Here is a 57,671-nt window from a genome sequence, read left to right as displayed (position 1 = left end):
GTCGTGGGTGAATTACTCGGGGGGACGCTTAATATTTTGGCGGAAGGGTGTGCCCCGTCTGCAGGAGTAAAACGTGGCGCCGTCGTCGACATCGATAAGACGGTTCAAGCCATCAAACAAGCCGTCGAGCATGCCGAAGCGGCACTCGGCGATCAAATTCGGTCGGTATATGTTGCCATTGAAGGGGAACATATCCAAATCGCCCCATGTCACGGAATCGCGTCGGTCAAACGAGAAGACCAAGAAATCACGGATACAGACGTGATCGAAGTCATCAACTCGGCGCAAGTCATGCGTTTGCCGGACGAGATGAGTGTCATCGACGTCATACCATCATCGTTCACGGTCGATCAACAGACAGGTGTCGTCGATCCCCGCGGAATGCTCGGCTACCGTTTAGAGATGCATGGGAAGATGGTAACTGGTTCGAAGACGATTTTACATAGCATTCGTCGCTCCATCGAACGAGCGGGCCTGAAACTCGAAGGCTTCGTTCTCGGCAACTTAGCACTCGGTATGAGCGCGGCATCGGTCGATGAAATCGATCTTGGCATCGGATTGATCGATATCGGACATGAAAAGACGACAGTCTCTGTCTTTTATCGGGGCGATCTCGTCTACTCATATATCCTTCCGGTCGGAGGCGATCATATGACCCGTGACTTGGTTTACAAGCTAAACTGTAAATACCAAGACGCTAAAGTAGCGAAGGAAGAATACGGACTTGCCCTTGAAGAAATGGCAGACACATCCGAGGGCTTCTCGTTCACGAATATTAACGGCGAAGTCACGTTCGAACCGCAAACAGAAATTAGTTATGTTTTAGAGGCAAGAATAGAGGAAATGTTCACGCTTGTGTTGAATAGAGTGCAAAAGGTAGGCGTCCCGACGCTCAGTGGAGGATATCTTCTCTGCGGTGGGGCCGCTGCTTTACCTGGCATCCAAGAATTAGCGACTCGTGTCATGGGTCAAACGACGAGACTGTATCAGCCTTCGTCGATTGGCGTCAGACACCCGAAATACGCGACAGCCGTCGGCGTCCTCAAGTACGTGCTTATGAGCGATCATCACGTCTCGAAATCACGACTTGAAAAGCCGGAAGAACGCGTGACCGTCACGAAACCGGACGGCACGACGCCAAACGACCACTCAGTGGACGAAGAGCGGGACGATCGCGAAACGAAAAACGGATTCGGCCGCCTCATGGAAAAACTATTTGGCGTGTAAACTTGACGTTGTGTTAACAATTGGAAATTACGTAGGGGGATACCTGAAATGATGTACTTTGATGAGGCGATTGACGCCGTAGCAAAAATTAAAGTAATTGGAGTCGGTGGTGGCGGTTCAAACGCTGTCAACCGTATGATCGAGCACGGAGTGCAAGGTGTCGAGTTCATCGCCGTCAACACAGACGCGCAAGCACTCAACATGTCAAAAGCAGATGTGAAGCTTCAGCTTGGCGCGAAGTTGACGCGCGGCCTTGGTGCCGGCGCAAATCCTGATATCGGGAAAAAAGCGGCGGAAGAGAGCCGTGAACAATTGATTGAGGCGCTTGATGGCGCAGACATGGTCTTCGTCACAGCAGGTATGGGCGGAGGAACCGGGACAGGGGCCGCACCTGTCATCGCGGAGATCTCGAAAGAAATCGGAGCGCTCACAGTCGGTGTCGTCACGAAGCCGTTCATGTTCGAAGGTCGCAAACGTATGCAACATGCCCAGCACGGGATTCAAGCGTTCAAAGAAAAAGTGGACACGCTCATCGTTATTCCAAACGATAAGTTGCTTGAAATTGTCGAGCGCAATACGCCGATGATCGAGGCGTTCCGTGAAGCGGATAACGTGCTTCGTCAAGGTGTTCAAGGGATCACAGACTTGATCGCTATCCCTGGACTCATCAACCTCGACTTCGCCGACGTGAAGACAATCATGACGGAAAAAGGTTCGGCCCTCATGGGTGTCGGTGTCGCGACTGGCGAGAACCGTGCCGTCGAGGCAGCGAAGAAAGCCATCTCATCTCCACTTCTTGAGTCTTCAATCGAAGGCGCGAAAGGTGTCTTGATGAACATCACAGGCGGACTTAGCCTCAGCTTGTATGAAGTCACGGAAGCTGCTCAAATCGTACAAAGTGCCGCTGATGAAGAAGTGAACTTGATTTTCGGTTCGGTCATCAACGAAAACTTGAACGATGAGATTATCGTTACCGTGATTGCAACTGAATTCGCAGAAGAAGCGCAAGGGACAAACCCGTTCCTTCAGCAACCGAAGAAACAACCGGAAGCTGAAGTGAACCGTGAGGCTCAACCGAAAGCGCAAGAAGCTGCGCCACAAGATGAAGGGAACTTCCATAGACCGGTCTATGGCGGGGACGTCCCAGACGAGACGATCAACATCCCAGCGTTCGTAAGACAACGCCGTAACTAAACAACAGGGGGTGCCGGTTCTCGGCATCCCCTTTTTCTAAAAAAGGAGAATCATATGCGACTGTTACATACATGGGAGACCGAGACGGAGCGCTACCGCGCCTATGTGACGACCCGGACGGACGGACATAACGAAGGCAACGTCGGACTTCATGTCGGGGATGATGCGGAACAAGTCGTCGCCAATCGGAAATACTTCTTTGACACAGCAGGTCTCGACCTCGCTGATTCGGTATGGGCTGACCAAGTGCACGAGACAAACGTCGAAGTCGTCGGTGACACGGACCGCGGCAAGGGAGCGTACCGTTACGACGAGACGATCCCGGCAACGGACGGTCTCGTCACGACGGCCGACTCGTTACCGCTCGCCCTTGTGTTCGCGGATTGTGTCCCGTTGTTCTTTTGCGCCAAAGATCATGGCGTCATCGGCGTCGCACACGCGGGCTGGAAAGGAACGGTCGGAAACATCGTGTCCTCGATGACCGATGCGTTCGCGAGGCTCGGCGTACCAGAACAAGCTATTGACATGTTTGTCGGACCAGCCATCACGGCTGAACATTACGAGGTCGATCGTCGCGTCCTCGATGCGGTAGAAGCCGTCTCACCGGCAGCTTATGAAGCGTCAGTCTCAGACGAACGAGCGGACCATGCTTATCTTTCACTCCAACAAGTGAACGAGACGCTCGCCGCCGAAAGAAATATCGAGGTGACCCAATCGAACTTGTCGACCGTTGCCGATCGAAGCTTTTTCTCGTATCGGAATGGAGACGCCAAGCGTCGATTTGCGGCCGTCCTCGTCAAGGAGAAGAAATCGTGAGTATAGCTAAAAATGTATTCGAAGTTAGACAAACCATTGACCAACACCGGGGTGAACAGCCAGTGACACTCATCGCCGTTACTAAATCAGTCGGACCGGACGTGGCGAATGCCCTCTACGCGGAAGGTATCCGCGACTTCGGGGAGAATCGGCCGGAAGGGTTGCTTGAAAAAGTGAAGGAGCTGCCATCAGACGCCAAATTTCACTTCATCGGCAGTTTGCAGACGCGTAAAGTGAGACAAATCATCGATCATGTCGCGGCGATTCACTCGCTCGATCGGAGCTCGCTCGCCGAAGAAATCGACAAGCGGGCCGACCGAATCATCGATTGTTTCGTTCAAGTGAACGTGTCGGGAGAAGCATCAAAACATGGGCTCGAAAAAGAGGAAGTCGTCCCGTTCATCGAGAACTGTAAACAGTATCCTCACATTCGAATCATCGGACTGATGACGATGGCTCCGCTCACTGAAGACGAGGCCGTGATTCGGGAAACGTTCCGAAACTTGAGCCGATTGCGTGATGACGTCTCGCGTCTTGCCTATCCGCATGCCCCGTGCACGGAACTGTCGATGGGGATGTCGAACGACTACACGTTGGCGATTGAAGAAGGCGCATCGTTTGTTCGTATTGGAACCGTACTTGTGCAATAATATATTTTAAGGAGGAATCCGTTATGTCAATCAAAAACAAAATGAAAGACTTCTTTGGACTCGAGGAAGATCCGAATCAAACGTTCGAAGAGGAAGACTATTCCCTCACTGAGACGAAGACACAACCGATGACAGAGCAAATCGTTAAAACCGAGGACCGTCCGAGAACATCAAACAACATCGTCGCATTGAACACGAAGAAGAAAGAGCGTTCGAAAGTCGTTCTCGCCGAGCCGCGTGTATTCGCCGAGGCACAGGACATCAGCGACCAGTTGAAAGAAAATCGGGCTGTCATCGTCAACCTTCAACGGATGTCGAAAGAACAGTCTCGCCAAGTCGTCAACTTCTTGTCAGGTGTCGTCTACGCCTTAGAAGGGACGATGACGTCGATTGGACATAACACGATTCTATGTACTCCAAACAACATCGAGTTAACGGGATCAATCTCGAATTTGATTTCGGAGGACGAACTCAACAGTAAAGGGTGGTAACTGAATGGAAAATGCTATACCTGCCTTAGGCAATACGATTGTTACATTACTTGGATATTATAGCTGGGTCTTGATTGCCTATATCTTATTATCGTGGTTCCCGAATGCGCGCGAATCTAAATTTGGTCAAATTTTATCGTATTTGTGTGAGCCGTTTCTAAACCCGTTTCGTCGAATCATCCCACCTATCGGCGGGATGCTCGACATCTCCCCGATCGTCGCTTTATTTGTGCTACGGATGGCACAATTTGGAGTGCGAGCGATTTTCGGTATTTAAATGAGCGTCTTCGATCATTATCGTCCGAATGAGCGCCCGTTTATCGAGCAAGTGCTCGACTGGGTTCAACAAGTCGAGGACAACTATGTGTTTAAAGTGACGGACTTTTTAGATCCACGCGAGCAACAAATCGTCCGGCAACTCGTCGGGAAGCAACTCGCGATTTATGAGGACGGCGGGTTTGAAGGCGCTGAACGGCGTCGGCTCATCCTCGCCCCGGACTATTACGAGCTCGACCCGAACGATTTCGATATCGCGATTCGTCAAATCGACTATCCAACCAAATTTGTGGAATTGACGCATCGTCAAGTGACGGGTACGCTCCTGAACGCTGGTTTGAAGCGCCAAAAATTTGGAGACGTCGTCCTCGACGACGGCGTCGCCCAATTCGCGACGACGCGTGAGGCGGTCGGATTCATCGAGATGAACGTCGACCGGGTCGGCAAGGCTCGAATTCGCATCTCTGAGGTGCCGCCGGAATCGGTGCTCATCGTGCCCGAAGTCAAATGGAGCGACGAATTCGGCATCGTCTCATCGCTCCGATTTGACACGGTCGTCAGCGAAGTGCTCGGGTTATCTCGGCAAAAGGCGCAGGCGCTCGTCAAACATGGAGACTGCAAAGTGAATCATAAATCGATTGACGATGCGAGTTTCATTCTTGAACCAGACGATTTGGTATCGATCCGCGGGTATGGTCGCGTCAAATTGACGGCGATTCTTGGCTCGACGAAACGTGAGAAAATAAAAATCCAGTATGGCATCATACGTTGAACTTAGGAGGAAAGTCGAATGGCGTTGACACCGATTGATATTCATAATAAAGAGTTCTCGACTCGTTTTCGCGGGTACGATATCGATGAGGTCAATGAATTTCTAGATCAAATCATTAAAGAATTTGAACTATTGATTCGTGAGAATAGAAGGTACGAAGAACTCGTCAACGATATGCAAGCCCGTATCGACTACTTCTCCTCGATGGAAGACACGTTGAACAAATCGATTATCGTCGCCCAAGAGGCGGCCGAAGAAGTGAAGACGAACGCGGCGAAAGAAGCGAGTCTCATCTTAAAACAGGCCGAACGTGAAGCGCTCGCCCGTGAGGAAGAAGCGTCACGCAAAGAACAGATTGCCGAGCGCGAAGTCATTCAAATGCTCAAAAAAGTCGAGTTGTACCGGACCCGCTTCCGCGTCCTCGTCGATGCACAGATGGAGCTGTTGAACAGTACGGAATGGGACACGATTGTCGGGGAGCCGCCGGTCCAGACGGTTCTTGACGATAAGACTGAACTTGCGTATAATGACGACGAAGTCATACCAACCAAACATCACGGATAATACACAATACGTCGATTAGGACACGTCGATAAAGTCATACCTACGAAGCGACTTAGGGAAGGTGCAAGCCTAAGAGAAAGACTTTATCGGTATCCCCTATGAGTGTCGGGCTGAAGTTAGTAAGCGCGACCGCTTGACCTCGTTATCGGTTACCAAGAGCGGTCTCGGGGTTTTCCCTGAGATTAGTAGGGTGGTACCGCGAGTCGACAAACTCGTCCCTATTAGGGGCGGGTTTTTTTGTTGTCAAAAAAAGATGCAGGAGGAGTTTCAATGAACTACAAAGACACACTATTGATGCCTGAAACAGAATTTGCGATGCGCGGAAATCTGCCGAAACGCGAGCCAGCGATGCACGAGGCTTGGGAACAGATGGGCCTATATAACCGCGTCCAAGAAAAAAACGCCGGAAAGCCACAATATATTTTGCACGACGGACCTCCGTATGCGAACGGCGATATCCATATGGGCCATGCGCTCAACAAAGTCTTAAAAGACATCATCGTCCGTTTCAAATCGTTGAATGGCTATCAGTCACCGATGATCCCGGGTTGGGACACGCACGGTCTACCGATTGAAAACGCGCTTCAAAAAGCAGGCGTCAACCGCAAGGAGATGACCGTCGCTGAGTTCCGCGAGAAGTGTGCAGCGTACGCGATGGAACAAGTGAACTCGCAACGCGAACAGTTCAAACGCCTCGGGTTGCTCGCTGACTTTGACAACCCATACATCACATTATTGCCGGAATACGAAGCGGCTCAAATCCGTCTGTTCGGAACAATGGCCGAAAAAGGTTACATCTATAAAGGGAAGAAACCGGTCTATTGGTCACCGTCTTCTGAATCGGCCCTCGCTGAGGCAGAAATCGAATACTATGACAAGAAGTCACCAGCGATTTACGTGGCATTTCAAGTCGTCGACGGCAAGGATGTCTTAGCGACAACGGACCACTTCGTCATCTGGACGACGACACCGTGGACAATCCCAGCCAACCTTGGGATCGCGGTCAGCGACGAGTTGACGTACACGCGTATCGAGCACGATGGCAGAGGCTACATCGTCGCCGAAACGCTCGTGGAAGATGTGACGACGGCACTTGGCTGGACGGATTACACGGTGAGCGGTTCTTGGAACGGACGTGAGTTCGAGCACATGACGGCACAACACCCGCTCTACGACCGGACATCGCTCGTCATGATCGGCGATCATGTCACGGCTGATGCGACAGGTCTCGTCCATACGGCCCCTGGACACGGGGAAGATGATTACCGTGTCGGACAAGCTTATGGACTCGATGTCCTTTGCCCGGTCGACGACCGTGGTTATATGACGGAAGAGGCGCCAGGATTCGAAGGCTTGTTCTATGAAGATGCGAACAAACAAATCGGTATGAAACTCGAAGAAAACGGCTATCTCCTGAACTTGAAATTCATCAAACACTCGTACCCACACGACTGGCGTACGAAAAAACCGGTCATCTTCCGCGCCACGCCGCAATGGTTCGCGTCCATCAAAGATTTCCGTGACGATATGCTTCGTGAAATCAAAGAAGTGAATTGGGTACCGGAGTGGGGCATGACGCGCCTTTACAACATGGTCCGTGACCGTGGGGACTGGGTCATCAGCCGTCAACGGGCATGGGGCGTCCCAATCCCGATCTTCTATGCTGAAGACGGAACAGAAATCATCACGAACGAGACGATCGATCACATCGCGAACTTGTTCCATGAGCACGGCTCGAACGTCTGGTATGAGCGCGAAGCGAAAGACTTGTTGCCAGAAGGCTTCACACATCCGAACAGCCCGAACGGCGAGTTCCGGAAAGAGCTCGACATCATGGACGTCTGGTTCGACTCAGGTTCGTCTCATGCGGGTGTGCTCGAACAGCGCGATAACTTGCGCCGTCCGGCCGACTTGTACCTTGAAGGCTCGGACCAATACCGCGGCTGGTTCAACTCGTCACTCTCGACGGCAGTCGCGACGACAGGCAAAGCGCCGTATCGCAACGTGCTCAGCCACGGTTTCGTCCTCGACGGCGACGGACGCAAGATGTCGAAGTCGCTCGGCAACACGATCGCACCGAACGATCTCGTCAAACAGTACGGAGCGGAAATCGTCCGTCTTTGGGTCTCGTCGGTCGACTATCAGTCGGATGTCCGTGCATCGCACGACAACTTCAAACAAGTGTCGGAAGTGTACCGGAAGATTCGTAACACGTTACGCTTCTTGCTCGGTAACTTGAACGGGTTCGATCCATCGATGCGTGTCGCATTCGAAGACATGCCGGAAGCGGACCGCTTCATGGCGACAAAACTGAAACAGCTTCAGACGAAAGTCGTCAAAGCATACGACACGTTCGACTTCATGGCTGTCTATCACTTGAGCCATAACTTCTGTGTCAATGAGTTGTCTTCGTTCTATCTCGACTTTACGAAAGATATTCTTTATATCGAACGTGAAGACGATGCACGTCGTCGTGCTGTCCAAACGGTCATGTATGACACGGTCGTCACACTTACGAAATTGCTTGCACCGATTCTCCCGCACACGGCAGATGAAGTATGGCAAGAAGTGCCAGCGAAACAAGCGGATAGCGTCTTCTTGACGGACCTTGACGAAGTAGCGGCATTGTCGGAAGACGAGAAGGCGTTGCTTGCGAAATGGTCGAAGTTCCTCACGTTCCGGGACGATGTCTTGAAAGCGATTGAGATCGCCCGTGGCGAGAAGTTGATCGGGAAACCACTCGAAGCGAAATTGCTTGTCGCGCCTAAAGGTGAGACGAAACAGTTGCTCGAGACGATTGACAACGTACGCCAATTGCTACAAGTGTCACAACTTGATTACGTCGAGTCGGCTGATGTCGATTATGCGACAGCCGAAATCAGCGTCCTGAAGGCTGACGGTGCCGCTTGTGCCCGCTGCTGGACGTACTCGACCGAGCTTGGTCAAAACACTGAACATCCAGAGCTTTGCCCGCGTTGTACAGAAGTCATCGCATAAGCCGGACCGGAGTGGCGATCGTCCACTCCGGTTTCTTGTGACTTGAAAGGAGAATTTGATGAAACGTTACTACGGATTAGCACTTTTCCTCATTTTGCTCGACCAAGTGACCAAATGGATCGTCGTCCAGACGATGACAATCGGACAATCGATTGAACTGATCCCTGGTCTACTTTATTTGACGTCTTACCGCAATAAAGGCGCGGCTTGGGGCATGCTCGAAGGACAGATGGTGTTTTTCTTTATCGTCACCGCGGTCGTCGTCGTCGGTCTGATTTACTTCCTGCATAAAGAAGTGAACGGGTTCGATTTGCTCGGTTACAGTGTCGGGTTACTGCTCGCCGGTGCGATCGGGAACTTCATCGACCGTCTGTTTCGCGGCGAAGTCGTCGACTTTGTCGACACGTATCCGTTTGGCTATAACTTCCCCATCTTTAACGTCGCCGATATGGCACTCACGTTCGGGGTCATCTTCATGATTATCGGCGTCTTGTTCGAAGAAAAATTAAACAAAGAAAGGGGACAATCGTAATGGAAACTTACACATTTGTCGCCGAAGAAAAGGCACGTATCGACAAATGGATGAGCGAACAAAGTGACTGGTCACGTTCGCAAATCCAAGACTGGATCAAGGCTGGGGACCTCCTTGTCAACGGCCAGGTCGTCAAGCCGAACTATAAACTGCAAGAAGGCGACGAAATCGTCGTGACGGTCCCGGAGGCCGTCGAACTCGAAGTCTTACCTGAGAATATCCAGCTCGACGTCGTCTATGAGGACGAGGATGTCATCGTCGTCAACAAGGCACGTGGCATGGTCGTCCATCCGGCGGCCGGCCACACGTCAGGGACACTCGTCAACGCGCTCCTCTATCACTGTGATGACTTGTCAGGCATCAACGGCGTCAAGCGCCCAGGTATCGTCCACCGCATCGACAAAGACACGACCGGTCTCCTCATGGTCGCGAAAAACGATGTGGCGCACGAATCGCTCGCGAGCCAGTTGAAGGATCGTTTGATCAAGCGTGAATATATCGCTCTCGTCCATGGCGAAGTCGCCCATGAGCTCGGGACGATCGAGGCGCCGATCGGACGTGACACGAACGACCGTCAACGGATGACGGTGACGGACAAGAATGCGAAAGAAGCCATCACGCACTTCCGTCTGCTCGAGCGGTATAAAGACTTCACGCTCGTCGAGTGTAAACTCGAGACGGGACGGACGCACCAAATCCGCGTTCACATGCGTTATATCGGTCATCCGCTCGCCGGTGACCCGAAATACGGTCCACGCCGGACGATTCAATTGAACGGACAAGCGCTCCATGCGGCGACGCTCGGTTTCTATCACCCGCGCACGGACGAATGGCTCGAATTCGAGGCGCCGCTCCCGGCCGACTTCGAGGCAGAGCTTGCAAAATTGGACAAAATCGAGAAAACGCGTTGACTTTCAACCGATTCCGATTTATAGTCTAGGAAGCATAACACCTTTAAACCCAGTCCAGAGAGGCTGTGAAAGGATTGTGACCGCGGTCACGACACGTCGATTATTTGAGGCAGAGGTCTGCCCTCACATATGAAGACTTCCTTTTCCAGCCGGATGAGGAAGTCTTCTTTTTTTATACAATTTGAGAGAGGGGGGAACTGTTTGAAACGTTCTACCATATTGGATGAAGCGGCTATCCGCCGCGCTTTGACCCGAATCGCCCATGAGATTATCGAACGCAACAAAGGGACGGACAACGTCGTGCTCGTCGGGATAAAAACCCGTGGTGAGACGCTCGCCGACCGCCTCGCGCATCGGATCGAAGAAATCGAAGGCAAGCCGATCGCACTCGGTAACTTAGACATCACGCTCTATCGGGACGACTTATCCAAAAAATCACTCGACCCGGAAGTGAAAGCGACAGAATTACCGCACGACATTAACGGCAAGACGGTCGTCTTGATTGACGACGTCCTCTACACGGGCCGGACGGTGCGTGCCGCCATGGACGCACTCGTCGATCACGGTCGCCCGGATTATATCCAGCTCGCCGTCTTGATCGACCGGGGACACCGCGAACTACCGATTCGCCCCGACTTCGTCGGCAAGAACGTCCCGACATCGAAAACAGAACAAGTCGTCGTCCGACTCAGTGAAGTCGACACGACCGATGAAGTGTTCATCAAACAGCAATAAACCAAAACCTTTAAGGTGGTCCAGAGAGGCCAGGAAGGAGATTTACAAATGAAACCAATCCTCAACATCCACGAGCGTCCCGCTCACTTACCACAATGGCTGCTCTTCAGCCTGCAGCACGTCTTCGCCATGTTCGGAGCGACGATTTTAGTCCCGATTTTAACTGGACTGAACACGTCCGTCGCCCTCGTCGCTTCCGGTGTGGCCACGCTCTCATTCCTAGCGATTACCCGCTTCAAAGTTCCGACCTATCTCGGGTCAAGTTTCGCCTACATCGCCCCGATTATCGCGGTTAGCCAGCAATGGGGTGTCGAAGCCGCCTTGTTCGGTGGTATCATCGCCGGATCGGTCTACGGTGTCGTCTCACTCATCATCTATAAGACGGGCGTGAACTGGTTGCTGCGCCTCTTGCCGCCAGTCGTCGTCGGTCCGGTCATCATGGTCATCGGCTTATCGCTCGCGCCAGTCGCGATCGACATGTCGATGAATAAAGACGGTGCCTACAATGGAACGTTCATCACCGTCGCGCTGCTCACGCTCGGCATCACGATGTTCGCCATGACGACGCTCAAAGGAGTATGGGGCGCCGTACCGATCTTGTTCGGGATCATCGGTGGTTACCTCATCGCCGCCCTGTTCGGCATCATCGACTACTCGGCGCTCGGTCAAGCGAGCTTGTTCCAACTGCCTGACTTCACGATGGTGTTCGTCGACTATATGCCGATGTGGCAAGTCGGAGCACTCTTAGCCATCGTCCCGGTCGCGCTCGTCACGATGACGGAACATATCGGCGACCAGATGGTCACGTCAAAAATCATCGGACGCGAAACGATGAAAGATCCAGGTCTACATCGGACACTCCTCGGCGACGGTGTCGGGAAAGCGGTCGCCTCGGCGCTCGGTGGTCCACCATGTACGACTTACGGTGAGAACAACGGGGTCATGGCCATCACGAAAGTGTACAGTGTCTACGTCATCGCCGGAGCAGCGCTCATGGCCATCAGCTTTGGTTTCCTCGGTCACGTCGAAGCGTTCATCTCGACGATCCCGAACCCGGTCAAAGGCGGCATCTCAATCCTCTTGTTCGGAGTCATCGCTTCGAACGGTCTGCGGACGATGGTCGAAAGCAACGTCGATCTCGCTGAGAAACGCAATCTCATCATCGCCTCGGTCATCCTCGTCATCGGACTTGGTGGGGCAATGGTCCAACTCGGTAGCTTCCCGGTTCAAGGGATGGCACTCGCCACAGTCGTCGGGATTCTCTTGAACGCTTTCTTGCCAAAAGAAGAGGCGGTCGACGAAGCTGCTGCCGAAACAACTGAAGATACACGACAAGCAAGTAACTTTTAATTCGATCCCGTGAGGTCGGCAAAGTGAAGGCTCGTTTATTTGGGTGTAGTCTACCCAAATGAAGGCGTCCCTTCACGTAGGTGAAGAGACGCCTTTTCTCTTTGCCTTCAAACAAAAGGAGGAGACGAACATGAACATCATCAAACAACAACCGAAGCATTTTGTCAGTCTGGACACGCTCTCGCTCGACGAGATCATGGGATTGATCGAGGAGTCGCTACGCTACAAACAAGGGGACATGCCGCCCTTGTTTGACGGCAAGACGGTCGCGAACTTGTTCTTTGAAAACTCGACGCGAACGAAAAATTCGTTTCAAATGGCCGAACGGCACTTGAAAGTCCAGGAGATTCCGTTCGACGTGGCGACGTCATCGGTGACAAAAGGGGAGACGTTGTACGACACGTGCAAGACGCTCGAGGCAATCGGGGTCGATGCCCTGGTCATCCGTCATCCGGAGTCGGGTTATTACCATGAACTCGTTGAAAAGTTGAACATTCCGGTATTGAACGGCGGTGACGGCAGCGGGGAGCACCCATCGCAGTCACTTCTCGATCTCGTCACGATTTTTGAAGAGTTCAAGACGTTCGAAGGCCTGAACATTGCCATCTGCGGTGACCTTGTCCATAGCCGTGTCGCACGGTCGAACGCAAGTGTGTTGAGACGGCTCGGGGCGAACGTCGTCGGTTGCAGCCCGGCCTCATGGTGGGACGAGTCGATGGGGCTCGAGCATTGTGACCTCGATGATGTGTTAGCGGACTGTGACGTCGTCATGCTACTCCGTGTCCAACACGAGCGCCACATCATGGGTGACATCTTCTCGAAAGAAGAGTATCATGCGCGCTACGGATTGACACCGGAACGCGTCGAGCGGATGAAATCGTCCGCCATCATCATGCATCCGGCCCCGGTCAATCGGGACGTCGAGATTGCCGGCAGTTTGATTGAACATCCGAAGTCACGCATCTTTCCACAGATGACGAACGGCGTTTACGCCCGGATGGCCATTTTAAATCGAGCATTAGGGGGACAATTATGATACTTCAACACGCAACTTGGTATGACGGGAAAACGAAACGGACGACGCATCTATTGATCGAGGACGGCGAAATCCGATCGGTCGACTATGACGGCACGACCGAAGGACATGAAGTGATTGATGCGTCAGGGAAGCTCCTTATCCCTGGGCTCGTCGATGTCCACGTCCATTTGCGCGAACCGGGCGGGGAAAACAAAGAGACGATCAAGACGGGAACAGAGGCGGCAGCGGCCGGCGGGTTCACCACAATCTGTGCCATGCCAAATACACGTCCGGTACCGGACGACCGGGCGACGATGGACCAGCTCTTGGCTAAGATCGAGCAAGATGCCATCGTGCGCGTCCTGCCATATGCTGCCATCACGAAACGACAGCTCGGCACTGAACAAGTCGACATGGCCTCTCTTGCAGATTCGTTCGCATTCACCGATGACGGGGTCGGCGTCCAATCGGCGGCGATGATGCGTCAAGCGATGCGGGAAGCAAAACGTCTTGATAAGGCGATTGTGGCCCACTGTGAAGACAACACGCTCAAGGCCGGTTCGGTCCACGAAGGCCGGTTCAGTGAAGAACATGGCATCCAAGGCATCCCGAGTCTTGCGGAAAGTATCCATATTGCTCGCGACGTCTTGATCGCCGAAGAGACAGGTTGCCACTATCACGTCTGTCACGTCTCGTCACGGCAGTCGGTGCGCGTCATCCGAGACGCCAAACGGGCCGGGATTCGTGTGACGGCCGAAGTGACGCCGCATCACCTCGTCCTCTGTGAAGACGATATTCCAGGGCTTGACCCGAATTTCAAGATGAACCCACCGCTTCGGAGCGCGGACGACCGGGAGGCGCTCCTTGAAGGGTTGTTCGACGGGACGATCGATATGATTGCGACCGACCACGCCCCACACACGGCCGAAGAAAAGGCAGCCGGCATGGAACGGGCCCCGTTCGGCATCACCGGATTCGAGACGGCGTTCCCGCTTCTGTATACGACGTTTATTAAAACGGGGCAGATGGAAGAAGCGGCGCTCATCGACTGGATGACGAAACGTCCGAGCGACGTGTTCGGGTTGCCGTATGGCGTGATTGAAGTCGGACGAGCGGCGGACTTTGCCCTCATCGATACCGAGACGGAGCGAGTGGTTGACCCGACAACGTTCCGTTCAAAAGGAAAGAACACACCGTTCGCCGGGAAGAAATTGGTTGGTTGGCCGGTCATGACGATCGCGGCCGGAAAAATTGTATATAAGGGGAGATTCGATGAAACGAACATTATGGCTTGAGGATGGCACTTCATTTGTAGGAACAGCATTCGGCGCAGACGTCGAGACGATCGGGGAAGTCGTCTTTCAGACGGGGATGACCGGATATCAAGAAATGTTGTCGGACCCGTCATACTGCGACCAACTCATCGTGTTGACGAACCCGTTGATCGGGAACTATGGGGTCAACCGGGAGGATTTTGAGACGACCGTCCCGATGGCGAAAGGGCTCATCGTCAAAGAAGTGTGCGACGCACCGTCGAACTTCCGATCGACGGCGTCACTCGGCGATACGCTCGTCCGTTTCAATATCCCGGGTCTATCAGGTGTCGATACGCGGATGTTAACGCGTCATCTCCGCTCACGCGGCGTCATGCGCGGCGTCATGGTCGACGGTGAATCGACGTGGGCATCGGTCAGCGACCGATTCGATGCGTTATTTCCGACCGACCAAGTCGAGCGCGTCTCGACAAAACGGGCGTACGTCAGCACGGGCAGCGGACCACGGATCGCGCTCATCGACTTCGGGGCAAAGCTCGGGATCATGCGTGAACTCGTGAAGCGCGACTGTGAAGTCGTCGTCTTGCCGCACGACGTGACGGCGGACGAAGTGATGCGCTATGAACCGGACGGCGTCATGTTGTCGAACGGGCCAGGGGACCCGAAGGACGTTCCGACGGCGCTGCCACTCATCGAGCGCCTCATGCCGCAAGTGCCGATCTTCGGAATCTGTCTCGGCCATCAGTTGATTGCACTTTCGAGCGGGGCCAACACGTTCAAACTTCCGTTCGGCCATCGCGGCGCCAACCATCCGGTGCTCGAACTTGAGACCGGTGCGGTGACGATCACGTCTCAAAACCATGGCTACGCAGTCGACGAGGCGTCGCTTGCGACGACCGGACTCGTCGTCACGCATCGGGCCGTCAACGATGGCACGGTCGAAGGTGTGAAACATCTGCATCACCCGACATTCTCAGTCCAATACCATCCGGAAGCGGCACCAGGTCCATATGACGCCAACGACTTATTTGATCGCTTCATGCAGATCGTCCAAGAAAACAAACAGAAAGTAGGAATGTGACATGCCAAAACGACCAGATATTCAGAAAATCCTTGTAATCGGATCCGGCCCGATCGTCATTGGACAGGCGGCAGAATTTGACTATGCTGGTACCCAGGCGTGTCTTGCCTTAAAAGAAGAAGGATACGAGGTCATCCTCGTCAACTCGAACCCGGCCACGATCATGACCGACCCGACGACGGCGGACCGTGTCTACATCGAACCACTCGAACCAGAATTCGTCGAACGCATCATCCGCCAAGAGCGTCCGGACGCACTCCTCGCCACACTCGGCGGCCAGACGGGCCTCAACTTGGCGATGGAACTCGACCGTCGCGGCGTGCTTGAAGAGTGCGGCGTCGAATTGCTCGGAACGAAATTATCGGCCATCGAGCAGGCCGAAGACCGGGAACAGTTCCGCGACCTCATGTACAAACTCGGCCACGGTGTCCCGGAAAGTGAGATCGTGCAATCACTCGAGTCGGCTTGGGGGTTTGCCGAGCGGATCGGCTACCCGATCATCATCCGTCCGGCGTACACACTCGGAGGAACCGGTGGCGGGATCGCCCATGACCGGAATGAATTCGAACAGTTCGTCGAATCAGGGCTGAAAGCGAGTCCGGTGACACAAGTGTTGCTCGAGAAATCGATTGCCGGCATGAAAGAAGTCGAATATGAAGTAATGCGCGATTCGAGCGACCAAGCAATCATTGTCTGTGCGATGGAAAACTTTGATCCGGTCGGGGTCCATACGGGCGACTCGATCGTCTTCGCACCGACACAGACCCTGTCTGACCGCGACTACCAGATGCTTCGCAGCGTCTCACTCGACATCATCCGCGCCCTCGGCATCGAAGGCGGATGTAACATTCAGTTCGCGCTCGACCCGGACAGCTTCACGTATTACGTCATCGAGGTCAATCCGCGCGTCTCGCGCAGTTCGGCGCTCGCCTCGAAAGCGACGGGATACCCGATCGCCAAGCTGGCTGCAAAAGTGGCGGTCGGCTACAAGTTGTCAGAACTGAAGAACCCGGTGACGGAGACGAGTTACGCCTCGTTCGAACCGGCGCTCGACTATGTCGTCGCTAAAATCCCACGGTTCGCGTTCGATAAATTCGAGACGGCTGATCGTCGCCTCGGTACGCAGATGAAAGCGACCGGCGAAGTGATGGCGATCGGTCGTAACTTGGAAGAAGCACTTCTCAAGGCCGTCCGTTCGCTCGAACTTGGGACAGAAGACTTGGCCGTGCCACGGCTCGCGCAACTAAGCGCGGATGAGCTCGATCGTGAGTTGACGACACCGACGGATGAGCGGCTATGGATGCTTTATGAGGCGCTCCGCCGCGGCTACTCGACGGAACAGTTGCATGAACTGACAAAAATCGATCGTTTCTTCTTATCGAAGCTCGCTCGGATTTGGCAACAAGAAGAGACGCTTCAGCGTGAGTCGCTCTCGAAAGAACGCCTCATCGAGACAAAACGCCTCGGTTTCAGCGACAAGATGATCGCTCGAATCACGAATGAGACTGTGGAAACAGTGACGTCGCTTCGGAACGATTGGGGCATTCGTCCGGTGTATAAGATGGTCGATACGTGCGCCGCCGAGTTCGCCTCGGAAACACCATACTTTTACGGGACGTACGAAGTCGAGAACGAGGCCGTGAAGACGGACAAGCCGTCGATTCTCGTCCTCGGGTCGGGTCCGATTCGGATTGGGCAAGGCGTTGAGTTCGACTATGCGACCGTCCACTCGATTCAGACGATTCGTGACGCTGGCTATGAAGCGATCATCATCAATAATAACCCGGAGACGGTGTCGACCGACTTCTCCATCTCGGATCGGCTCTATTTCGAACCGCTCACGACCGAAGACGTGCTTGAGGTCATTCGTAACGAACAGCCGCTCGGCGTCATCGTCCAGTTCGGAGGCCAAACGGCCATCAACTTGGCAGCTTCACTCGAAGCGGAAGGCGTTCAAATTTTTGGAACATCGCTTGAGGACATCGACCGCGCCGAAGACCGGAAAGCGTTTGAAGCGACACTCTCGGCCGAACGGCTCGCCCAACCGCCAGGCAAAACGGCAGTCACGGTCGAAGAAGCCGTCGCGTGCGCCGACATGCTCGGCTATCCGGTGCTCGTCCGCCCTTCATACGTCCTCGGCGGCCGTGCGATGGAAATCGTCTATGAGCGCACGGAACTCGAGCGGTATATGCGCCACGCCGTCGTCGCCTCGAAAGACCGTCCTGTCCTCATCGACCGCTACTTGACGGGGATTGAGATTGAAGTCGACGCCATCTGTGACGGGACGGACGTCTATATCCCGGGTATCATGGAACATATCGAACGAGCCGGCGTCCACTCGGGTGACTCGATCGCCGTGTATCCGCCGCAACGGTTGAGTGAGGCATTGAAAGAAAAAGTCGTCGACTACACGATCAAACTCGCCAAGGCGTTCCGGATTAAAGGGTTGCTCAATATCCAGTTCGTGTATGCGGACGATTTATATGTCATCGAAGTGAACCCGCGGGCGAGCCGGACCGTCCCGTTCATCTCGAAAGTGACGGGCCTGCCGGTTGCGCGCATCGCCACGCAGACGATTCTCGGGACGAGCCTGAAACAACTCGGTCTCGGGACTGGCTTACATCCGGAGGCGGACGCCATCTCGGTCAAAGTGCCGGTGTTCAGTTTTGCGAAACTAAAAGAAGTCGACCCATCACTCGGACCGGAAATGAAATCGACCGGTGAAGTCATGGCGACAGACCGCACGCTTGAAAAGGCACTCTACAAAGGGCTCGTCGCTGCCGGTATGACGATCGCGTTGAAAGGGAACGTCCTGTTGACGGTCGCTGACCAAGACAAGGACGAGGCGCTTGACATCGCCCGCCGTTTCAATCGACTCGGATTCCGACTGATGGCCACATCGGGTACGGCGAGCGCTCTTTCAGCAGACGGGCTACCGGTCCATTCGGTCGGGAAGATCAACGAATCTGGTGAGACGATGCTGAGCGTCATCGAACGAGGAGAAGTCGACATCGTCTTGAACACGACGACGCGTGACGCCCTCGCGACGAAAGACGGGTTCATCATCCGTCGAGCCGCGGCCGAGCAGGGAGTACTTTGCCTGACGTCGCTCGACACGGTCAAGGCGCTGCTCCAAGTCATCGAGAGCCTGTCGTTCCAAACGACGAGTTTGCCGGCATTCACGACATTCGGGGTGACCGTATGAGACAACTTGCGACGATTCGCTCGAACCGATTGATCGCGACAGCGACGATGGAGATGAAAGTTGAGATTTCCCCACAAGAAGTCGCGCCAGGTACGTTCTTTCACGTGAAGACGTCAGAGCTGTTGCGACGTCCGCTCTCGGTCGCAAACGTCGAGGACAACGTCGTGACGTTCCTCTATAAAGTGATTGGGGCTGGCACGACAGACCTCGCCGCACGTCGGCCCGGCGACGTCTTGGACGTCCTCGGTCCGCTCGGCAACGGCTTCCCGCTCGAACAGACGGGCAAGCGGGTCGTCCTCGTCGGTGGGGGAATCGGGGTGCCGCCGCTCTATTACACGCGGCGCATGCTCGCCGCACGCGGAATCGAGACGGTGGCAATTCTCGGATTTGATACGAAAACGAGTATTTTTTATGAAGATGCGTTCCGCGAACTGGGGGAGACAATCATCACGACGGTCGACGGAACGTATGGGGAAATGGGGTTTGTGACCGGCCCGCTCGCGCAAGTCGATGCCGATGTGTTATTCAGCTGTGGACCAGAGCCGATGTTGAAAGCGGTCGCCGCGTCACATATCGAGGAGCGGTATATCTCGATTGAGAATCGGATGGGGTGTGGCATTGGAGCTTGTTTCGCGTGTGTGTGCCAAGCTCCCGGCGGTTATGTCAAAGTGTGCAGTGACGGACCGGTATTTCGTGCGGAAGAGGTGACGCTATGAGACTACACGTCGACTTACCTGGATTACAGTTAAAAAATCCGATTATGCCGGCGTCAGGTTGTTTCGGATTCGGTGAAGAGTTCGCCAAGCTTTACGATTTATCCGTCCTCGGAGGAATCATGATCAAGGCGGCGACGGGTGAGACGCGGTATGGGAACGGGACGCCCCGGGTCGCCGAGACGGCGCAAGGGATGCTGAATGCCATCGGCCTTCAAAACCCGGGCGTCGATGCGATCATTGAAGAGAAGCTTCCGTTTTTGTCAGAATTTGATACCGAGATTATCGCCAACGTGGCCGGCTCGACGCCAGAAGAGTACATTCACGTCGCCCGCCAGATGAGTGCCGACCCGACCGTTAAAGCGCTCGAACTGAACATCTCGTGTCCGAACGTGAAGTGCGGCGGAATGCAGTTCGGGACTGATCCTGAGATGGCGGCTGAATTGACTCGGCTTGTCAAAGCGGCTTCCTCAAAACCGGTGTATGTCAAACTGTCACCGAACGTCACGTCAATCACGACGATGGCGCGTGCGGTCGAAGCGGCCGGCGCTGATGGGATTACGATGATCAATACGCTCGTCGGGATGCGCATCGATGTCACGACCGGGCAACCGATTCTCGCCAATCGCATCGGGGGATTGTCTGGGCCAGCTGTTAAACCGGTGGCCATTCGCATGGTGTATGAAGTCGCTCAGGCTGTTAATATCCCGATTATCGGGATGGGCGGCGTGCGGACGGTCGACGATGTGTTAGAGTTTATTTACGCAGGTGCCTCAGCGGTCGCGGTCGGAACGGCCAACTTTGAAAATCCATACGTCTGCCAAGAAATCATCGAAGCGTTGCCGGGACGGCTTGACGAACTTGGCATCGATCATATTTTAGACATCAGGGGGAAAGCTTATGAACAGACTGTATCTCGCGCTTGATGTCGAAACAGGCGCCGACGCGTTCCGTTTGTTAAAACGAATTGAACAGAAGCCGGCAGTCAAAGTGGGGATGGAGCTGTTTTATCGCGAAGGGGGGCGCTTTGTCGAGCAACTCGTCGACAGTGGATATCCGGTCTTCTTAGACGTCAAAGTGCATGACATCCCAGAAACAGCACGGCGGACGCTCCGTCAAATCGGGCGTCTCGGCGTCGAGTTGACAAACGTTCATACACTTGGTGGTGAGACGATGATACGTTACGCGTTAGATGGTTTACGTGACGTGACTGACACGACGAAATTGATTGGGGTCACCCAGTTGACGTCGACCGATGAACGAATGCTTGCCGAAGAACTACACATCAATGGGGGACTGGAACAGGCCGTCCTCCGCCAGGCTGCCATGGCCGACCAAGCCGGACTCGACGGAGTCGTCGCGTCCGTGCATGAGGCCCGCGCGATTCACCAAGCGCTCGGATCGTCATTTTTGACCGTGACGCCGGGCATCCGCATGAATGAGACAGCGGACGATCAAGTTCGCGTCGCCACACCGAAAGCGGCGCGTGAGGCCGGTGTGTCGGCCATCGTCGTCGGCCGGCCCATCACACGGGCCGAAGATCCGAACGCCGCTTATGCACACTACTTACAGGAATGGAGTCGAACTTATGAGACAAATCGCTGAAGCATTATTACAAATTGAGGCCGTGACCCTTTCACCAGAAAAACCATACACATGGTCGAGCGGGATGAAGAGTCCGATTTATTGTGATAACCGTTTGACACTCAGCTATCCTGACGTCCGCAATCTCATCATCGATGCGCTCGTCGCTGTGATTCGTCCGCTCGACGTCGATGTCATCGCTGGAACGGCGACAGCGGGGATTCCTCATGCGACTCTTGTCGCCGATCGTCTTGGTTTACCGCTCGTCTACGTCCGTTCGAGTGCGAAAGGACACGGGAAAGGAAATCAAATCGAAGGTCGGTTCGAGCCAGGCGCTCGCGTCGTCGTGATTGAAGACTTGTTGTCGACCGGTTCATCGAGCATCGAGGCCGCCAAAGCGATTCAGGCAGCGGGCGGGGAAGTCGTGAAGATTCAAGCGATCTTTTCCTATAGTCTGAGCCGTCTTCACATCAATTTGTTGGACTCTGGCTTCACAGCGCATGCCCTGATCACACTTATGGATTTGCTCGACGTCGCCGTCAAGAAACGAATCATCAGTAAAGAAGAAGCTACTTCTTTATATGACTGGCGAAACGATCCGACAGGTTGGAGCGCTCGTGTCACATCGTAATCTACTTTTCTAAGAATCCACCTCCGGGCGGATTCTTTTTCAATTGGTAACATGGCATACTGAACGTGTTAGAATAGGGAAAGCAGTCAACAAAGGAGATATGTATGGCGTATTCTAGAATGAAGGGAAAATCCTTGAAAGTCCGCTTTCAAGCCATCCCGAAACATCGTAAAATCGCGTTCGGACTCGTCCTCACCGTCTTGCCCCTCATTTTTTTCTTGAATTTATTCATATTCAGCCACGTGTTGGCACTTGGGGACACGTACGAAGACCGATACCAAATGAAAAGGCTTCGACTTGAGACGGCGCATGGCAACGTCGAATTTGTTCGGAGCACAAATGAGAAGGTTCAGATTGACGTGTTGCAGACGAATTCGAAAGAGCGGCGCATCAAAGTCAAATCGGTCGGCGACACGATATCGGTTGTCGAACGATTCGGTCAACTGAGTCAATTCGGCAGTCGTGCGAGCGATGAGCCGTCCCGTTACAAAATTCGCGTCGCTTTGCCGAGCTCGATGACGTCGATTGATGTCGAGGCCGGGCAAGTGACGGGGCAAGGATTGATTGCTAAGACGATTGTCTTGGAAGCGAATTCAGTTAATGTAAAGAAACTTGAAAGTGATCGACTTCGTGTCGAGACGCGGAGCGACGCGACACTAGAGACCGTCCGTGTCGTCACGGGCGACATCCGTTCGTATCGTGATGCGACAATCCGTGACGTCGTGGTCAACCAAGCACTGACCGTCCAAACGGAGGCCGGATCACTCACGTACGAGCCACGCAACGCGACCGGACAAGTAAGCGTCAGCACATCCGGCACCGTGACGGCGTCGGAGCGGTTCAAGGAGATCGGGGATGGCGTGTATCATCTGTCGAACTCGAACCGGCCGAACATCGAACTCATTTCCGAGACAGGAAAGGTCGAGCTGAAATGATCAACAAACGTTACATCCCTAAAGTTGGGCTCCGGACTTTGAAGACGGGGATTGCCGTCGCCATTACGATTGCCTTGTCGTGGTACGTGTTCGGTATTTATTCGGGCATGGGGGCGATCGCGGCCGTCGTCGCGATGCAACCGACCGTGAAACGGTCATCAAACATCGTCTTCAGCCGAATCTTCGGGACGATTGTCGGACTCATGTGCGGTCTTTTGATCGTCTACGCGTTCGGGGTCAACCCAATTTCGATCGGGCTCGCCGTCATCGTCGCGCTCACACTCAACACGACGTTCGATAAGACGCACATGTCGACGTACGCGGCGTTCGCAATCGTACTCATGCTCGAGAATCCGACGACCGACTTCTTCCATTATGCGTGGACCCGTTCACTCTTGACGGCTGTCGGTGTCTTCGTCTCCCTCGGGGTGAACTATGCGTTCCTGCCGCCTCGTTATGAAGATCGGTTGCTCAGTGAGATTCGAAAAACATCGGCTTACATGTTCCATCATTGGCGTGAACTTGTCGGTTCCCCGTCCGAACTCCTTGAGACACGGGCCCGCATCCTCGGTCATCAGGAGCTGCACATGATGCTCCAGGAAGACATGAAAGTGACGAACGTGAAACTGAAGCATTTGACGATTAAGCAGTACCGTCTATTGATTCATCTTGAAGACAAGCTCGTCTTGTTGCTTGAGAGTCTTGCTGAACACCGCGAGGCACTATTATTGATGGGTGAGGAAGAACGCCGGGCGTTCGAATCCGAATTTTTATATCTCCTTGCGCATCATCACGACATCCTCTACACGTGTGACAAGCCGTATTCGCTGTTCACGTTGCCGCATGAGGATCTATCCGTTTCTGAAATCTTACACGGGCACTTGCTCGACTATCATGAACAGCTCGAAGCGTTCAAACATAATCCGAAATGAAGCAAGGCCCCGTTTTAGCGACGGGGCCTTTATTTGTTGTCAATGTAAGTGGACATGTCCTATTTACACATGCCTTTGGCGGCACCCTCCGTTCCTGGGGCGATGCGGATGCCTCCGCAGTGCGTGCCGCACTTTACGGGGTCACCCTTGCATCGCTATCCCCTAGGAGTTCTGGTGCCGGCTTTGGCATGTGTCTGCTCGCCTGTCGATCAGACGTGTGCCAATCCTTTCGTTCGTCCGCCGGCGCCCCGACTCCTGCAGGAAAGCAACCCAACGGAGACCCAGCAGCGACATTGAGTCGCGATGCGGCTCCGGGGTTGCCTGCGGAAAGCGTGGGCGCAGAGAGGACTAACAAGAAAAGACCACGTCATGTGACGTGGCCTGAACTCATTGCTGGAGTGATTTAACGAGTCGCTCATCCGGCGTGACGTACACCGTCTGCTGATCCGTATAGATGACGAATCCAGGTTTGGCGCCGCTCGGTTTTTTCACGTAGCGTGCTTTCGTGTAATCGACCGGCACACCGCTCGAGGCACGGGCCTTCGAGAAGTAAGCGGCGACGGTCGCCGCTTCGAGCATTGTCGTCTCGTCGGGCTCGCTCGAACGGATGATGACGTGGGATCCAGGAATGTCTTTCACGTGCAGCCAAATCTCATCACGACGGGCGAACTTGAACGTCAAATGATCGTTTTGCGTATTGTTTTTCCCGACGAAGAACTCTGTCCCCGTCGACGACATGTACGCTTCGAGCGAAATTTTCTTCGTTTGTTTCTTCTTTTGACTCCGTTGTTTCATGTAGCCGCCCTCGGCCAATTCTTCTCGAATCTCGACGATATCGGCCGGTGAGGCGACATCGAGCTGGGCGACGAGCGTCTCTAAATACTGAATCTCGGCGTCGTTCAATTCGATTTGTTTTTGTACTTCGATTTTGGCGACTTTCAACTTGTTGTATTTTTTATAGTACGCTTGCGCGTTCTCGTTCGGCGTCTTGAGCGGGTTGAGCGGAATGTCGATCATGCCGCCTTCTTCGTCGTAATAGTCGACGACGTGAGCGACGGTCATCCCTTTCTCAAGTTGGAACAAATACGTCGTCAACAGTTCTCCGTATTTTTGTAACTCGTCGGACCGTTCCGTCGCCAACAAATCGTCGAGCAGACGCTTCCGCTTCAACACGTTCTTCTCAAGCTCGGACTTCAGGAGACGCTCGACGTCATGCGCTTGTTGTTTGACGCGGTCGCGGTTCGCTTTCTCATAGAAGAAGCGGTCGAGCACGTCCTTACTCGTCTCGTAGCGTTCTTCGGCGGTAATCTCGCCTGACGTGAGGACGATCGGACTGAAGCGTTCTTTGCCGGAAGCGAGTTGTTGGAAGACGAACGGGCCTTCAAGGTCGGCCATCACACTGACGAACGCCTCTTCGATGCTCGCCCGGTTCGGGAGTTTGGCCCGATGAACGATCTCTTGCGCGATTTGCGGGCTGAGTCCGGCGAAACTGGCGACGAGTTGTTTATCAAGTTTTCCTGAGTTCCAATCGATTCGCTTCAAGCCGGCCTCACGTTCCGTCAACGGGTCGCACTTGTCTTGGGCCGGTGGCAGTAGGTACTCGCTACCTGGCATGATTGTCCGATACGTATTCTGTGACGGAGGCAGGTGCTTGATCGCATCTAAAATCTTGCCGTCTTCATTCGTCAAGACGATGTTCGAGTGCCGTCCCATCAGTTCGATGTATACTTTCTTGTTCTCTTCGTCGCCGAGTTCGTTTCGTGAGCGGATCGATAGGACGATGACGCGGTCACGTCCGACTTGTTCGATCGCCGTGATGAAGCCGCCTTCGATATGCTTGCGGAGCATCATACAAAACATCGGCGGTTCTTGCGGGTTCTTGGTCGGGTTATCCGTTAGTTGGAGCCGCGCGTACATCGCGTTCGCCGAAACGAGCAATTGGACGCTTTGGCGGTTCGAGCGGACTTGAATCATCAAGTCGAGGGAATACGGTTGGTGCACGCGGTTGATGCGCCCCCCGACGAGTGCTTGTAATTCTGTTACGACACGATATGTCATTAATCCATCATATGCCACTAGTCTCATCACCTTTGTTCTTTTTTCTGTCTCTACGTTATCAGATTCATGGAAAATATGGTACGATGAAGTAGAAAATCCGAACTTCTTCTTGCCGGAACAATTGATTGACTGCTATTATAATTAAATGTGATGTTAGAAGATGGAGGTCTTGCAGTGAATTTTAAAGAACGAGGATTATTAATCGTCTTGTCTGGTCCGAGCGGTGTCGGAAAAGGTACAGTGTGCCGGGTGCTCCGTGAGGAAGAAGACAACAACCTTCAATATTCGGTCTCGGCGACGACCCGGAAACCGCGTGAAGGAGAAGTGGAAGGCGTACATTACTTCTTTAAGACGAGAGAACAATTTGAAGACATGATCGAGCACGATCAACTGCTCGAACACGCTGAATTTGTCGGCAACTATTATGGGACACCGGTTGAATGGGTTCGTGAGACACTCGAGAGCGGAAGAGACGTCATCCTCGAGATTGAAGTCCAAGGCGCTTTCCAAGTGAAAGAGCGTTTCCCAGAAGCGGTCTTTTTATTCTTGGCTCCGCCAAGCTTGCAAGAACTACGCAACCGCTTAGTCGGTCGAGGCACGGAATCGGAAGATGTGATCAAGCAACGCTTGCTCGTCGCCCGGGAAGAAATTGAATTGATGGATGCATACGACTACGTCGTTACGAATGATGAAGTGGACAAAGCGATCGACCGTATCAAAGCGATCGTGACAGCCGAGCATTGTAAGCGTGAACGTGTCGCATCTCTCTATAAAAAAGCCATGATGGAGGTCATTTAATGTTATACCCTTCGATTGATGCCTTACAACGTATCATCCCGTCGAAATACACGATCGTGACGGTGGCCGCGAAGCGGGCCCGCCAAATTCAGGACGGAAAAGCAGCGAAAATCGCCGTGCCAAAATCGTATAAGCCGGTCGGTCAAGCGCTAGAAGAAATATTCTCGGGTGACACGACAATCATCGTGAACGAAAAGAACAACGGATGAATTGTGACCCAAGTCGGATGCGACTTGGGTCTCATTGTCTATAAAGGGGAGAAAAGGGAATGTTGAACGATCGGAATATCTTGCTTTGTGTGAGCGGCGGCATCGCGGCATATAAGGCGTGTGCCCTCACTTCGAAACTCGTGCAAGCCGGGGCGAACGTGCGCGTGGCGATGACCGCCTCAGCCGAGGAGTTCGTGGGAAAGGCAACGTTTCAGGCGCTCAGCCGCAATCCCGTATACACCGACGTGTTCGAAGAGCACGACCCGACCAAAATCGCCCATATCGACGTCGTCGACACGAGTGACTTGATTGTCGTCGCGCCTGCCACAGCGAACATGATCGCGAAACTTGCGGCCGGTATTGCTGACGATTTCATCACGACCTCGATTTTAGCGGCGAAATGTCCTGTCATCGTCTCACCGGCGATGAACGTCAATATGCTTGAACATCCCGCCACACGCCGCAACATCGAGACGCTCAAAACGTTCGGCTATCAAATCATCGAGCCGGGCGTCGGCAATCTCGCTTGCGGTTGGGTCGGTGGGGGACGTCTTCCAGAACCAGAAGACCTCGTCCGGATCATTGAGAGCCAGTTCGTCCCGAAACATCTGCTCGGGAAGCGGGTGTTGATCACGGCTGGTCCGACGGTCGAGCGAATCGACCCGGTCCGGTTCCTATCGAACGACTCATCGGGCAAGATGGGCGTCGCGCTCGCCGAGGCGGCCCGTGACATGGGGGCGTATGTCACGCTCGTTCATGGACCGCTTCAAGTGCCGGTACCGGACGGGGTGACCGCCATCGCTGTCGAATCGGGGACGGATATGCTCGAGACGGTGCTCGCGCGCTTCGATGACCAAGACCTCGTCATCAAATCGGCCGCCGTCGCTGACTATCGTCCGAAGACGGTCCATACCGAGAAACATAAAAAAGTACACGGTCCGTTGACGATCGAACTCGAAGAGACGACGGACATTTTAAAGACGCTCGGAGCGAAGAAGACGCACCAGATCCTCGTCGGCTTTGCGGCGGAGACGGAGAACCTCGAGCAACACGCCCGCGATAAAATCGCCCGCAAGCGTGTCGACTACCTCGTCGCGAACGATGTGTCACAACCAGACATCGGTTTCCGCTCCGACGACAATGAGGTCATGTTGTTCCGCGCGGATGGAGCCCATGTCCGCTTGCCGCGTCAAAGCAAACGCGAGCTCGCCGTTGAATTGCTCACCCACTTTAAGGAAGATTTACAATGATCGCCCACGTCCACGTCGATGCCCCGGTCATCACGATCGATCGTCCGTTCGATTATGAGGTCCCAACCCAGTTCGAGACGTTGATTGAACCGGGGATGCGCGTCTCGGTCCCGTTCGGTTCACGCCGTCTGCTCGGCATCGTGACCGGTGTCTCCGCAGGGACCCGGGAAGGATTAAAGCCGCTTGAAGCGTTACTGGACGAAGAGTCGTCACTGACGGATGAACTGCTCGACTTATCGACACACGTGAAAGAGACGACGCTCTGCTTCCGTTCGTCGGCTCTTCTCGCCATGCTCCCGGCGGCTTTGAAAGTGAGTTACGACAAAGAAATCAAAGGGGAGACGCTCCCGGATGGAGTCCGAGCCGGCACTCATCTCTCGGAATATCCGAAAGAGACACAGTCCATCATTTTGGCGCTCGCCAAAAAAGGGGACATCCTGCTTGCGCCGGTGTTAAAAGAAAAACGAACGGTCAAGACGGACCTCGTCATCGAGCTGATCGATGCGAGTCTCGTCCCGGCCCGAGCGAAGAAACAGCAAGAAGCGATTCAGTTGCTAAAGGACGTACCGCGCATGTATTGGTCAACGTTGCGTCAAGTCGGTCTATCGCGTGCCCAACTTCAAAAAATGGAGACGCTCGGTGCCATCAACGTGACCGAGGTCGAACTGAACCGTGACCCGTACGCCACGATTGAACAAGTCATCGAGACGGTTGAACTGAATGACAGCCAAGCGATGGCCGTCCATGCCATCCGTGACGCCGACGCAGGGGAGACATTGCTCCTGCATGGCGTCACCGGCAGTGGGAAGACCGAGGTCTATCTGGAAGCGATTGGTCAAGTCGTCGATGAAGGAAAACAGGCGATTTTGCTCGTGCCGGAGATCTCGCTCACACCGATGATGGTCAAACGGTTCAAACGTCGTTTCGGAGACCGTGTCGCCGTCCTTCATAGCGCCTTATCGCAAGGTGAGAAATATGATGAATGGCGGAAAATCAAGCGACGTCAAGTCGATGTCGTCGTCGGGGCACGTTCGGCCATCTTCGCCCCGCTCGAGAATATCGGCCTGCTCATCTTAGATGAAGAGCATGAGACGACGTATAAGCAAGAAGAGAACCCGCGCTACCATGCGCGGGACGTCGCGATTTGGCGGGCCCATTATCACGGGTGTCCGGTCGTGCTCGGGAGTGCGACGCCGTCACTCGAGTCGTACGCCCGTGCTCAAAAAGGTGTGTACCACTACTTGCAATTGAGTGAACGATACGGAGGCGAGATGCCGCCGGTTCATATTATCGATATGCGGCGTGAACTTGCCAAAGGGAACACGACGATGTTCTCGGAAGATTTATTTGTCGCCATCAACGACCGGATCGCCAAGAAAGAGCAATGTGTCATCTTGCTCAACCGTCGCGGGTTCACGACGTTCGTCATGTGCCGCGACTGTGGGGAAGGACTTACCTGTCCACACTGTGCCGTCAACTTAACGTACCATCAGCACGGTGATCGTCTCAAATGCCACTATTGTGGTTACGAGATCGGTATGCCGTCGAAGTGCCCGACCTGTGACAGTAAAAAAATCAAACAGTTCGGTACCGGTACACAAAAGATTGAGACCGAGTTGTTGAACCGCATCCCTGAGGCACGAATTATCCGGATGGACCAAGATACGACGTCTCGGAAAGGCTCGCACGAGCAACTGCTGAAACGTTTCGAGGACGGGGAGGCGGACATCTTGCTCGGTACGCAGATGATTGCCAAAGGACTTGACTTCCCGAACGTGACACTCGTCGGGGTGCTCGCGGCAGATGCGACACTCGGCATGCCTGATTTTCGGGCGACCGAGCGCACGTTCCAGCTCGTGACCCAAGTTGCCGGAAGAGCCGGTCGAGGAAGTTTACCGGGCGAGGCATACGTGCAGACGTATAACCCGGACCATTACGTCATCGAGACGGCGAGTGAGCACGACTATGAATCCTTTTTCGCGCGTGAGATGCAACTTCGTCAAGTCGGCAACCATCCGCCGTATTGGTACGTCACGCTCGTCACATTCGCAGCGGAGAGCCCGCTCGTCGCCCAAGCCGAGGCCGAGCTGTTCGCCTCCGATTTCGTCGAGGCGCACGTGGCCCAATCACGACTGAACGGGCCGATGCCGGCGCCGCTGTCAAAATTAAAGAATTTGTTCCGCTATCAGTTGTTCATCAAGACGAAACATCCTGAGGCGTTATATCCAGTCCTCGCCGCACTGCAACAAGCACGGGCGAAGGCGATCAGCAAAAAAGAATATCAATTGAGTATCGACGTAAATCCATACGTATTCATGTGAGGTGGAACCAGATGTATAAAGTAGTAGAGATCCCAAATGAGATTTTACGGGTCACGTGTGATCCGGTGACAAAGTTTGATAAAAAATTGCGCCAGACGGTCGACCGCATGTTCGACACGATGTATGAGTATGACGGTGTCGGCGTCGCCGCCCCGCAAGTCAACTTGAACCAACGACTCGCCGTCGTCCACACGGATGATGAGACCGGTCCACTCGTGTTGATCAACCCAGAGATTATCGAGACGTCGGGAACCGAGATCGGCCTTGAAGGCTGCTTGAGCATCCCGGGCGAGTTCGGGTTCGTCGAACGGCACGAGACGATCGTCGTCAAGACGCAAGACATGAAAGGCCGTTATCAAGAAGTGAAGGCGAGCGGTTTCTTCGCCCGGGCGATTCAACATGAAATCGACCATTTGGACGGGGTATTGTTCACGGACAAGCTTGCGGTACCGGAAAAGGGGACGGACCAACGCATCGTCTTCATGGGCACGCCAACGTTTGCCGTATCCGTACTTGAGCGCTTGCTCGAAGAAGGATACAATGTCGTAGGTGTCGTCTCGCAACCGGATAAGCCGGTCGGACGAAAACGCGAACTAAAACCGACGCCGGTGAAAGAATGTGCTTTGCGCCACAATATCCCGGTGTTGCAACCTGAAAAGGTACGGACCGATTATGCGGATATCTTGGCACTCGAGCCGGATTTGATCGTGACGGCAGCTTACGGGCAAATCGTCCCGACTGAACTACTCGAAGCACCGAAGCATGGGGCTATCAATGTACATGCCTCGCTCTTGCCGAAATATCGGGGGGGCGCCCCGATTCATCAAGCCATCCTTGATGGGGATAAAGAGACGGGTGTGACGATCATGTACATGGTCGATAAACTCGATGCCGGCGATATGATCGCCAACACGGTCGTCCCGATTGAAGAATTGGATACGGTCGGCACATTGTTCGACAAGCTCGCGGTCGCAGGGTCGGACTTGTTAATCAAGACGCTTCCCGCTTTCCTCGCCGGTTGGATTGAAGCTGTGCCGCAAGACGAGCGTGACGTCACGTTCGCACCGAACATCAGCCGGGAGCGGGAACAGATTGATTGGACCCGGTCCGGCGCAGACATTTATAATCAGATCAGAGGGATGAATCCGTTCCCGACGGCGTATACGACGATTGCCGGAGAACGGGTCAAACTGTTCTTTGGGTCAAAGACGACCGGGACGGGTGAACCAGGAACGATTGTACGACTTGAAGAAGATGGGTTTGTCGTCGCGACAGGCGACACGGTCGCTATTAAAGTGATCGATTTGCAACCATCTGGTAAAAAACGGATGGACGGGGCCACGTTTATGCGTGGGGCCGGCCAAAAGTTACAAGTCGGCGATCGACTAGGAGGATAATATGAACGTACGAGTAGCAGCGCTTGATACGCTAATCAAAATCGAACAAGGCGGCGCCTATTCGACGATTGCGGTCAACGATTTATTGAAACAGAAGAAATTGGCGACGAAAGATGTCGGTCTATACACGGAGCTCGTCTACGGGACGCTCGGTCGGAAACGGACGCTTGACTATATTTTAGAGAAGCGGGTCCAACACCCTAAAAAATTGGACAAATTCGTCTTGCCACTCTTACGGATGAGCGTCTATCAACTATTTTATCTCGACAAAATCCCGGATCGTGCCGTCTTGCATGAAGCAGTCGAGATCGCGAAAAAACGGGGCCACTCGGGAACCGGAAAATTCGTCAACGGCGTCTTGCGCAACGTCATCCGGGACGGTTTCCCAAATTTGAGTGCGTTGCCGGACGCTGAAAGGATTGCCATCGAACATAGTCATCCCGATTGGCTAGTTGCTGAATGGGTCGAGACGTATGGCGTCGAAGCGACCGAGGCGATGTGTAAACTGAACAATGAGCCGGCTCCGGTAACGGTGCGGGTCAATAGCCAACGTGTCACCGTTGACGAGATGATGGAACGGCTCGCCGAAGTCGATGTCGTTGCCAAACGGTCGGAACTATCAGCGGACGGTCTCGTCATCGAGTCCGGAAACGTCCACGCGACGGCGTTCATCGATATGGGCTTGTTGTCGATTCAGGACGAGAGCTCGATGATTGTCGCTGATGCGCTTCAAGCCGGGAAGACAGAACGCGTACTCGACGCGTGTGCTGCCCCTGGAGGAAAAGCGATGCATACGGCCGAACGAATGGACGGCGGAACGCTCGTCGCCCTCGACTTGCACCCGCATAAAGCGAAGTTGATTGAACGTCAAGCGAAGCGTCTGCATATCGATGGAGTGACCGCACTTGCCCTCGATGCCCGCCAGGCCGGGGACAAATTTGAACCGGAGAGCTTCGATCGGATCTTACTCGACGTCCCATGTTCGGGACTCGGTGTCATCCGTCGCAAGCCAGACATCAAATGGACAAAAGACAAATCTGCCCTTGCCGGACTGCCGAAAGTCCAACGTGAAATCATTGACGCTGTCTTGCCACTGCTTAAACGAGGTGGTACGCTAGTGTACTCGACATGTACCATCGATCCGACTGAGAATGAACAGCAGGCCGATTACATTTTGTCGAACGGATTGACGTGGGATGAGACACTCCAAGACCGTCTTCCCCAAGTATTGCGCCCGATGGTGTCATCGGACCGCGCTGAACTCAAATTACTCCCGACGTCGTTCGGAACGGACGGCTTCTATATCGCCGCATTTAAGAAAGAGGTATAAACATGAATCCAAAAGCAGTTGAAAAAAATCCATTGGTCGGTGCCAAGCCGTCCCTCTATTCCCTCACGTATTCTGAACTCGAACAGTGGCTCATCGAGGCAGGAGAAAAATCGTTCCGCGCGAAACAGTTATATGACTGGATGTACGTCAAGCGTGTGACATCGTTCGACGATATGACGAACGTCTCTAAACCGCTCCGCGAGAAATTAGACGCGTCATTCCAATTGACGACGTTAAAAGAACTCGTCCGTCAAGAGTCACAAGACGGCACGATCAAGTTCTTGTTCGAGCTCCAAGACGGATATTCCATCGAGACGGTTCTCATGCGCCATGAGTATGGCAACTCGGTCTGTGTCACGACTCAAGTCGGCTGCCGCATCGGTTGCACGTTCTGTGCCTCGACGCTCGGCGGTTTGAAACGTAACTTAGAAGCCGGCGAAATCACGGCGCAAGTGCTCGACGTGCAACGCGCGCTCGACGCGAGCGGCGAACGAGTCGACTCTGTCGTCGTCATGGGCATCGGCGAACCGTTCGACAACTATGACGAATTGATGCGTTTCTTGCGCACGGTCAACCACGACGATGGTTTGAACATCGGTTCACGCCATATCACCGTGTCGACGAGCGGGATCGTACCGAAAATCTACAAGTTCGCCGATGAAGGGATGCGCATCAACTTCGCCATCTCACTTCACGCACCGACGACAGAAATCCGGACGCGTCTCATGCCGATCAACCGTGCTTACAACTTGGACAAGTTGATGGAAGCCGTCAACTATTACACAGAGAAAAGTGGTCGCCGCATCACGTTCGAATACGGTTTGTTCGGTGGCGTCAACGATACAGAAGAACATGCCCATCAATTGGCTGACTTGTTAAAAGGCGTCAAATGCCACGTCAACTTGATTCCAGTCAACCACGTGCTCGAGCGCGACTACGTCCGCACGCCACGTAAACAAATTTTTGCCTTTGAAAAAGTGCTCAAAGATCGAAAAGTGAACGTGACGATTCGTCGCGAGCAAGGTTCGGATATCGATGCGGCTTGTGGGCAGCTTCGAGCGAAGGAGCGCGAACAAGAAACGAGGTAATCAGGAAGATGGAATTAGCATACCGAACCGACCGCGGGCAAGTGAGGGCGCAGAACGAGGACGCCGTCTTGATTTTAGGAGACGAGCGTGCCGGGATCGCTCTCGTGGCCGACGGTATGGGAGGACATGAAGCCGGAGAGGTTGCGAGTCAGCTTGTCATCGAGCAGTTTCGCCGTGCCTTTCCGACGCTTCCTGCCTCACCGATGGAGATGGAAAATTGGTTCCGCCACAATGTGGAACTGGCCAACGAGCAAGTGCTCGACTTCTCGAAACAAGCGAATCTGCTGATGATGGGGACGACGATCGCCGGTGTCTGTTGGCACGACGAGACGATCGTCATCGTCCACGTCGGGGATAGTCGTGTGTATGCCTTGCGTGAGGATAAGCTCCAACAATTGACGGAAGACCATTCTTACGTCAACGTGTTGAAGCAACTCGGAGAATTGACCGAGGAAGAGATGCGTGTCCACCCGAAACGTAACATCATCACCCGTGCGATCGGCTCGAAGGAACATGTCGAACCCGATCTGCAAGTGTTTGCCGAACCCGAGTTTGATACGATTTTAATCTGTACGGACGGCTTGACGACGCATTTGACCGATGACGAGATCAAACAAGTTTTGGAACGTCCCGTCTCGGCGGACGTCAAGGCGGATCAATTGATCGATCAAGCCAACCGTTTGGGCGGAAGTGACAACATCACTGTTGCCCTCGTCCAGTTCACAGATAGAAAGAGAGGATGAATCCGATGCGAAGTGGAGAACGAATCAACGATCGTTATCGGATCGAACAGCAAATCGGCAACGGCGGCATGGCAAATGTCTACCGGGCTCACGATGAGATTTTAAACCGAACCGTCGCCATCAAAGTGTTGCGATCTGAATTCTCGCATAATGAACAATTTATACGCCGGTTCGAACGAGAAGCCCATGCGGCGGCGAGTCTGAACCATCCGAATATCGTCGCCATTTACGACGTCGGAGACGAACGCGACATCTATTACATCGTCATGGAACATGTCGATGGGATGACGCTAAAACAACATTTACAAGAAGAGTACATATCTGTCGACGAGGCGCTCCGCATCATGGGACAGATTTGTGATGCGATCGATCACGCCCATGCGAATCGAATCATTCACCGGGACATCAAACCACAAAACATGATGATCGATCAAAGCGGCAACGTCAAAGTGACGGACTTTGGCATTGCGGTGGCCATGTCTAACGCTACGTTGACCCACACGATGTCGGTGCTCGGGTCGGTCCACTACTTTTCTCCAGAGCAAGCACGCGGAAAGTTCGCCGATGAGAAGTCAGATATTTATTCGCTCGGCGCCGTACTCTATGAACTCGTGACCGGTCGGGTACCGTTCATTGGCGAGACGCCGGTCGCTGTCGCGCTGCAACATCTGCAAGATGATCCGATTCGACCGATGGATTTGAACCCGAACATCCCGCAAGCGCTCGAGAACTGTATCATGCAGGCACTCGCGAAGTCACCGGGCGCACGTCACGCCTCGGTCGCCGCATTCAAGAAGGATTGTATGACAGCACTCGATCCGGAACGTGCGAACGAACCGAAGCGATCGAATGCGGAGCAAGATGCGTTTGATCAGACGCTCGTCATGGCGCCTGTCGTGCCGGATGAGCCGAACGCAAATGAGGCGCCGGAACAACCGGTCGCAACAAGTGAACCCGTGAAAGACAAACCGAAACGGAAAAAGAAGTGGTGGCTCTGGATCCTACTCGCTCTCCTGTTGATCGGTGGCGGAATCGGGGCGTATGTCATCGCCGATGAGATGTCCCGTGCCGTCGTCCCGGATGTCGTCGGAATGACGAGCGACGAGGCGACGACTGAGCTTGAGACGGCCGGTTTTGTCGTCGAGGCGACCGAACGGGCGAGTGATAACATTGCCGCCGGGGACGTCATCTCTCAGACTCCGCAAGCCGGTCGGAAGCCGAAACGCGGGACGACCGTGATGATTGTCGTCTCGGCCGGAAAAGAGACGGTCGAGATGCCAGACGTGGAAGGATTGTCCCAGTCGGCGGCCGAACGGACGCTCAAAGACCTAGATTTCACGGACATTGAGATTCAGTCGGAGGCGTCCGAGACGGTCGATAGTGGAGATGTCATCTCCCAATCGATCACCCCAGGCAATGAAGTCGTTCCGTCTGAAGAGACGGTGACGCTCGTCGTCTCGACAGGCAGCAATAAAGTCGAACTCGCCAACTTGGCGGGCTATACGTTCGAGGAAGCGACGACGTATGCTGAGCAAAATAGCTTGAAAATCGTCAAACGTGACGAGTATTCAACGAGCGTTCCTGCGAATCAAATCATCCGTCAACTCCCGACGGCCGGTACGGCAGTCGATCCGGGGACGGAACTGACCGTCATCGTGTCACAAGGGGTCGAACCGACCGACGTCTCGATCGAGCGGGAAGTCAACGTCGAAATCGAACCGCCGCCCGAAGGGGAAGAGGCTGAAGCGCTCGAAGTCGTCATTCGGACGGTCGATGCCCGTGGCGAAGTCGAAGTGTTGCGTGATAAGATAACAGAGACGACGACATACTCGTACACACTCGTCATCGCACCGGACGAAGTCGGAACCGCGACGATTGAAGTCGATGGGGAAGTCGTACGGACGGATACGGTGACGTACGCACAAGCAAAAGATGCACAGTGAAGAGGTGGCGCGCGCGTCGCCTCTTTTTCTAAGGAGGGAATGGAATGAAAGGTACGATCATTCGATTACAAGGCGGATTTTATGACGTCATGACAGAAGAAAAACAAGAGATTCGCTGTCGCGCCCGCGGCAATTTCCGCAACCGGAACATCTCGCCTGTCGTAGGTGATGATGTCGACATTCAAGACCAAGAGGACGGCACCGGTTATATACTGGCCGTCGATGAGCGGTCGAACCATCTCGTCCGCCCGCCAATCGCCAATATCGATCAAGCGTTTTTACTGTTTTCCGTGAAAGAGCCGGCGTTCTCATTCCATCTGCTTGACCGTTTCCTCGTCTTGATCGAGTCGAAGCAAGTCCATCCGATCATCGTCTTGACGAAGATGGACTTGTTGACGGAATCAGAACGGAAGCCGATTCACGAAGCAGCGACCTTATACCGCTCCATCGGCTATGAGGTCATCGAGACGTCGACCGAGGATGGGTCGGGGATTGAACAAATCCGTGGTTCGTTCAAAGACAAGACGAGCGTATTCGCTGGACAGACGGGCGTCGGGAAAAGTTCGCTCTTGAATGCGGTCGCGCCTGAGCTTGAACTTGCGACCGGGAAGATTTCGAAGTCGCTCGGCCGAGGGAAGCACACGACGCGTCACGTCACGCTCATCACACTCGCTGACGGACTCGTCGCTGACACGCCTGGTTTCTCGAGCCTCGAGTTCCCGGTCGAACTCGAAGTCGAGGAGATGCGGTGGTGTTTCCCTGAGTTTGTCGAGCGGCATGACGACTGCAAATTCCGCGGCTGTGCCCATTTGAACGAGCCGGGCTGTGCCGTCAAAGCGGCTGTCGAAGCCGGAGAAATCGCTTCCACCCGTTATGAGAATTATGTTACGTTTATGGCAGAGTTAAACGATAGACAACGGAGGTACTGACATGATTAAAATTGCACCATCGATTTTAGCGGCGGACTTCGCCAATCTAGAATCAGAAGTAAAGGCGGTCCAAGAGGCCGGAGCGGATTATATCCATTTTGATGTCATGGATGGACAGTTTGTCCCGAACATCTCCATCGGGCTACCGGTGCTCGCGAGTTTACGGGAAAAATCGGACATGGTACTTGATGTCCATCTGATGATCGATCAGCCGGAGCGGTTCGTCGAAGATTTCATCAAGGCCGGGGCGGATATCGTTACGGTTCACATCGAAGCGACGAATCACTTGCATCGCGTCTTGCAACAAATCAAAGCGGCTGGCGCCAAGTGTGGCGTCGTCTTGAATCCGCATACGCCGCTCTCGTCGATTGAACACGTGCTCGGTGACGTCGATATGGTGCTCCTTATGACGGTGAACCCTGGCTTTGGGGGCCAGAAGTTCATCGAATCGGTCGTCCCGAAAATTGCGGCGCTGAATGAGATGCGCCAAGCCCGTCGTCTCGACTTTGAAATTGAGATTGACGGCGGCGTGAACGCGGACACGGCAAAACTATGCATCGATGCCGGGGCTGACGTGCTCGTGGCCGGGTCGGCCATCTATAATGAGCCGAGTTACAAAGAAGCAATCGATAGCATTCGCAACGCATCTCGTGTATAATCGACCATAGAACAACAAATATTGTCGCAAGGGGTGTCACATTCTGTGGCTGAGAGGCATCACGCTAACCCTTTGAACCTGTTCCGTTCACACGGACGTAGGGATGTGGCGAAAATGCACGTTGCTACACGATAGCAGCATGGCGTTTACGTCATGCTGCTTTTTGTCGTTCACTCATATAAGGAGGGAATAAAATGAAACAACGTTTAAAATTACAGGCGCTCATCGAAATCTCGCTGTTCGCCGCACTCGGTTTGATTTTTGATTTACTCATCCCGTTCCGGATGCCACAGGGCGGATCAATCAGCTTGGCGATGTTGCCGATCTTTGTGATGGCGTACCGCCACGGCTTAAAAGGCGGACTTGCGACGGGGGCGCTCGTCGGGACGCTTCAATTGATGTTTGGGGCCTACATCTTCACACCTGTCCAATTCCTGCTCGATTATACGTTTGCTTACGGTGTCGTCGGTATGGCTGGACTATTCGCCGGACAAGTGAAACGAGCCGCCAAGGACGAGGCAAAAAAGACACTCATCATCTATTTGGTGCTCGGGGCGCTCCTCGGCTCACTGCTACGCTACGGTGCCCACGTCGTATCGGGGATTGTCTTCTTCGCTGAGTACGCGGAAGGACCGGTCGTGGCTTACTCATTCGCCTATAATATGACGTATATGCTCCCGTCATTCCTCGTGTCGGCCGTCGTTCTTGTCCTCTTGTTTGTCTCGGCACCACGTTTTGCGACACTCGCGACCCGGGACGTCCGCTAATGCGCGTCTTGATCGTAGCGGCGAGCCCGGAATCGATCCCGAGCCTCCCGATTGATGTCGATTATGTCATTGGCGTCGATGGGGGTTATGAGACGCTATTAGACCGTGGGCTGAATCCGGACCTCGTCGTCGGCGATTTTGATTCCTTCACGGGCGAAGTGCCGATCGACGCTGTCCGTTATCCGTCTGAAAAAGATGTGACCGACCTTGAAATCGCGCTTGAGGCGGCCCGGAGCCATGGGGCGACGGAGATGCTCGTCTACGGCGCTCTCGGTGGACGGCTCGATATGACGCTCAGCAACATCGGTTTGCTCGAGGCGTATCCCGAGATGCGTCTCATCTCAGCAGGGCAAATGGTGCGACTCGCGGGGACGGGGCGCTATGGACTCCCGCGCCAAGACGATCACTATTTGTCGCTCGTACCGTGGAAGCGGGCGAACGTCACCATCCGTGGCGTCAAATATCCGCTCGACCATCACGAGATCGTGAGCCATGAGGCGCTCACGATCTCGAACGAGTGGGCCGACGAATCAGCGGACTTGATTGTGCACGAAGGCATGGTGCTTGTGCTGTATGTCAAAAAATGAACACAAAAAAATCCCATCGGCGAATGCCGCTGGGATTTATTTCGTTCGTGTATAAAAATTATACGCGTTCAACGAGACCTGATTTAAGAGCGCGAGCTGAAACCCAAACTCGTTTAGGTTTACCGTCAACGAGAATACGAACTTTTTGTACGTTTACACCCCAAGTGCGTTTTGTCTTGTTGAGTGCGTGCGAACGGTTGTTACCTGATTTAGGTGATTTACCTGTTACGTAGCATTTACGTGCCATGCGTTTCCCCTCCTTTTTTATGTGGGTTCGTCCTAATAGACACTCGTTTATATTAGCACGGGTTTTTTCACGATGCAACTAGAAAATCATAGGATGACAAGAAAAAAACTTGACATTACTGGAAAGGATTTTAATAATGAATGAGGGTTACGGCTACAATTGACCGAGTTTATGGAGCAGGTTCTTTTAATAACTAGGTACTTATTGTAGAATGTAGTGAAGGAATCATTCCGAATAAAGGAGGCTACTCCATATGGCAATTGAAATGAAGACAACATATGGCAATATTGACATCACGAACGACGTGGTCGCAACACTCGCAGGCGGTGCGGCGATGGAATGTTTCGGCGTTGTGGGAATGGCGTCTCAAGCTCAATTGAAAGACGGGATTGCAGAACTATTGAAGCGTGAAAACTACGCCCGAGGCGTGGTCGTACGTCAAGATGGAGAAGACGTACATATCGACATGCACATCATTGTAAGCTACGGGACGAAAGTGTCGGAAGTCGCATACAACGTGCAAAGCCGTGTGAAATACACGCTCGGTGAAACTTTAGGATTAAACGTTTCGTCGGTAAACATATTCGTACAAGGCGTTCGTCTGACGAATGACTGACGAGAACGAAGGAGGATTTGGTGTGGGTTTAAAACGTTTAGATGGATTGGTGTTCGCGAACATGGTCGCGAACGGTGCAGCCAACTTGAGCCAGAATGCGGATTATGTAGATTCGCTTAACGTCTTCCCGGTGCCGGACGGCGATACGGGGACGAACATGAATTTGACGATGACATCGGGTGCGAAAGAAGTGGCCGCACTCAACTCGTCGAATATCGCTGATGTCTCATCGAAGTTTGCACGCGGTCTCTTAATGGGAGCACGTGGGAACTCGGGTGTTATTTTGAGCCAATTGTTCCGTGGCTTCGGTAAAGCGATCGAAGGAAAGACAGAAGTGTCAACAGTCGATTTCGCCGAGGCGTTGAAACGTGGCGTCGACACGGCATACAAGGCGGTTATGAAACCGGTTGAAGGAACGATTTTGACGGTTGCTCGTGAAGCGGCCGACGAAGCGCTCCGTGCTTCAGAGTCGACGAGCGACTTCAACGAGTTCATGGAACGCGTGATCGTGGAAGCAAAAGCTTCACTCGAGCGGACACCGGACTTATTGCCTGTCTTAAAAGAAGTCGGCGTCGTCGATTCGGGTGGTCAAGGACTGCTCGTCATTTATGAAGGGTTCCTCGCAAGCCTTGAAGGCAAAGAACTCGAGAAACCACATGCACCGGTCATGGATGCGCTCATCGAAGCCGAACATCATGCCCACGCCGCGCAAGGATTCATGTCGACCGAAGACATCGAGTTCGGTTATTGCACGGAAATCATGGTCCGTTTCCAAGACGTCAAGTTGAAGGATGCCCCGTTCAATGAGGATGCGTTCCGCAACGAACTGTCTGAACTTGGGGACTCACTCCTCGTCGTCGCAGACGAAGAGTTGCTCAAAGTCCACGTTCACGTCGAAACACCTGGTGACGTCATCACGAAAGGGCAGCGCTACGGCGAGCTCGTCGCTGTCAAAATCGAGAACATGCGTCAACAGCACTCGACGATCTTAGAAGAAGAGCACGGTGCCAACCAGCACGGCGTCCAAACGGCTACTTCGACGGCTCCGAAGGCAAAAGTGCCATATGCGATCGTCACAGTCGCGATGGGTGAAGGTGTCAGCGACTTGTTCCGTTCACTTGGGGCGGCTCACGTCATCGAAGGCGGTCAGACGATGAACCCGTCGACGGAAGACATCGTCAAGGCGATTGAAGCGGCCAACGCGGACCACGTCTTCATCTTCCCGAACAACTCGAACATCATCATGGCTGCCGAACAAGCGGCATCGGTCGCACCTTGCGGCGTCTCGGTCATTCCGACGAAGACGGTGCCACAAGGACTCGCGGCAGCAATCGCATTCAACCCGGAAGCGGATGTCGACACGAACGAAAGCGTCATGAAGACGGCGGCAAGTGCCGTCAAGTCTGGTCAAGTGACGTATGCGGTCCGTGATACGAGTATCGATGGTGTTGAAATTCGTAAAGATGACCATATGGCGATTGCTGAGAAGAAAATCGTTGCCTCATCAGGTTCGAGCCTCGAAGCGGCGAAGAGATTAGTCGACGCTCTTGTGGATGCCGACGACGAGATCATCACGATCTTGACGGGTGAAGGTTCGTCCGCAGAAGACGTCGAGGCACTCTCGGCTTACATTGAGTCGAAGAACGACGAAATTGAAATCGAAGTTCACGACGGGAAACAACCGCTCTACTCCTACATTTTTAGTGTGGAATAAGCTGTAACTCAGCCCTACCTTCTGTATAATGAAGGTAGGGTTTTTTTGAAAGGGGGAAATGCGATGAAATATCGCAGTGTGTTTGATATCATCGGACCGGTCATGGTCGGTCCATCGAGTTCGCATACGGCCGGAGCCGCGCGCATCGGCCTCATGGCTGGGAAGTTGTTCGGGCGAACGCCACGGCTCGCGCACGTCACGTTTTATGGGTCGTTCGCCGATACGTATCGGGGACACGGCACCGATGTCGCCATCGTCGGTGGCATCATGGGCTTCGATACGTTCGATTTGCGCATCCCGCAAGCGCTCGACATCGCGAAAGAGCGCGGCATCGAGGTCGTCTTTGAGACGAGTGACGCGTTGACCGATCATCCGAACACGGCCCGCGTCCGGCTAGAAGACGAGGACGGCACGTTTGAAATCGTCGGGATTTCAATCGGGGGTGGGACGATCGAAATCACCGAGTTGAACGGATTCCCACTCAAATTGTCTGGCGGCGGACCGGCACTTGTCGTCTTGCATCACGATCGCTTCGGGGCGATTGCGGCCGTGACAGGTATTTTGGCCAAATATGAGTTAAACATCGGCCATATGGAAGTGAGCCGTCATGAGAAAGGCAAACAGGCGCTCATGGCGATTGAGATTGATGACCATCTATCAAAAGACGTGTTAGCGGAAATTGAGCGGTTACCTCAAATCGAACGGGTAGCCATCTTTGGGGAATAAGGAGACACCAATATGTTTAAATCAGTAGAAGAATTAGTCAGAACGGCAACAGAGCGAGGTATCCCGATCTCAGAAGTGATGATCGAGCAAGAAGTGCACGTCAGACGCTCGACGCGTGAAGACGTCGTCGGCATGATGGAGCGCAATCTAGAAGTGATGGAAGAAGCGGTCGCACGGGCCCTCGAAGGCGTGACGTCCGTGACGGGTCTCACGGGGAACGACGCCGTGCTCATGACCGACTATATCCGTTCCGGCAAATCGCTCGCCGGGGATTTGATTTTAGATGCGGTCGCCAAAGCGATCGGGACGAATGAAGTCAATGCGGCGATGGGACGTATTTGTGCGACCCCGACGGCTGGAAGCGCAGGTGTCGTACCGGGTACGTTGTTTGCGGTCAAAGAACGTCTGGAGATGGACCGTGACGCGATGGTCCGCTATTTGTTCACGTCAGGTGCGTTCGGCTTCGTCGTCGCCAATAACGCATCCATCTCGGGAGCAGCCGGTGGTTGTCAGGCGGAAGTCGGGTCTGCGACCGGGATGGCCGCGGCGGCCATCGTCGAAGCGGCCGGTGGCACGCCGGAACAATCGGCGACAGCATTTGCGATCGCCTTGAAAAACATGCTCGGTCTCGTCTGTGACCCGGTGGCCGGCCTCGTCGAAGTACCGTGCGTCAAACGGAACGCCATGGGCGGGGCAAACGCGATCGTCGCGGCCGATATGGCCCTCGCCGGCATCACGTCGCGCATCCCTTGTGATGAGGTCATCTCGGCGATGCATGAGATTGGTCAAATGATGCCGACTGCTTTGAAAGAGACGGCTCGCGGTGGTCTCGCTAATACGCCGACGGCCCGACGTCTCGAACGAAACATCTTTGGAGAGAAAGAAAATGTCAAGAAGTGAGGCGTTGACGACGCTCAAAGGAGTCGGGCCAGAGATGGCTAAAAAATTAGAGGCGATGGGTCTCGAACGAATCGAGGACGTGCTGGAGCACGTCCCGTTTCGTTATGAAAATTATAATAGCGGCACCGTGACGACTGCCATCCACGGCGACCTCGTCAAATGGAGCGGGACCGTCCAGGCGGAACCGCTCGTTCGCTATTACAGCAAAGGCAAGAACCGGCTTCAATTCCGTCTGCTGCTCGAGGAGCGCTACGTCGTCCATGTGACGATGTTCAATCGGGCGTTCTATAAGGACAAGCTCACGCTCGGTGCGACCGTGACGGTCAAAGGGAAATGGGACATGAACCGGATGACAATCAGCGCGACCGACCTCGAGTTCGGTGAACTGTCGGACGGGTTGCAACCCATCTATTCACTTCGGTCCGGATTGACGCAAAAAAATTTCAGTCGGATCGTCAAGCTTGCGTTCGAACAGACGACCTCGTTCGAGGATCGCCTGCCCGAATCGATTCGGCAACGCTATCGCCTCTGGGACCGGGAGACGATGTTAACAGGGATGCATTTCCCTGATTCGGTCGAGACGTATAAGCAGGCACGCCGAAGCTATGTGTATGAAGAATGTCTGCTCTATCAATTGAAGCTCCAAGCGTTCCGCAAGATGGAACGATCGGGCAAAGGACGCGCCCTGATGCTCGATAAGCAACAGTTGAACGAGTTCGTCAAACAACTCGCGTTCCCGCTGACCGGGGCACAGACGCGTGTCATCCGAGAGATTGTTTTGGACCTTGAGAAACCGGAACGGATGAATCGGCTGTTACAAGGGGATGTCGGGAGCGGAAAGACAGTCGTTGCCGCGATCGCCTTGTATGCGACAGTGAGCGCAGGCTATCAAGGGGCACTCATGGTCCCGACCGAGATTTTGGCCGAACAACATCTCGCCTCGCTCCAAGCGCTGTTCGAACCGTATGGGATTCGGGTCGGGTTGTTGACGAGTTCGGTCAAGGGCAAGGCCCGCAATGAGTTGCTCCAGGCGATCAAAGTGGGGGATGTCGATATCATCGTCGGGACCCATGCCTTGATTCAAGGACCGGTCGAGTTCTCACGCCTTCATTTGGCCATCACCGACGAGCAACACCGCTTTGGGGTCGAACAACGCAAGATGCTCCGCGACAAGGCTGAACTTGCCGACGTGCTCTACATGACGGCGACGCCGATCCCGCGGACACTTGCCATCAGCGCTTTCGGCGAGATGGACGTGTCGACGATTGATGAGATGCCGGCCGGTCGAAAGCCGATCGAGACGTATTGGGCCAAGACCGACCAAATCGACCGGGTCCATGCGATGGTCGACCGTGAACTGACGCTTGGACGCCAAGCGTACGTGATCGCGCCGCTCATCGAGGAATCGGACACGCTCGAAGTCGAGAGTGCGACCGCGCTTTATGAAGTGTTACGGGAGCGCTTCCCGAACTATGCTGTCGGTCTCATGCACGGAAAACTGTCGAGCACCGAGAAAGATGACGTCATGAAGGCGTTTGCTAGCAACACGCTCCAAATCCTCGTCTCGACGACTGTCGTCGAGGTCGGCGTCAACGTCCCGAACGCGTCACTCATCATCATCCATGATGCGGAACGGTTCGGATTGGCGCAACTGCACCAGTTGCGGGGGCGTGTCGGTCGAGGCGCCGACCAATCTTATTGTATATTGGTAGGAGACCCGAAGTCAGATGTCGGGAAACTTCGCTTGAAGACGATGACGGAGACGAACGATGGCTTCGTGTTGGCCGAGAAAGATTTGGAGCTGCGCGGTGCCGGTGATTTCTTTGGGACGGCGCAGAGCGGTCTCCCGAGCTTCCGCGTCGCCGACCCCGTACTCGATTTAAAAGTCATGGAAGTGGCGATGCAAGACGCGGTCCGATTGCTCGGCAGCGAGGCGTTTTGGAGTGAAGCGACGTACGCACCGCTCCGTCAGTACTTGAAGCGACTCGACTTACTTGTCGGGGTACGCTTGGAATGAGAAACAACACTTGAAAATACAATCTAAAGAATATATACTGCTATTAGTACCAGGTATTAAGTTCTTTAGCATAGAGTTTAGGAGGGAACTGAATGCGGGTACCTAAGAAAGAGCGGCAACGCTTATTGCAAGAAACGATTGATCGTAACCCGTTCATCAAAGACGAAGAGCTGTCGAAACAGTTCGCCGTCAGTATTCAAACGATTCGTCTCGATCGGATGGAATTAAAAATCCCGGAAGTGAGAGAGCGGATCAAGCATGTAGCCTCAGAACACCTCGATGAAGTGAAGTCGCTCGCCATGAGCGAGGTCATCGGTGATATGATTGACTTGAAGCTCGATGAATCGGCCATCTCGGTTCTCGACATAGAGAGAGAACACGTCTTTAGCCGCAATGAGATCGCCCGGGGACATGTATTGTTCGCCCAGGCTAACTCGTTAGCGGTGGCGCTCATCAATGATGAATTGGCGTTGACCACTAAGGCGGAGATCCGCTTTAGTCGCCAAGTACATCTTGGAGAGCGAGTCGTTGCCAAGGCTCGTGTAATCAAACTGCGTCGAGACGGAAGAACGGACGTCACAGTGGATAGTTATGTCGGCGAAGAGTGTGTCTTTAGCGGAGACTTCACGATCTATCGTCGCGGTGAGGAGGAACAGGCATGAAATTAGCAATTGATGCAATGGGCGGGGACCACGCCCCGAAAGCGATCGTGGAAGGTGTCAAACAGTTTGCCGACGCATTCCCGAACGAATCGATGGAACTGTTTTTAGTCGGAGATGAGGTCAAACTCGCTTCTTACGGGTTGACCGACCCGCGAATTAAAATCGTTCCAGCGAGCGAAATCATCACCGGGGACGACGAACCGGTCCGAGCCGTCCGTCGTAAGAAGGACAGCTCACTCGTCGTAGCGGCCAAACTCGTCAAAGACGGAGAGGCCGACGCCCTCGTCTCGGCCGGGAATACGGGCGCCCTCATGGCGGTGTCGTTGTTCGTCATCGGACGGATTCCCGGCATTGAACGTCCTGCGTTGTCACCTACGTTCCCTACATACACGGGTAGCGGTGTCGTCATTTTAGACGTCGGGGCCAACCCGGACGCGAAGCCTGAGCACTTGGTCGACTATGCGATCATGGGCTCGCTCTACGCTGAGCACGTCCGCGGCGTCACACGTCCGCGCGTCGCGCTATTGAACATCGGGACCGAGGCTGGAAAAGGAAACGCCCTCACGAAAGAGGCGTACCCCCTCCTTGAGCAAGCCCCGGTCCACTTTGTCGGCAACGTGGAAGCGCGCGAGGCGATGTCCGGTGATGTCGATGTCATCGTCACGGAAGGATTCGCTGGAAACATCTTGCTCAAAGGCGTTGAAGGCTCGTCGTCGATGCTCATGAAAATGATGAAGGAGCAGTTCACGAGCGATCTCGTTTCGAAGCTCGCCGCTCTCGTCTTAAAACCGAAGTTAAAACGATTGAAACAAACATTAGATTATCGGGAACAAGGAGGCGCCGGCTTGTTCGGCATCAACGCCCCGGTCATCAAAGCGCATGGTTCGAGTGACGCGCTCGCCATCATGAGCGCGCTCAAACAGGCGAAAATCATGGTCGATCACGACGTCGTCACGAAAATCAAACAAGCAAAAGCCACAAACTAATTAAAAGAAGGTGAGTACATGGGGAAAACAGCATGGGTATTTCCGGGACAAGGGTCACAAGCCGTCGGCATGGGCGAAACGTTCCTCGACAATCCTGAACAACTGCAAGCGATCAACCGTCGCCTCGGATTTGATTTACTCGACGCCATGGCGGCAGGATCAAAAGAAGAGCTTCAACGGACCGAGGTGGCCCAACCGGCCATCGTGGCGCATGCGGCTTCACTCGCACAAGCTCACGCTAAAACGGGCGCCGCTCCAGACTTGGTGATCGGTCACAGCGTAGGAGAATATGCGGCACTCGTCGTCGCCGGCGTCATCGACTTGGAAGAGGCGAGTGTGCTCGTCCACGAGCGCGGCAAGTTGATGTCTGAAGTGAAGGATGGTACGATGGCTGCCGTCATCGGTATGACCGATGTCGACGAAGCGTTCCATGTGACGGAGAAAATCAGTGCTAGCGGGAACCTTGTACAAATCGCCAACTACAACTGCCCGGGTCAGTTCGTCATCTCAGGGCACATCGATGCGGTCAAACAGGCCGAAACAGACTTGAAAGAGGCGGGCGCGAAACGCGTCTTACCGCTGAACGTCTCTGGGGCGTTCCACAGCTCGTACATGATGCCGGCCGCGACGCGGTTCAAAGATGTGCTCGCCTCGTCGCCGTTCAAACCGGCGGCGATCGGGATCATTTCAAACGTCGATGCCGATGTCCATACCGACCCGGAAAAATTGAAAGCACTTCTCACTGAGCAACTGTACGCCTCGGTCCGATTCGAAGCATGTGTCCGCAAAGCGATCGACGCTGGCGTTGACACGTTCATCGAGTTCGGTCCGACGTCACCGCTGTCGGGTCTCATCAAACGGATCGATTCGAAGGTGACGATCAAACAGGCGACGACGCTCGAAGAGGTGGCCGCGTTAGGAGGAGAAGTACGTGCATGACCAAGTAGCAATCGTGACAGGCGCATCTCGAGGAATCGGGGCTGCCATCGCGAAGCGTTTAGGGGAAGACGGCTTTCGAGTCGTCGTGAATTACTCGGGTAGTGTTGAGAAAGCGAACGCCGTCGTCAACGAGATCGAAGCGAACGGTGGCGAGGCGATCGCCGTCAAAGCGGACGTCTCGAACAGCGACGATGTGAAGGCGCTCATCAAGACGGCGGTCGATACGTTCGGACGCATCGATTGTCTCGTCAACAATGCGGGCATCACGCGGGACGGTCTGCTCATGCGGATGAAAGAGGCGGATTTTGATGATGTGTTGTCGACGAACTTGAAAGGTGCGTTCTTGACGTCGCAAGCCGCGACGCGGACGCTCTTGAAGTCGAAGTCGGGACGAATCATCAATATCGCCTCGGTCGTCGGCATTACGGGGAACGCTGGACAGGCGAACTACGCGGCGGCGAAAGCCGGACTCATCGGCCTGACGAAGTCGGTCGCGCGTGAACTCGCCGGACGGCATGTGACGGTGAACGCCGTCTGTCCTGGTTTCATCCAGACGGACATGACCGACGCGTTGACAGACGCGCAACGCGAGGCGACGCTCGGTCAAATCCCGTTCAACCGTTTCGGACAAGTCGAAGATGTGGCGAACCTCGTCTCATTCCTCGCCTCAAGCCAAGCGGCCTACGTAACGGGTCAGACGATCGCTGTCGATGGCGGCATGACGATGGCTTGAAATCAGAACTTTACCAATCGGAACACATTTTATATACTTTAATTTGGAGGGATTTTATCATGACAACAGAACAAATCTTAGTAGACGTACAAGCAGCAGTGGCAGAGAAACTCGGGAAAGACGTATCTGAGATCACAGCCGACAAATCATTCAAGGATGACCTCGGTGCGGACTCGCTCGAAGTAATGGAAATGGTCATGGACCTTGAAGACAAGTTCGATATCACGATCGAAGACGAAGATGCAGAGAAGCTCGCGACTGTCGGCGACGTCGTCGCTTACATCGAAACTAAATTGTAATCAAGCCTCCCACCGCTCGTCACGAGCGGTGGGCTTGTGCTTATACACGGAGGGAATTATGACAAAGGACAAGCGACGGTTTGACCGTCAAGGGTCGGCGCAACGACGCCGACGAAATGAGCTCGAACGGTCTCGGATTCTCGAGCAGTTCAAAGCACTTGAAGAACGACTATCGGTTCGATTCACGAACCAAGACCTATTGATGCAAGCGTTCACCCACTCCTCATACGTCAACGAACAACGCGGTCTGAAAAAAGACAATGAGCGCTTAGAATTTTTAGGCGACGCGGTGCTTGAGTTGACGGTGTCTCGGTTTTTGTATGAGACGTATCCGGAGCGCTCCGAGGGGGAATTAACGAAGTTGCGGGCGGCCATCGTCTGTGAGCCATCACTCGTCAACTTTGCGGAAGCCTATGCTTTCTCTGATTTTATCTTGCTTGGGAAAGGTGAAGAGTTGACCGGCGGGCGGAAGCGTCCGGCGCTACTCGCAGATGTGTTCGAATCGTACATCGGCGCGCTCTATCTGGACCAAGGGATTGAACCAGTTGAACAGTTCCTCGCCGAAGCGGTTTTTCCGAAAGTCTTAGCCGGTGTGTTTGAAGAACAGACCGATTATAAGAGCCAGCTCCAAGAGAGTGTGCAACGGGAAGGACTAGGTCCTGTCTCGTACACGATCATCGAAGAGCGTGGTCCGGCGCATAGCCGGGAATTTGTCGCCCATGCCCGTCTATCAGACGATATCGTCGGCGAAGGCATCGGCCGATCGAAGAAAGAAGCCGAGCAGCTCGCGGCGAAAGAAGCGTTAATCGAATTCAACCGCCAGTACGCCGGCCTATAAGAAAAGGAGTGGACCGATTGTGGTCCACTCCTTTTCTGTCATCTCGTTACGTCAATTGTCCAAGTTCTTCGACGATCCCATCCACTTCAGAGATCGACAGCGACGAGCGGTTCATCACGTAGTCGTAAATCTCTTTGACGGCCGAGGCGTCTGCACGGTTATATTCTTCCGCTTTAATGGCGCCGCGGTTGATGATATTCATTTTGTCGAGAATTTCCTCAATCATTTGTTCGTTCGTCATCGGTCGTACCCCTTTCTACAGTTCTTTTTAGAATAGCATGATTCTAGCATTTTGACGAACTGGCAACTGTGGTAAAATAAACAAATGAATGCTTACTGAGGATAGGATGGTCACGATGCACTTAAAACGAATCGAACTCGCTGGCTTTAAATCGTTTGCCAAGCGGATTGAACTGGATTTTCGTCCCGGCGTCACAGCCGTGGTTGGACCGAACGGGAGCGGAAAATCAAATATATCGGACGCTGTTCGCTGGGTACTCGGTGAGCAGTCGGCCAAATCGCTCCGCGGAGCGAAAATGGAAGACGTCATCTTTGCCGGCAGTGAAGGCGAGAACCATCGCAACGTCGCCGAAGTGACGCTCGTCCTAGACAACACGGACGCCCATTTACGATTGCCGTACGAGGAAGTGAGTGTGACGCGCCGCGTGACACGGAGTGGCGATAGCGACTACTTCATGAACAAGAAACCGTGCCGTCTCAAAGATGTGATTGATCTGTTCATGGACACGGGTCTGTCGCGTGATGCGTTCGCCATCATCGGTCAAGGCCGGGTCGAGCAGGTCATCTCGGGGAAACCTGAAGACCGTCGGACCGTCATCGAAGAAGCGGCCGGAGTCTTGAAGTACCGGCAGCGTAAAAAACAAGCCGAACGGAAGCTCCAGGACACCGAGCTGAACTTGTCACGAGTCGACGACATCTTGTATGAACTCGCCGACCGGGTCGAGCCGCTCCGGGAACAGGCCGCGCTCGCACGCGAATATCAAGTCGCCAAAGCGCGTCACGATGAGCTCGAGACGGGTATTCTTGGCGCTGAGATTACAGAGCTTGCTACAGGCATCACTCGTACGTCTGAGCACATGCGAACGGCCGAGACAAATCTCGCCGAGCAAGACGCCACATTGACCGCGATTTCTGAAGAGCGGACGACGCTTGAGGCGACACTCGCCGCTGATCGAGAAACGCTAGACACGCTCCACCAAGAAGAACGGACCCAAGCGACTGAGCTTGAACGGTTGACAGGTGAAATCAAGCTCGCGAAAGCCCGGGAAGAGCACGGGGCGGAGACGAAGGAACGTCTCGAACGTCAACGGGTCGAATTGGCTGAAGAGACCGAGCAATTGACGCAAACATTGGACGTGGCGAAAGCGGACATGGCGTCCAAAGCCGAGGCGTTACATACCGTGGAAGCGGCACGCGCCAAGCTCGACGCGCAATTGACGGCGGCGACGCGTGATTTTAATGCGGAAATCGAACAACTTCAAAGCGAGGCGTTCGAACTGGCGACGACGCGCGCCACGCTCAGCAACCAACAAAAGCGGGAACAGCGCGATATCGAACAGGCAGAAGAAGCGAAAGCCCGCCTGCTTCGTGAGAACAAGGACCGCCTCGACGTGCGGACCGAGCAGACGGAATCACTCGAGGCTGAACAAGCTCGTCTCGATCAAGCGCGGGCGACATGGGAGACACTGCTCGCGGAAGAAGCCGACCTGACCGAACAAGAAACGACGCTTCGGGACAAGTTGTCGCGGGCTGAGCAGTCGTATCACGACCTCGACCGCCGGCGTCAGAAGACCGAGGATCGGATCGAGTTGCTCGAACGGATGAAACAGTCGTATGAAGGCTATTTCCATGCGGTCAAATTCGTATTGAAAGATCGGGGGCCGGGCGTGCTCGGTGCGGTAGCGGAATTGATTCGTGTCCTCCCGACCTATGAGGCCGCCATCGAGACGGCCCTCGGTCAGACACAACAACATATCGTCGTCGAGACGGAAGTGGTCGGGCGTCGCGAGATTGAACGATTACGGAAAGCAAACGCCGGACGGGCCACGTTCGTTCCGATGACGAACGTGAAGGAACGTTACGTTCCGAGTGAAGTCGCGCATCGTCTCGAATCAGTCGACGGCTTCGTCGGCATCGCCGCCGACCTCGTCGAGACGGAGCCGGCCTATGATCGACTCAAACGGTCGCTTCTCGGCGCCGTGATTGTCGCCAGCTCACTCGAGGTCGCCAACCGGATCGCCCAAACGACCGGCTATCGCTATCGCATCGTCACGCTCGACGGGGATATCGTCAACGTTGGTGGCTCGATGACCGGGGGAAGCCGGAAGCAAGGCGTCGCCTTGTTCACCCAGTCCCGGGAGCTCGATGACTTGAAGCAAGGGTTGACACAAGGATTGGCCATGTTGCATGAGCAACAGTTGCGTGTGACGACGTACACCGATGAGATGTCCCGAGTGCGTGAGTCGCTCCAGTCACTCAGGCTCAAGAAGCGTGAGGCGGAAGAGACGCTCCGTTCGACGGAACAAACGTTTAGAAACCTTGAGCGAGTGTCGCAAGACGCCAAAGCACAACTCGAGCTGTTCGATCACGAGATGGCGCGTTACGCCCATACGATCGCATCCGCCACGAACGAGTTGACGCGTCTCGCCGAAGAGCTCACAGCAACCGATGCGTTGCAGGCTTCGATTCGGACCGAGCTTGAGCAGTTACGTGGCGAGCAAGCGAAAGGTGCTGAGACGACAGGTCAACTGCAAGAAGCGATTCGTCAAAACGATCTCGATCGTCAACGGCATACGCTCGACCTCGACCGCGTCCGTGCGGAAGTCGAGCGACTTGAAGCCGAGGTCACCAAACAGACGGCGCGTCTCGGGCAGATCGAGCGCGAACTCGAACATGTGGTGAGCGGCCGGGTCGTCTCGTCTGCCGAACTCGAGCTCGAGCACGTCGAGGCGGTCAAACGGATGGATGGATGGAAAGAGCGGATGGCGTTGCATACGAAACAGCTGCACGCCGAAGAAGAGTCGTACCGCATTCTCAGACAGCGAGAACAACAGGCGTCGGACGTACGTCGGCGGCTCGAGGCGGATGTCCGTAAGCTCGAGACCGAAGTGAACGAGCTCGAGTTGAAACGGAAGTGGAAACTCGACGCGCTCGAGGAGCGAGGACTCGTCCTCGAGCTGCTCCCGACACTCACAATCCCGCTCGATGAGGCAAAAGAAGAGTTCAAGCTACTCGTCCGCCAAATCGAAGAGATCGGACCGGTCAACTTGAACGCGATCGAGGAGTTCGATCTCGTCAATGAGCGATTCACGTTCTTATCCGAGCAACGAGACGACCTCGTCAGCGCCAAAGAAGACTTGTATGACATTATCAACGAGATGGACCGCGAAGTGACGCGTTTGTTCAAAGAGACGTATTCACTCGTCCGCGGTCATTTCAAACAGACGTTCAACGAGTTGTTCGGTGGCGGCGAAGCCGATTTGAAACTTGTCGACGAGTCCGACCTGCTCAATACGGGCATCGAAATCGTCGCCAAACCGCCTGGGAAGAAGTTACAGACGCTCAGTCTGTTATCGGGCGGAGAACGGGCGTTGACAGCAATCGCGCTCCTGTTCGCCATCCTGAAAACGAGACCCGTCCCGTTCTGCGTCCTCGATGAAGTGGAGGCGGCGCTTGACGAGGCGAACGTCCATCGGTTCGGGGAATATATCCGCACGCTCTCAATCGATACACAATTCGTCATCATCACCCACCGCAAAGGGACGATGGAGGCGGCGGACACGCTCTATGGCGTGACGATGCAACAAAACGGTGTCTCCGAGGTGCTTTCGGTCGAACTATCTGAAGCGAAGCGCGTCGTCGAGACGGAAGAAGAGATGGAGGAATTAAGTTGAGTTTTTTTAAGAAGCTAAAAGAGAAATTGACGACCTCGACGCAAGAAGCGTCACAAAAGTTTACCGATGGATTGACGAAGACGCGGGACGGGTTCGCGAATGCCGTCAACGATCTCGTCTATCGGTTCCGCGAAGTCGATGAGGATTTCTTCGATGAACTCGAGGATCTGCTCATCCAGGCGGACGTCGGGGTGACGACGACGATGGACCTCGTCGAAGATTTGAAAGAAGAAGTGAAGCGCCGCAACTTGAAAGATCCGGTCGCCGTCCGCGACGCGCTCGTCGAAGTCGTGGCGAAGCGACTCCAAGAGGACGAGTCGGACCGCGAGTTGAACATGCAGGACGGATTGACGGTCATCTTGTTCGTCGGCGTCAACGGCGTCGGAAAGACGACGACAATCGGCAAGCTCGCTCATCAATTGAAGTCGGAAAATCGATCGGTCATGCTCGCGGCTGGTGACACGTTCCGGGCCGGTGCCATCGACCAGCTCCAAGTATGGGGTGAACGCGTCGGCGTCCCGGTCATCCGTCAAGCTGAAGGCTCGGACCCGGCCGCGGTCGTGTTCGACGCCGTCCAGGCAGCGAAATCACGTGGCGTCGACGTCTTGATTTGTGACACAGCCGGACGTTTGCAAAACAAGGTCAACTTGATGAACGAGCTTGAAAAAGTGAAGCGGGTCATCGAGCGCGAAGTGCCGAACGGACCGCATGAAGTGTTGCTCGCCCTTGACGCGACGACAGGGCAGAATGCGATGGTCCAGGCGAAAGCGTTCAAACAAGCGACGAACGTGAGCGGCATCGTCTTGACGAAGCTCGACGGCACGGCCAAAGGCGGCATCGTGCTCGCGATTCGAAACGAGCTCGATATCCCTGTCAAATATGTCGGGCTCGGCGAGAAAATCGATGATTTACAAGCGTTTGACCCGGAACAGTTCGTATACGGATTATTCGGGGACATCTTCGAAGAAAAACAACAGACAAACGATGACCTCGCCTAAGTTTCTCTGTTAAGAAAAAAACTTGACAAGAGCTAGGGACGGCTGTACTATTGGTAGTTGTAAAGGGATTTCACTTAACATGTGGAGGTGGAGGTCATGTCGCTCGAAAAGACGAATCGAATGAACTACTTGTTCGATTTTTATCAAGCACTACTTACACCGAAACAGCGCAACTATATGTCTCTTTATTACCTAGATGACTACTCGCTCGGAGAGATTGCGGAAGAGTTTGAAGTCAGCCGTCAAGCGGTCTACGATAACATAAAGCGTACCGAAGCGATGCTTGAGCAGTATGAGGAGAAGTTGGCCTTGTTCGAGAAATTCGAACAGCGGCAACAACTGCTTCAGACGCTCAAACGTCAAGTCGAGCATTCGCCCGACGCGACGGGAACGATTTCGGCGCTTGAGAATTTAGAGTAGGGGGCTGAAGCATGGCATTTGAAGGATTATCCGAACGGTTGCAATCGACACTGGCGAAAATGCGGGGGAAAGGTAAAATTTCCGAAGCAGATGTCAAAGAGATGATGAGAGAAGTTCGTCTCGCTCTCCTTGAAGCCGATGTCAACTTCAAAGTGGTCAAACAGTTCGTCAACGACGTGAAAGAACGGGCCATCGGCCAAGACGTCATGAAATCGTTGACACCGGGCCAACAAGTTGTCAAAATCGTTCATGAAGAGCTAACGACTTTGATGGGAAGCGACGTCGTCCCGATCACATTTAACCCAAAACCACCGACAGTCGTCATGATGGTCGGGTTACAAGGTGCGGGGAAAACGACGACGACCGGGAAGCTCGCGAACTTGATTCGCAAAAAGCATAACCGGAGTCCACTTCTTGTCGCGGCGGATATTTATCGGCCCGCGGCCATCAAACAGCTCGAGACACTCGGCAAGCAACTCGATTTACCGGTGTTCTCACTTGGCGACCAAGTGAAGCCGGAAGAAATCGTCACAAAAGCGCTCGAGTACGCCAAAACCAATCATCACGATTTCGTGTTGATCGATACGGCCGGTCGCCTTCACATCGACGAGACGCTCATGGGCGAACTCGAAAACGTGAAGACGATTGCCAAACCAAATGAAATCTTCCTCGTCGTCGATGCGATGACGGGTCAAGATGCGGTCAATGTGGCCGACAGCTTCAATGAGAAACTCGGAATCACCGGCGTCGTGCTCACAAAGCTCGACGGTGATACACGTGGTGGGGCAGCCCTTTCAATCAAGGCAGTCACGGGAGCGCCGATTAAGTTCGTCGGTCTCGGTGAAAAGTTGGATGCCCTCGAACCATTCCACCCGGAACGCATGGCGTCACGGATTCTTGGGATGGGGGACGTACTCACACTCATTGAAAAAGCCGAGTCACAGATGGACCAAGATGCTGCGAAGGAGCTTGAAAGCAAAATTCGCGATGCATCGTTCACGTTCGATGATTTTATCGAGCAGTTGGGTCAAGTGAAAAACATGGGCCCAATTGATGAATTGCTCTCGATGTTACCTGGTGCAGGTAAGATGAAAGGGTTGAAGAACGTCCAAATCGACGAGAAGCAACTCGATCATGTCGAGGCGATCATTCGCTCGATGACAAAGCATGAGCGCTCCAATCCTGAAGTGCTCAACGCGAGTCGTCGCAAGCGGATCGCAAAAGGGAGCGGTCGTTCCATCCAGGAAGTGAACCGTCTCATCAAACAGTTCGATGACATGAAGAAGCTCATGAAGCAGATGTCAGGACAAATGAAAGGGAAGAAAAAAGGTCTTGGCCTTCCGTTCTTCTAAGAAAACTTTTGTCAGTCGGGCAAAAAAACAGTATACTATTAAAGTTGTCAATTCTTAAACACATGATGGAGGTATATTACCATGGCAGTTAAAATTCGTCTCAAGCGCATGGGCGCAAACAAATCACCTTTCTACCGGATCGTTGTAGCTGATTCACGTTCACCACGTGATGGCCGTTTCATCGAGCAACTCGGTCACTACAACCCGGTTGCAAAACCAGAAGCAGAAGTTCGCATCAACGAAGAACTCGCTCTCAAATGGTTGGCAGACGGCGCGAAGCCATCTGACACAGTACGTAACTTGTTCTCTAAAGCAGGGATCATGGAGAAATTCCACAACGCGAA

General features: G+C 54.0%; 55 protein-coding genes, 1 pseudogene and 1 riboswitch (2 of these 57 running past the window's edge). Of the genes and pseudogenes, 53 read left to right on the top strand and 3 right to left on the bottom strand.

Annotated elements, in window-relative coordinates:
* From ftsA to EVJ34_RS02265, 23 genes are all read left to right on the top strand, one after another.
* Window positions 1–1,227 carry the 3' portion of a cell division protein FtsA gene (gene ftsA / locus EVJ34_RS02375; RefSeq protein WP_131433802.1) on the top strand. Its footprint begins 57 nt before the window's first position, so only the last 1,227 of its 1,284 coding nucleotides appear in the window; its start codon lies beyond the left edge, outside the window; it ends in the stop codon at window positions 1,225–1,227.
* A gap of 48 nt (window positions 1,228–1,275) precedes the next feature.
* Entirely contained in the window at window positions 1,276–2,421 is a 1,146-nt protein-coding gene (ftsZ, locus tag EVJ34_RS02370; RefSeq protein ID WP_021067047.1) for a cell division protein FtsZ, read from the top strand.
* Window positions 2,422–2,475: 54 nt separating this feature from the next.
* Window positions 2,476–3,237 (top strand): peptidoglycan editing factor PgeF, encoded by a 762-nt coding sequence (gene pgeF / locus EVJ34_RS02365; protein WP_131484602.1) that lies wholly within the window; start codon window positions 2,476–2,478, stop codon window positions 3,235–3,237.
* Window positions 3,234–3,887, top strand: a complete 654-nt coding sequence (locus tag EVJ34_RS02360; RefSeq protein ID WP_131484601.1) for a YggS family pyridoxal phosphate-dependent enzyme — start codon at window positions 3,234–3,236, stop codon at window positions 3,885–3,887. The genes pgeF and EVJ34_RS02360 overlap by 4 nt, the downstream gene beginning before the upstream one ends.
* A gap of 23 nt (window positions 3,888–3,910) precedes the next feature.
* Window positions 3,911–4,378, top strand: coding sequence for a cell division protein SepF (locus tag EVJ34_RS02355; protein ID WP_131433808.1), 468 nt, complete (start codon window positions 3,911–3,913; stop codon window positions 4,376–4,378).
* Between the two features lie 4 nt (window positions 4,379–4,382).
* Window positions 4,383–4,655 (top strand): YggT family protein, encoded by a 273-nt coding sequence (locus EVJ34_RS02350; RefSeq protein WP_021067051.1) that lies wholly within the window; start codon window positions 4,383–4,385, stop codon window positions 4,653–4,655.
* Window positions 4,656–5,426: a YlmH family RNA-binding protein gene (locus EVJ34_RS02345; RefSeq protein ID WP_131433810.1), complete on the top strand. Its 771-nt coding sequence runs from the start codon at window positions 4,656–4,658 to the stop codon at window positions 5,424–5,426.
* 18 nt (window positions 5,427–5,444) lie between these two features.
* Window positions 5,445–5,990 carry a DivIVA domain-containing protein gene (locus EVJ34_RS02340; RefSeq protein WP_131433812.1) on the top strand — a complete coding sequence of 182 codons (546 nt, stop codon included), beginning with the start codon at window positions 5,445–5,447 and terminating at the stop codon, window positions 5,988–5,990.
* Between the two features lie 270 nt (window positions 5,991–6,260).
* A complete protein-coding gene (ileS, locus tag EVJ34_RS02335; RefSeq protein ID WP_131484600.1) occupies window positions 6,261–8,987 on the top strand; it encodes an isoleucine--tRNA ligase in 2,727 nt (908 codons plus the stop codon).
* Between the two features lie 58 nt (window positions 8,988–9,045).
* On the top strand, window positions 9,046–9,519 hold the full coding sequence (lspA, locus tag EVJ34_RS02330; protein ID WP_131433816.1) for a signal peptidase II: 474 nt from the start codon (window positions 9,046–9,048) through the stop codon (window positions 9,517–9,519).
* Window positions 9,519–10,430, top strand: a complete 912-nt coding sequence (locus EVJ34_RS02325) for an RluA family pseudouridine synthase (protein WP_131433818.1) — start codon at window positions 9,519–9,521, stop codon at window positions 10,428–10,430. Before lspA ends, EVJ34_RS02325 begins: the two co-directional genes overlap by 1 nt.
* Before the next feature lie 201 nt (window positions 10,431–10,631).
* Complete coding sequence (gene pyrR / locus EVJ34_RS02320; protein ID WP_114165490.1) at window positions 10,632–11,165, top strand: bifunctional pyr operon transcriptional regulator/uracil phosphoribosyltransferase PyrR; 534 nt, start codon at window positions 10,632–10,634, stop codon at window positions 11,163–11,165.
* A gap of 48 nt (window positions 11,166–11,213) precedes the next feature.
* Window positions 11,214–12,515 (top strand): uracil-xanthine permease family protein, encoded by a 1,302-nt coding sequence (locus EVJ34_RS02315; RefSeq protein WP_131433820.1) that lies wholly within the window; start codon window positions 11,214–11,216, stop codon window positions 12,513–12,515.
* 130 nt (window positions 12,516–12,645) lie between these two features.
* A complete protein-coding gene (locus EVJ34_RS02310) occupies window positions 12,646–13,551 on the top strand; it encodes an aspartate carbamoyltransferase catalytic subunit (protein WP_131484599.1) in 906 nt (301 codons plus the stop codon).
* Window positions 13,548–14,828, top strand: a complete 1,281-nt coding sequence (locus tag EVJ34_RS02305) for a dihydroorotase (protein ID WP_131484598.1) — start codon at window positions 13,548–13,550, stop codon at window positions 14,826–14,828. Before EVJ34_RS02310 ends, EVJ34_RS02305 begins: the two co-directional genes overlap by 4 nt.
* Window positions 14,806–15,888 carry a carbamoyl phosphate synthase small subunit gene (locus EVJ34_RS02300; RefSeq protein ID WP_131484597.1) on the top strand — a complete coding sequence of 361 codons (1,083 nt, stop codon included), beginning with the start codon at window positions 14,806–14,808 and terminating at the stop codon, window positions 15,886–15,888. The genes EVJ34_RS02305 and EVJ34_RS02300 overlap by 23 nt, the downstream gene beginning before the upstream one ends.
* A 1-nt stretch (window position 15,889) precedes the next feature.
* Window positions 15,890–19,093, top strand: coding sequence for a carbamoyl-phosphate synthase large subunit (gene carB / locus EVJ34_RS02295; RefSeq protein ID WP_131484596.1), 3,204 nt, complete (start codon window positions 15,890–15,892; stop codon window positions 19,091–19,093).
* Window positions 19,090–19,809, top strand: a complete 720-nt coding sequence (locus EVJ34_RS02290; protein WP_131433828.1) for a dihydroorotate dehydrogenase electron transfer subunit — start codon at window positions 19,090–19,092, stop codon at window positions 19,807–19,809. Before carB ends, EVJ34_RS02290 begins: the two co-directional genes overlap by 4 nt.
* Entirely contained in the window at window positions 19,806–20,732 is a 927-nt protein-coding gene (locus tag EVJ34_RS02285; protein ID WP_131433830.1) for a dihydroorotate dehydrogenase, read from the top strand. The genes EVJ34_RS02290 and EVJ34_RS02285 overlap by 4 nt, the downstream gene beginning before the upstream one ends.
* The gene (gene pyrF, locus EVJ34_RS02280; RefSeq protein WP_131484595.1) at window positions 20,707–21,411 is read left to right on the top strand and encodes an orotidine-5'-phosphate decarboxylase; all 705 of its coding nucleotides are present in this window, start codon (window positions 20,707–20,709) and stop codon (window positions 21,409–21,411) included. The genes EVJ34_RS02285 and pyrF overlap by 26 nt, the downstream gene beginning before the upstream one ends.
* On the top strand, window positions 21,395–22,021 hold the full coding sequence (gene pyrE, locus EVJ34_RS02275) for an orotate phosphoribosyltransferase (RefSeq protein WP_131484594.1): 627 nt from the start codon (window positions 21,395–21,397) through the stop codon (window positions 22,019–22,021). The genes pyrF and pyrE overlap by 17 nt, the downstream gene beginning before the upstream one ends.
* A 104-nt stretch (window positions 22,022–22,125) precedes the next feature.
* Window positions 22,126–22,956 (top strand): hypothetical protein, encoded by an 831-nt coding sequence (locus EVJ34_RS02270; RefSeq protein ID WP_131484593.1) that lies wholly within the window; start codon window positions 22,126–22,128, stop codon window positions 22,954–22,956.
* Window positions 22,953–23,888 (top strand): FUSC family protein, encoded by a 936-nt coding sequence (locus tag EVJ34_RS02265; RefSeq protein ID WP_131433836.1) that lies wholly within the window; start codon window positions 22,953–22,955, stop codon window positions 23,886–23,888. Before EVJ34_RS02270 ends, EVJ34_RS02265 begins: the two co-directional genes overlap by 4 nt.
* Before the next feature lie 387 nt (window positions 23,889–24,275).
* On the opposite strand, the gene EVJ34_RS02260 is transcribed toward EVJ34_RS02265, so the two are convergent.
* On the bottom strand, window positions 24,276–25,964 hold the full coding sequence (locus EVJ34_RS02260; protein WP_131484592.1) for an Rqc2 family fibronectin-binding protein: 1,689 nt from the start codon (window positions 25,962–25,964) through the stop codon (window positions 24,276–24,278).
* Window positions 25,965–26,096: 132 nt separating this feature from the next.
* Between EVJ34_RS02260 and gmk the strand changes: the two genes are divergently transcribed.
* The 14 genes and pseudogenes from gmk (at window position 26,097) to EVJ34_RS02195 (ending at window position 39,966) form a co-directional block, all read left to right on the top strand.
* Entirely contained in the window at window positions 26,097–26,744 is a 648-nt protein-coding gene (gene gmk / locus EVJ34_RS02255) for a guanylate kinase (protein ID WP_052090097.1), read from the top strand.
* On the top strand, window positions 26,744–26,953 hold the full coding sequence (gene rpoZ, locus EVJ34_RS02250; RefSeq protein WP_113928938.1) for a DNA-directed RNA polymerase subunit omega: 210 nt from the start codon (window positions 26,744–26,746) through the stop codon (window positions 26,951–26,953). The genes gmk and rpoZ overlap by 1 nt, the downstream gene beginning before the upstream one ends.
* Before the next feature lie 59 nt (window positions 26,954–27,012).
* Window positions 27,013–28,203 (top strand): bifunctional phosphopantothenoylcysteine decarboxylase/phosphopantothenate--cysteine ligase CoaBC, encoded by a 1,191-nt coding sequence (gene coaBC, locus EVJ34_RS02245; protein WP_131484591.1) that lies wholly within the window; start codon window positions 27,013–27,015, stop codon window positions 28,201–28,203.
* Complete coding sequence (priA, locus tag EVJ34_RS02240; protein ID WP_131484590.1) at window positions 28,200–30,524, top strand: primosomal protein N'; 2,325 nt, start codon at window positions 28,200–28,202, stop codon at window positions 30,522–30,524. The genes coaBC and priA overlap by 4 nt, the downstream gene beginning before the upstream one ends.
* Before the next feature lie 11 nt (window positions 30,525–30,535).
* Window positions 30,536–30,967, top strand: a pseudogene (gene def / locus EVJ34_RS15980) (peptide deformylase); the annotation flags it as partial.
* A gap of 39 nt (window positions 30,968–31,006) precedes the next feature.
* Window positions 31,007–31,921, top strand: a complete 915-nt coding sequence (gene fmt / locus EVJ34_RS02235; RefSeq protein WP_368665986.1) for a methionyl-tRNA formyltransferase — start codon at window positions 31,007–31,009, stop codon at window positions 31,919–31,921.
* A gap of 1 nt (window position 31,922) precedes the next feature.
* Window positions 31,923–33,251 (top strand): 16S rRNA (cytosine(967)-C(5))-methyltransferase RsmB, encoded by a 1,329-nt coding sequence (rsmB, locus tag EVJ34_RS02230; protein ID WP_131484588.1) that lies wholly within the window; start codon window positions 31,923–31,925, stop codon window positions 33,249–33,251.
* Window positions 33,252–33,253: 2 nt separating this feature from the next.
* Window positions 33,254–34,339: a dual-specificity RNA methyltransferase RlmN gene (gene rlmN / locus EVJ34_RS02225; protein WP_131433850.1), complete on the top strand. Its 1,086-nt coding sequence runs from the start codon at window positions 33,254–33,256 to the stop codon at window positions 34,337–34,339.
* A gap of 8 nt (window positions 34,340–34,347) precedes the next feature.
* The gene (locus EVJ34_RS02220; RefSeq protein ID WP_131433852.1) at window positions 34,348–35,082 is read left to right on the top strand and encodes a Stp1/IreP family PP2C-type Ser/Thr phosphatase; all 735 of its coding nucleotides are present in this window, start codon (window positions 34,348–34,350) and stop codon (window positions 35,080–35,082) included.
* Between the two features lie 5 nt (window positions 35,083–35,087).
* Complete coding sequence (gene pknB, locus EVJ34_RS02215; protein ID WP_131484587.1) at window positions 35,088–37,025, top strand: Stk1 family PASTA domain-containing Ser/Thr kinase; 1,938 nt, start codon at window positions 35,088–35,090, stop codon at window positions 37,023–37,025.
* A gap of 44 nt (window positions 37,026–37,069) precedes the next feature.
* A complete protein-coding gene (gene rsgA, locus EVJ34_RS02210) occupies window positions 37,070–37,954 on the top strand; it encodes a ribosome small subunit-dependent GTPase A (RefSeq protein ID WP_131433856.1) in 885 nt (294 codons plus the stop codon).
* 1 nt (window position 37,955) lies between these two features.
* The gene (rpe, locus tag EVJ34_RS02205) at window positions 37,956–38,612 is read left to right on the top strand and encodes a ribulose-phosphate 3-epimerase (RefSeq protein WP_131484586.1); all 657 of its coding nucleotides are present in this window, start codon (window positions 37,956–37,958) and stop codon (window positions 38,610–38,612) included.
* 19 nt (window positions 38,613–38,631) lie between these two features.
* Window positions 38,632–38,733, top strand: a riboswitch (TPP riboswitch).
* Window positions 38,734–38,806: 73 nt separating this feature from the next.
* Entirely contained in the window at window positions 38,807–39,379 is a 573-nt protein-coding gene (thiT, locus tag EVJ34_RS02200; RefSeq protein WP_131433860.1) for an energy-coupled thiamine transporter ThiT, read from the top strand.
* Window positions 39,379–39,966: a thiamine diphosphokinase gene (locus EVJ34_RS02195; protein ID WP_131484585.1), complete on the top strand. Its 588-nt coding sequence runs from the start codon at window positions 39,379–39,381 to the stop codon at window positions 39,964–39,966. The genes thiT and EVJ34_RS02195 overlap by 1 nt, the downstream gene beginning before the upstream one ends.
* Before the next feature lie 58 nt (window positions 39,967–40,024).
* On the opposite strand, the gene rpmB is transcribed toward EVJ34_RS02195, so the two are convergent.
* Window positions 40,025–40,213 (bottom strand): 50S ribosomal protein L28, encoded by a 189-nt coding sequence (gene rpmB / locus EVJ34_RS02190; protein WP_015881349.1) that lies wholly within the window; start codon window positions 40,211–40,213, stop codon window positions 40,025–40,027.
* A 253-nt stretch (window positions 40,214–40,466) separates the two neighbouring features.
* Between rpmB and EVJ34_RS02185 the strand changes: the two genes are divergently transcribed.
* From EVJ34_RS02185 to rnc, 11 genes are all read left to right on the top strand, one after another.
* Window positions 40,467–40,829: an Asp23/Gls24 family envelope stress response protein gene (locus tag EVJ34_RS02185; protein WP_016509701.1), complete on the top strand. Its 363-nt coding sequence runs from the start codon at window positions 40,467–40,469 to the stop codon at window positions 40,827–40,829.
* A gap of 22 nt (window positions 40,830–40,851) precedes the next feature.
* Window positions 40,852–42,543: a DAK2 domain-containing protein gene (locus EVJ34_RS02180; protein ID WP_131484584.1), complete on the top strand. Its 1,692-nt coding sequence runs from the start codon at window positions 40,852–40,854 to the stop codon at window positions 42,541–42,543.
* A 63-nt stretch (window positions 42,544–42,606) separates the two neighbouring features.
* Complete coding sequence (gene sdaAB / locus EVJ34_RS02175) at window positions 42,607–43,269, top strand: L-serine ammonia-lyase, iron-sulfur-dependent subunit beta (RefSeq protein WP_131484583.1); 663 nt, start codon at window positions 42,607–42,609, stop codon at window positions 43,267–43,269.
* Window positions 43,270–43,281: 12 nt separating this feature from the next.
* A complete protein-coding gene (sdaAA, locus tag EVJ34_RS02170) occupies window positions 43,282–44,169 on the top strand; it encodes an L-serine ammonia-lyase, iron-sulfur-dependent, subunit alpha (protein ID WP_131433868.1) in 888 nt (295 codons plus the stop codon).
* Complete coding sequence (recG, locus tag EVJ34_RS02165) at window positions 44,156–46,186, top strand: ATP-dependent DNA helicase RecG (RefSeq protein ID WP_131433870.1); 2,031 nt, start codon at window positions 44,156–44,158, stop codon at window positions 46,184–46,186. The genes sdaAA and recG overlap by 14 nt, the downstream gene beginning before the upstream one ends.
* Before the next feature lie 92 nt (window positions 46,187–46,278).
* The gene (fapR, locus tag EVJ34_RS02160; protein WP_131433872.1) at window positions 46,279–46,848 is read left to right on the top strand and encodes a transcription factor FapR; all 570 of its coding nucleotides are present in this window, start codon (window positions 46,279–46,281) and stop codon (window positions 46,846–46,848) included.
* On the top strand, window positions 46,845–47,834 hold the full coding sequence (gene plsX / locus EVJ34_RS02155) for a phosphate acyltransferase PlsX (RefSeq protein ID WP_131433874.1): 990 nt from the start codon (window positions 46,845–46,847) through the stop codon (window positions 47,832–47,834). Before fapR ends, plsX begins: the two co-directional genes overlap by 4 nt.
* Before the next feature lie 18 nt (window positions 47,835–47,852).
* Entirely contained in the window at window positions 47,853–48,773 is a 921-nt protein-coding gene (fabD, locus tag EVJ34_RS02150) for an ACP S-malonyltransferase (RefSeq protein WP_131484582.1), read from the top strand.
* Window positions 48,766–49,506 (top strand): 3-oxoacyl-[acyl-carrier-protein] reductase, encoded by a 741-nt coding sequence (gene fabG, locus EVJ34_RS02145; RefSeq protein ID WP_131433878.1) that lies wholly within the window; start codon window positions 48,766–48,768, stop codon window positions 49,504–49,506. The genes fabD and fabG overlap by 8 nt, the downstream gene beginning before the upstream one ends.
* A gap of 59 nt (window positions 49,507–49,565) precedes the next feature.
* Window positions 49,566–49,805, top strand: coding sequence for an acyl carrier protein (acpP, locus tag EVJ34_RS02140; protein ID WP_021067091.1), 240 nt, complete (start codon window positions 49,566–49,568; stop codon window positions 49,803–49,805).
* A 58-nt stretch (window positions 49,806–49,863) separates the two neighbouring features.
* Window positions 49,864–50,643, top strand: coding sequence for a ribonuclease III (rnc, locus tag EVJ34_RS02135; RefSeq protein ID WP_131433880.1), 780 nt, complete (start codon window positions 49,864–49,866; stop codon window positions 50,641–50,643).
* Between the two features lie 46 nt (window positions 50,644–50,689).
* Here rnc and EVJ34_RS02130 read toward each other — a convergent pair whose 3' ends face one another.
* A complete protein-coding gene (locus EVJ34_RS02130) occupies window positions 50,690–50,884 on the bottom strand; it encodes a DUF1128 family protein (protein WP_021067093.1) in 195 nt (64 codons plus the stop codon).
* Between the two features lie 115 nt (window positions 50,885–50,999).
* Between EVJ34_RS02130 and smc the strand changes: the two genes are divergently transcribed.
* The 5 genes from smc to rpsP all read left to right on the top strand — a co-directional run.
* Complete coding sequence (smc, locus tag EVJ34_RS02125; RefSeq protein WP_201739910.1) at window positions 51,000–54,557, top strand: chromosome segregation protein SMC; 3,558 nt, start codon at window positions 51,000–51,002, stop codon at window positions 54,555–54,557.
* Entirely contained in the window at window positions 54,554–55,555 is a 1,002-nt protein-coding gene (gene ftsY / locus EVJ34_RS02120; protein WP_131433884.1) for a signal recognition particle-docking protein FtsY, read from the top strand. The genes smc and ftsY overlap by 4 nt, the downstream gene beginning before the upstream one ends.
* A 96-nt stretch (window positions 55,556–55,651) precedes the next feature.
* A complete protein-coding gene (locus EVJ34_RS02115) occupies window positions 55,652–55,975 on the top strand; it encodes a putative DNA-binding protein (RefSeq protein ID WP_131433886.1) in 324 nt (107 codons plus the stop codon).
* A gap of 11 nt (window positions 55,976–55,986) precedes the next feature.
* Entirely contained in the window at window positions 55,987–57,327 is a 1,341-nt protein-coding gene (gene ffh / locus EVJ34_RS02110; protein ID WP_021067097.1) for a signal recognition particle protein, read from the top strand.
* Window positions 57,328–57,408: 81 nt separating this feature from the next.
* Window positions 57,409–57,671: the 5' portion of a 30S ribosomal protein S16 gene (gene rpsP / locus EVJ34_RS02105; protein ID WP_021067098.1), read on the top strand. 13 nt of this gene lie beyond the right edge of the window; the window shows 263 of its 276 coding nt (coding positions 1–263); it begins with the start codon at window positions 57,409–57,411; the stop codon falls past the right edge of the window.

This window comes from Exiguobacterium sp. SL-9, from assembly GCF_004336985.1.
In the GTDB taxonomy this organism is placed as follows: domain Bacteria; phylum Bacillota; class Bacilli; order Exiguobacteriales; family Exiguobacteriaceae; genus Exiguobacterium.
This window is presented reverse-complemented; position numbering and strand designations above follow the sequence as displayed.

Coding starts and splice junctions, on each gene's coding strand:
- fabD (WP_131484582.1), top strand. CDS start 47,853: ATGGGGAAAACAGCATGGGTATTTCCGGGACAAGGGTCACAAGCCGTC.
- rnc (WP_131433880.1), top strand. CDS start 49,864: ATGACAAAGGACAAGCGACGGTTTGACCGTCAAGGGTCGGCGCAACGA.
- acpP (WP_021067091.1), top strand. CDS start 49,566: ATGACAACAGAACAAATCTTAGTAGACGTACAAGCAGCAGTGGCAGAG.
- priA (WP_131484590.1), top strand. CDS start 28,200: ATGATCGCCCACGTCCACGTCGATGCCCCGGTCATCACGATCGATCGT.
- recG (WP_131433870.1), top strand. CDS start 44,156: ATGTCAAGAAGTGAGGCGTTGACGACGCTCAAAGGAGTCGGGCCAGAG.
- EVJ34_RS02345 (WP_131433810.1), top strand. CDS start 4,656: ATGAGCGTCTTCGATCATTATCGTCCGAATGAGCGCCCGTTTATCGAG.
- EVJ34_RS02355 (WP_131433808.1), top strand. CDS start 3,911: ATGTCAATCAAAAACAAAATGAAAGACTTCTTTGGACTCGAGGAAGAT.
- EVJ34_RS02310 (WP_131484599.1), top strand. CDS start 12,646: ATGAACATCATCAAACAACAACCGAAGCATTTTGTCAGTCTGGACACG.
- sdaAA (WP_131433868.1), top strand. CDS start 43,282: ATGTTTAAATCAGTAGAAGAATTAGTCAGAACGGCAACAGAGCGAGGT.
- EVJ34_RS02315 (WP_131433820.1), top strand. CDS start 11,214: ATGAAACCAATCCTCAACATCCACGAGCGTCCCGCTCACTTACCACAA.
- rpmB (WP_015881349.1), bottom strand. CDS start 40,213: ATGGCACGTAAATGCTACGTAACAGGTAAATCACCTAAATCAGGTAAC.
- thiT (WP_131433860.1), top strand. CDS start 38,807: ATGAAACAACGTTTAAAATTACAGGCGCTCATCGAAATCTCGCTGTTC.
- EVJ34_RS02325 (WP_131433818.1), top strand. CDS start 9,519: ATGGAAACTTACACATTTGTCGCCGAAGAAAAGGCACGTATCGACAAA.
- pgeF (WP_131484602.1), top strand. CDS start 2,476: ATGCGACTGTTACATACATGGGAGACCGAGACGGAGCGCTACCGCGCC.
- pyrE (WP_131484594.1), top strand. CDS start 21,395: ATGAGACAAATCGCTGAAGCATTATTACAAATTGAGGCCGTGACCCTT.
- EVJ34_RS02290 (WP_131433828.1), top strand. CDS start 19,090: ATGAGACAACTTGCGACGATTCGCTCGAACCGATTGATCGCGACAGCG.
- EVJ34_RS02340 (WP_131433812.1), top strand. CDS start 5,445: ATGGCGTTGACACCGATTGATATTCATAATAAAGAGTTCTCGACTCGT.
- carB (WP_131484596.1), top strand. CDS start 15,890: ATGCCAAAACGACCAGATATTCAGAAAATCCTTGTAATCGGATCCGGC.
- EVJ34_RS02265 (WP_131433836.1), top strand. CDS start 22,953: ATGATCAACAAACGTTACATCCCTAAAGTTGGGCTCCGGACTTTGAAG.
- EVJ34_RS02195 (WP_131484585.1), top strand. CDS start 39,379: ATGCGCGTCTTGATCGTAGCGGCGAGCCCGGAATCGATCCCGAGCCTC.
- pyrF (WP_131484595.1), top strand. CDS start 20,707: ATGAACAGACTGTATCTCGCGCTTGATGTCGAAACAGGCGCCGACGCG.
- sdaAB (WP_131484583.1), top strand. CDS start 42,607: ATGAAATATCGCAGTGTGTTTGATATCATCGGACCGGTCATGGTCGGT.
- plsX (WP_131433874.1), top strand. CDS start 46,845: ATGAAATTAGCAATTGATGCAATGGGCGGGGACCACGCCCCGAAAGCG.
- EVJ34_RS02220 (WP_131433852.1), top strand. CDS start 34,348: ATGGAATTAGCATACCGAACCGACCGCGGGCAAGTGAGGGCGCAGAAC.
- rpoZ (WP_113928938.1), top strand. CDS start 26,744: ATGTTATACCCTTCGATTGATGCCTTACAACGTATCATCCCGTCGAAA.
- ftsZ (WP_021067047.1), top strand. CDS start 1,276: ATGATGTACTTTGATGAGGCGATTGACGCCGTAGCAAAAATTAAAGTA.
- smc (WP_201739910.1), top strand. CDS start 51,000: ATGCACTTAAAACGAATCGAACTCGCTGGCTTTAAATCGTTTGCCAAG.
- gmk (WP_052090097.1), top strand. CDS start 26,097: ATGTTAGAAGATGGAGGTCTTGCAGTGAATTTTAAAGAACGAGGATTA.
- rsgA (WP_131433856.1), top strand. CDS start 37,070: ATGAAAGGTACGATCATTCGATTACAAGGCGGATTTTATGACGTCATG.
- EVJ34_RS02285 (WP_131433830.1), top strand. CDS start 19,806: ATGAGACTACACGTCGACTTACCTGGATTACAGTTAAAAAATCCGATT.
- pknB (WP_131484587.1), top strand. CDS start 35,088: ATGCGAAGTGGAGAACGAATCAACGATCGTTATCGGATCGAACAGCAA.
- EVJ34_RS02305 (WP_131484598.1), top strand. CDS start 13,548: ATGATACTTCAACACGCAACTTGGTATGACGGGAAAACGAAACGGACG.
- rsmB (WP_131484588.1), top strand. CDS start 31,923: ATGAACGTACGAGTAGCAGCGCTTGATACGCTAATCAAAATCGAACAA.
- ileS (WP_131484600.1), top strand. CDS start 6,261: ATGAACTACAAAGACACACTATTGATGCCTGAAACAGAATTTGCGATG.
- rpe (WP_131484586.1), top strand. CDS start 37,956: ATGATTAAAATTGCACCATCGATTTTAGCGGCGGACTTCGCCAATCTA.
- EVJ34_RS02130 (WP_021067093.1), bottom strand. CDS start 50,884: ATGACGAACGAACAAATGATTGAGGAAATTCTCGACAAAATGAATATC.
- EVJ34_RS02300 (WP_131484597.1), top strand. CDS start 14,806: ATGAAACGAACATTATGGCTTGAGGATGGCACTTCATTTGTAGGAACA.
- EVJ34_RS02185 (WP_016509701.1), top strand. CDS start 40,467: ATGGCAATTGAAATGAAGACAACATATGGCAATATTGACATCACGAAC.
- fapR (WP_131433872.1), top strand. CDS start 46,279: ATGCGGGTACCTAAGAAAGAGCGGCAACGCTTATTGCAAGAAACGATT.
- ffh (WP_021067097.1), top strand. CDS start 55,987: ATGGCATTTGAAGGATTATCCGAACGGTTGCAATCGACACTGGCGAAA.
- EVJ34_RS02270 (WP_131484593.1), top strand. CDS start 22,126: ATGGCGTATTCTAGAATGAAGGGAAAATCCTTGAAAGTCCGCTTTCAA.
- EVJ34_RS02350 (WP_021067051.1), top strand. CDS start 4,383: ATGGAAAATGCTATACCTGCCTTAGGCAATACGATTGTTACATTACTT.
- EVJ34_RS02115 (WP_131433886.1), top strand. CDS start 55,652: ATGTCGCTCGAAAAGACGAATCGAATGAACTACTTGTTCGATTTTTAT.
- lspA (WP_131433816.1), top strand. CDS start 9,046: ATGAAACGTTACTACGGATTAGCACTTTTCCTCATTTTGCTCGACCAA.
- coaBC (WP_131484591.1), top strand. CDS start 27,013: ATGTTGAACGATCGGAATATCTTGCTTTGTGTGAGCGGCGGCATCGCG.
- fmt (WP_368665986.1), top strand. CDS start 31,007: ATGGGCACGCCAACGTTTGCCGTATCCGTACTTGAGCGCTTGCTCGAA.
- rlmN (WP_131433850.1), top strand. CDS start 33,254: ATGAATCCAAAAGCAGTTGAAAAAAATCCATTGGTCGGTGCCAAGCCG.